Source organism: Corynebacterium sp. KPL2825, from assembly GCF_037908445.1.
Classification (GTDB): Bacteria; Actinomycetota; Actinomycetes; order Mycobacteriales; family Mycobacteriaceae; genus Corynebacterium; species Corynebacterium kefirresidentii.
On the sequence record NZ_JBBMGI010000003.1, the window covers coordinates 56,087 to 113,290 of the forward strand.

Below are 57,204 nucleotides of genomic sequence, written 5' to 3' on the forward strand. Positions count from 1 at the left end.
GGCAACGCCCCACTTGGTTACCTCCAGCAGGGAATCTTTCACGAAGGAACCATCAAGCTTGGACTCGCCGTATTCGCGCTCGGTGAAGGTAATAGGAACCTCGCGGACATCGAAGCCGGCCTTAACCGCGCGGAAAGCCAGATCCACCTGGAAGATATAGCCCGCCTTGGATAGCTCGTCGAAATCAATGGATTCGAGGAGCTCGCGGCGGAAGGCACGATAACCGGCGGTCATATCGGACAGACCAGCGCCCAGCGCCACGGAAATGTAGATATTGCCCAAACGGGAAAGGTACTCGCGAGAAGCCGGCCAGTTGACGGTCTCGCCGCCCGGAATATAGCGGGAGCCGATAACTAGGTCCGCACCCTTGTCTACCTCTTCGAGCAGCAAGTGCAGCTGCTCCGGCGCGTGGGAGCCATCTGCATCCATCTCGCACAGTACCTGGTAATCACGCTCCAAGCCCCACTCAAAGCCAGCGATATAGGCGCCTAGCAGGCCACCCTTGCCTTCGCGGTGGAGAACGTGGATATGGTCATCCTGCGCTGCGAACTCATCGGCCTTGTCGCCGGTGCCATCGGGCGAGTTATCGTCCACGATGAGGATATGCACCTCTGGGACCGCCGCGCGGACGCGTCCAGTAATGAGAGGTAGGTTTTCGATCTCGTTGTAGGTCGGGATGATGACCAAGGTCGAGGCTTCAAGCGTGCTCACAGTGTTTATGCTCCTACGTATGTATCTGTGCCGGAGCGGCGCGGGGTGCGTCGCAGGCGGTTTGTGCGCAAAGCTACCAGTGCGCAGACTGTTCCAATAATAACCATGAGCCATTGCAGGGGCGAACCAAACCTAACGGAAAAGGTCTCGCCGCTACGCAAAGGCAACTGCTCCACGAGAGCGGCCGGCGTAAAAATTTCCGTGGACTGGCTGACGCGGCCATCGGGGTGAACAATGGCAGATACTCCAGAGGTTGCCGCCACCACCACGGCACGGTCTGTCTCCATCGCACGCAGCCGGCTCATGGCCAATTGCTGGTAAGTCATATCCGAGTAGCCAAAGGTGGCGTTATTGGTTGGCGTAGTCAGCAATTGTGCGCCATTTTTGACCGATTCTCTAAAGGCGTTGTCGAAGGAGACTTCGTAACACGTTGCCACGCCTACCGGCACGCCCGCCATGGAAACCACACCTGGACCATCGCCGGGTTTGAAGTCCCCGGCAAGATCCACGTAGTCAGAAAATTTGGCAAAGAAATCCCGCATGGGCATGGTCTCACCGAAAGGCTGCAGGTACTTCTTATAGTGGTGGTCCCCTACCGCGTGGCCAGGGGCAAAGACCTGCATGGTATTGCGGGCGCCCACGTCATCGCGCGTAGCGGTGCCAACCAGAACGGGGGCATCAATCGCATCAACGGCACCACTGATTGCCGCGGCTGCCCTACCGTCATGGAAAGGATTGATATCGGATGAGTTTTCAGGCCAGATGACAAGGTCGATGTCCTTGTCGCGCGCGGCCAGCTTCTTCGTTTCAGCCACATGATTATTGAGAACCGCTTGGCGTTGCCCAGCAAAATCTAGGCCCATGCGAGGCACGTTTCCTTGGATTGCCGCAACCTTTGCTTCGCCAATAGTAGCGTCGTCTCGGTTGATGCCCAATCCTGCCACCGTCGCCGTTATTAGGGGCAGGATAGCTGCTGCAAGGGCGATACCCTTGACCGTCCAGCTGCGGTGAAACAACAGGGCGGCGATTCCGCAGCCACACAGTACTGTGGCGACGGTGATAAGCGAGGTGCCACCCCACGGCGCTAGCTTGGCTAGCGGCCCGTCGATTTGCCCCCAAGCCAGTTTGACCCAGGAAAAACCACCGAAAGGTAGAGAAGAACGCAGCACCTCCACCGCGAGGTAGACGAACGGGAAAACAATAAAACCGTACTTCCACCGTGCCACCGCGGCGCCGCCAAAGCCCAATAGGATGGCGTAAACCGCAAGCCATACTGCCAACGCAATATACGGCCCGCTTCCCACCAATTCACCGATCCAGGGCAAGGTGAGAAGATAGAGCACGAGTGAATGCGCTACCGCGAGTAGTGCGCCCAGACGGGCGGAGACGTGCCTAGTTCCCCAAGGCATCAAACTCACATAGAGCAAGCCCATGCCTGCGACTGCGGCCCACCACCAGCCGCGGGGCTCAAGGGCGGCATAAGTAAGCAGACCAGAAAGGCCCGCCACTAAAAGGCGGGCAAGGATAGGCAACACTAGCTCTTGCCGCCCTTAGTCTCGCCACCGGCAGGGCCAAAGTCATCCGGATCTAGGTTTTCAGTCCACCGGCGAATCTCTTCCTCATCCAAGACCTCATGTGGGCCAGCGTCCTGAGTACTCGGGTGCCCGCTGTGTGCGGCTTGTCCGCGGCCGAAGGAGCCAAAATCGCCATACGTGTCATGCTGCTGCGCCATCGGGGTTGCCTCGTAGATCTTGACACCCATATTCTCGATCTTGCGGTACAAAGACGCTGCCATAACTGTGCGGATGATTGCACGGGTGGGCGAGAAAATAAGTAGGGCGCCGAGAATCGTGGTTAGGAAGCCAGGCAAGGAGAGCAACATGCCGCCTACCAAGGTAAGACCTACGTTGCTGGCAGTCTTGCCCATATTGCCGCCGCGGACAACGTAAGTGCCGTCTCCTGTGCGCTCGACCTGCTTTCCCATCAAGCGCCGGACTTCAATGCCGGCGATGGACATTCCGAAAAACATGGTGACAAAGAGCGCGATTAGCGCCCAACCAACACCGATCCATGTGGATACGGCCCAGAAAGTCAGGGTTTCTGCGACCATGTAGAGAGCAAAATAGAAAAACGGCATGGCCTCAGTTTAACGAGGCAGACTGAAAATGCGCTGGCAACACTCGTGAACTATGCTGCAGCCGCGGCAGGTTAAACTGGTGCGCATGTTTACTCCTGCGCTTTTCGACGACCCTCAGTACGGCACGTGCACCCGCATCCACGTTGCCGGCGGCAGCACCCACGCCCCAGATTGGGCAACTTTGGCAGAATGCGCCAGTGCTTGCGCGGATGGATTTGTGTACATCGACCGGTTTTCTGCCATCGAGCTGCGCGGAATTACGGATGCGGAGGCGCTTAAGCGGCGGCTCCAGGGCCTGCATCTACATGCCGCCACGGTGCCGGTGCTGGCCTCACCCCTATCGGCAGCGGCCAAGCAGGCGGCCCAAGACATTGCGGCTGAACTGGGTGCGGTAGAAGGTGGGCCAGGTCTTGCAGTCATCGCGGAAGAGGATAACTTGCCCGCGGGTGCCGCTGGTGTGAGCTTAAACATCGACAAGGATGGTTCTTTGTACCTTGGGCGCTCCCCGCTTGTCGACACCCCTACTGCCCCACTTACCCCACACGCAGCCGCCCGTCATTATGAGGAAGCACTCCAGTGCGCGGAGGCCGAGGAACACACAAGCTCCGCCCTGGCAGAACCCGGCCCCATTGGCTGGCTGGATGAGCATCTGCCTGCGGGCATCGTTGATCTGGGCGCAGGCGTTCATAAAGGCGCAATTCCAGCCGAGTTTGCACAGCTCATTGGGCAGCTGGAAGTAGACATCACCGTCACCCCTTGGGGCGGATTAGTCTTTCACAATATCGCTGAGGGCGGTGCCGAGGTGGTTCTGCGCGTACTCGCCCCGCGTGGATTCATCTTCGACATCAACTCCCCACTGCTCCGCGCACACTAGCAGGATCGCAGACTCTAGCGTGGCATGTGCCGCCAGATTGGGCGCGGCACGAGGCGCATGATCCACGCTAGGCCCTGTAGAGCTCTGGGGATCCAGATGGTGCGCGAACGCGGTCTCCCGCGCCGTGCATCGTGGTCTATGCAGCTGACCACGGCCTCGGCCACATCCTCTGGACGCACCGAAAGCGGCGCCGGTTTCATTCCTTCTGTCATGCTGCCAATCACGAAGCCGGGGCGTGCGGTAATGAGTCCTAGCCGACTGCCGTGCAGCTTGTCGGCCAAACCTTGACAGAAGGCGTCAAGACCAGCCTTGGTAGAACCGTAGACGTAATTCGCTCGACGGGCCCTCCACCCTGCGATCGAAGAAAACGCGATGATGTGACCGCGCTGCATGCGCTCAGAAACCAAGGTGAGCAGGGAAATCTGCGCCGCGTAATCAATTTTGGCGATGTCGACCGCGTGGGAAGCATCGCGTTCCGCTCGCTCCTGGTCACCCAGGATGCCAAAGGCTACAACCGCAATCTCCAGAGGTCCTGCTAGCTCTATCGCGCGATCGACAACGCCAGCATGGGACGGAAAATCTGCGGCGTCGAAATCAAGCAAGTGCACGCTGCGCGCGCCCGCCGCCCGCAACTGCTGTTCTCTACCGTCCATTCCATGGGTGCCACGAGCAGCGAGCACGATGTCCTTACCGGGAGCCACCCGCCGAGCTATTTCGCCGCCGATATCACTGCGGCCACCGAGGATTAGTACGCCAGCCATTTAACGGACTTCACGCGGAGCTAGGTTAAGGGACTCGTAGCCATCGCTAGTAAGCACCATGATATCCTCCAAACGCATGCCCCACTTGCCTTCCACGTAGATGCCCGGCTCAATGGAAAAGGCCATGCCTTCTTCCAATGTGAGGTCATTGCCTTCCATAATGAACGGCTCTTCGTGAGTGGATAGGCCGATGCCATGGCCAGTGCGGTGGACAAAGTTGTCGCCCCAGCCGGCTGCAGCGATTGCCTTGCGGGTAATGGCATCGATCTCTGCGGCGATGCTACCGGGGTGGGCTGCAGCGCGGGCGGCTGCTTGGGCGTCGGCAAGCACGGCATAAGCATCCTGAAAGTCCTGCGGTGCCTTGGAAACGTCCCCGCCGACCACGTAGGTGCGGGTGCAATCGGAGTGGTAACCGGAAGGCAGAGTGCCGCCGATATCGACGACGACTGGCTCGCCCTCCGCTAACACACGGTCCGAGAAACTATGGTGCGGGTTGGCGCCGTTCGGGCCCGAGCCGACAATCACGAAATCGATAACGGTGTGCTCTTGCAAGATGAGCTCTTCCAATTCCTGAGCCACCTCCGCCTCGGTGCGGCCCGGCTGGAGGAGTTTTGGTACCTGTGCGTGGACCGCATCGATGGCCTGGCCAGCCTTGCGCAGCTCAGCAATCTCAGCTTCATCCTTGCGGGTAAAAAGCTCCGCCAGCGCGTAGGTAGCCAACTGATAATTGGCTTGTGGGATTAGATCCTGAAAACGCAGGACGTGGTCTGCAGTCAGCGACTGCCCCAGGGCCACATTGTTTAGAGCAGCGCCTGCACCATCTAGTGCTAGCTCATAGGGATTATCGCCGTCGTTCCAACTCCTTAGCTCTACATCCAGCTCTCCTACTGGAGCCGCCTTGATATCGGTGATATCGGTATTAGGCGCTGCGATCCACGCATTGCCTTGCTGCGGCACGACCAAAACGGTAAGGCGCTCGTGCGAGGAAACCCAGGAGCCAGTGAGATAGGCAAAGTCTGGACCCGTACCGATGAGGAGTAGATCGATGTCCTTGTCCTTAGCGGCCTGTTGGGCGGCCTGCAGGCGCTGGGCGTAGACATCAGCGGAAAAAGTCTGAGTAACAGTCATGTCCCAGAGTCTACTCGCCCAAGCCGCGGCCTCTAGGCGCCGATGGCTACCACACCGCGCTGAATGGCATCGATAGCCCGACGGGCATTGCGCTGAATCTCGCCGTCATAACCGGTCTTCGCCACCTGCTGCAGGAGGTCAATGACCTGCCGGCACCAGCGGACAAAATCACCGGGGGTAAGTTCGGCGCCGGCTTCATTAGCGGCAGCCATGCAATAGCCCAAGGGGGCACCGGCTGCCCATTGGTGGACGGCCAGGGCGAAACCAGCCTCCGGCTCACGGGTAGGCGGCAGACGGTGGCGCTGCTCATCGGCGGTGAGTTCGGTATAAACGCGCCACGTGCCATTCATGGCATCGGCCATGCGCTCGGTAGCTGCTTCTGGCTGCCCACTGGTAGCCTTGCGGTTTTCGAAACAGCACAAAGAAGCAACGCCGGCAAGCTCGGCAGGATCCAGCTCATCCCAAATCCCGCGCTTCAAGCACTGTGCCACGAGCAGATCGGATTCGCTGTGAATCTTGGCTAGACGCTCGCCTTCCTCAGTAATTACGGGCGTGCGTTCGGAACCTACCCCGGTGAACTCGACATAGTCCATTTCTGCCAGAAGGTCAACGATGCGCTCGAAGGTGCGGCCCAAAGTATCTGTAGCCTTATTTACCTTGGACTGGAGCTTGTCTCGGTCACGCTCGCGCCGTGCGAGCTTTTGTGCCAAGCCCGCCAGCTGCTCGCGATCAGTAGCCGGCCACTCGTGCGCGGGATGAGCGCGTAGCTGATCGCGCAACTGCCCTACCCGCTTATTGGGCCGAGTACGGGGCTGCGACTTCATCCGCTTGGGGCGATCGAAGTGCTCACGGCGCAAGACATCCTGCACGTAACGGGTATTGCGCCGTGGGTTCTTGCGTACCGGCTTCGGCACTTTAATGCGCCCCACCTGAATGGGAGGATTATTGATCCCGGCGGCGTCGATCCGACCAGACCACCCAGATTCCGTGGTAATCCACGGGCGGGGATCCGCGGTCTGGTTAGCGGGCGTGACAACCGCAGCGAGAATAGGGCGCTTCTTGCCGGGCATGGCGATAACATCACCTAGCTGCAGACGCCCCAGAACCGCAATAACCTCTTGGTTGCGTTGGTTAGCGCTATCGATTTTGGACTGCTTTTCTTCAGCGCTGAGTTCGCGGCGCAGGCGGACGTAGTCCATCAGTACCTCGGCGGGATCTTCCCCGTCTTTGGCAGGAGGTGCTAGCGACGCCACGGCATCATCCAGCTGGCTGCGCAGCTCGCGTACTCGATGTTCCGCGCGCTCAATTTCACGGGTTTCTTCCACCACCGAGCCATCCGCTTGGAACTGGGCAAAAGACTTCTCTAACAACCGAAGAGAGTCTTCGAACCCAAGCATGCCCAGCAAGTTGATTGCCATATTGTAGCCTGGAGCGAAGGTAGAAATGAGAGGGTAAGTGCGGGTGGAAGCAAGGCCGGCTACTTGACGCGGATCCATGGCGGGGGCCCATTGCACGACTGCATTGCCCAAGGTATCGATGCCGCGACGCCCCGCGCGGCCAGTTAGCTGCGTGTACTGGCCGGGGGTGAGATCAACGTGGGCCTCACCATTGAATTTGATGAGTTTTTCTAGCACCACGGTGCGCGCCGGCATATTGATGCCGAGAGCCAAGGTTTCGGTAGCGAAGACGGCGCGGACGAGGCCGCGTACGAAGAGGTCTTCCACGATGTGCCGGAAGGCCGGCAGCATACCTGCATGGTGTGCCGCGAAGCCCCGGGAAAGGGCTTCGCGCCAGCGCTTGAAGTCTAGGACCTGTAGATCTTCTTCGGGGATACCTTCTACACCAGCATCGACGATTTCTTTGATCTGCTGCGCTTCTTCTTGGGAGGTAAGCACCATGCGGCTGCGCAGACACTGATAGAGCGCGCCATCGCAGCCAGCGCGGGAGAAAATGAAGGTAATGGCCGGCAGCATGTCTTGGGACTGGAGTACTTTCAGTACCTCCGGACGGCCCAAGGGGCGATAGCGATCCTGCTGGCGAGAAGCACCGGAGCGTCCCCTTCCCCTTCCACGGAATTCACTACGACCACCGCCCTTGTGGCGGGCGCGGGCGCGAAAGCCCTTGCCGGACTTATAGTCTGCGCGACCGTCATCGGTATCGCCGGCCTCGAGGCGCTGGATTCTACGCTCTAGCTCGGCGTTGACTTGTCCGCCGGATTCGGGCTCGAAAAGCGGATAAATCTTACGTCCCAGCATCATCCACTGGTCGAGCGGAACTGGGCGGTGTTCGGAAACGATGACGTTGGTATCGCCACGCACAGTGGAAAGCCAATCGCCGAATTCTTCCGAATTGGACACTGTGGCAGATAGACCAATGATGGAGACATGGTCTGCCAGGTTGAGGATTACCTCTTCCCACACTGCGCCGCGCGAAGCATCAGCCAAAAAGTGGATTTCATCCATGACCACATGGGTAAGGCGATCTAGTGCTGCGGATTCTGCGTAGATCATATTGCGCAGCACCTCGGTGGTCATAACGACGATCTCTGCATCGGAGTTGATCGATACATCACCGGTGAGCAAGCCGACGGCTTCCTCACCGTGCTCTTCCACCAAGTCGTGATACTTCTGGTTGCTCAACGCCTTAATGGGAGTTGTATAAAAGCACTTGGTACCTCGGCTTAATGCCAGCGATACTGCGAACTCGCCCACAATGGTTTTGCCGGCGCCGGTCGGCGCGCACACCAGCACACCGTGCCCGTCTTCCACGGCTTGGCATCCCTTAACCTGGAACTCATCCAAGGGGTATGGCAGGGCTGCAGAAAAATAATCCAGATGAGTTTCAGTCATGACTCCCCAGGCTACCCGTGCCTAGAGGACATCGTCGAAAAAGCCGCCGCTGTTCGACGAAGTCCCGGTGCCGCCGGTGGTCCACGTCTGCGGCTGCTGTCGCTGTGCCTGCTGGACTGGTTGAGAAACCGGCTGAGAAGGAGCGGGCGAAGGGTGTACCTGGGTTGGCGCCGCGACGGGAGTAGGCCCTCCAACAGCGTCTGGACCGGCACCAAGCGGTGAAGCAGCCTCGTCGTCAAGGTCCATCCACTCGGGGCGCTGGCGTTGCATGCGCTTATCGTGGATGCGGCAGAACTGGAATGCAATCTCGATGAGAAGGATGAGCGATCCAGCCAAAACCACCATTGAGAAGGGATCCTGGCCCGGGGTAACAAAGGCGGCGAAAATCATCACGACGACAATAATGATCCGCCGCTTGTCCTTGACATGCTCATATTCCAGCACGCCAATAAGATTGAGCGACACAATGAGCAGGGGAATTTCAAAGCTGATGCCGAATATCAGCAGCAATGCCAAAAGGAAGTAGAAATAGCGTTCACCTGTCAGCGCTGCTGTTTGGTACTCTTCACCGATGCCCATGAGGAATTCCAGCCCAACGGACAGGATGAAATACGCGAGCACGGCGCCAGCAACGAATAGTCCCACTGCGGCAGAGACGAAACTCAAGGTGTAGCGACGCTCATTTCTATGGAGGCCAGGGACTACGAAGGCCCAAATCTGATATAGCCACACCGGCGAGGACAATACGGTGCCCGCCAGAGCGCCTACCTTCAAGCGCAGCAGGAGCATTTCAAAAGGGCTGGTGGCCAAAAGACGGCATTCGCCATCCGCACTGAAAGAGGCGCGCTTGTCTGCTGGCAGCGCACAATAGGGCTCGCGGAGGATCTCACCCAGCGGGGAGATACCGAACGGTGCGCGTTGGTACCAGATAAAGCCAATGATGGCGCCGACGACCACCGCTAAAACGGCGATGATGACGCGGCGGCGCAGCTCCTGCAGGTGCTCCACCAAGGTCATTTCCCCGGTAGGGTTCTTCGGCTTACGGGAAAACCGCAGCTTCCCCTTCACGTTCTTGCTTGCCTTCGGGGCAGAAACAGGCTGTGACTGTGGCGACATCAGTGTGGCTCTTTCAACGCAAAGAAGCGAACACTTCCCTGCTACGCGGATTGCGAGGGCATATCCGCGCGCTGTAGAGGTGTTCGCGCAACGACGGGCTGGGGGCGTTTACTGCTGAGGGTTGGTGTGGTTCTGCTGGCCCGGCTGCATGTCTGGTCGGTTCCAGAATTCCTCATCGGACTGCTGCTTCTGGTTCAGCTGTGCCTGCGCCTGGGAACGCTGGGTATCCTCGGACTGCATCTCATTAACCTCAGATTTGAAGATACGCATGGAACGGCCCATGGAACGTGCCAGATCCGGCAACTTCTTTGCACCGAATAGCAAGACGATAACGAGAACGATTAGGCCGATTTCCATAGGTCCTAGGCTCATGGAGAAACCTCTTTCAACTAGTGCGCCAGCATGCCGGGCAGCGGTACTTCCGGAAAATCTTCCAGCGGGCGGGCGCAGTTAACGGGCAAGTAACTGGCTATTGAGTATAGCCGCTCAAAGCGGTGTTTCCTCGTTCCGCAATGAGCTTAACCACGGATTGAGGAGCCACTACCCGCAACCTATCAGCTTGACCCAAGGCAAAGCGAATAAGCCAATCTACTGATCCCATAGGCATCGTTGCAGCTATTTCCCCATTTCCCAGGTCTTCGCCCAGCCGCATATCGTAGTATTCGGCCAGCCACGTGAATTCTTGGTGAATTGCTAATTTCACGGTGTCCGCGTTGCCCAAATTAAAGGGTGAAGCGGCATCAAAATCGAGGTCCTTCAGGTGCGGCTGCGCCTGCTCTTTTTCCATATGAGCGTTCCTAATGCGGTCGATCCGGAAGGTGCGATGGGCTTGCTTTGCTTCTTCCCATGCCGCCAGGTACGGCTCAGAATCAACGATGAATATGCGCGCCGGATCCACTAGCCTCTCGGATTCTGCATTAGACGAAGCACTCCAGTAGCGCAGCCGCACCCGCTTTCGTTCATTGACCGCTTGGGTCAAAAGCGCCTGAATATCCGTTTCTTCAGGGGCTGGAGTAGACAGCGAATCGTAGATAGCTGCAGTCTTTTCATCCATGATGCCGCGCAGTTTAGCAGCGGCGGATTCGACCGCGTGGGCATCGATAAGCCCCGGCATGGCCTGCAGGGACTCTAAGGTAAGGAGCAAGGCGCCGGCCTCGGTGGGGGTAAGGCGCAGAGCTTGGCTTAAGCCTTGATCATTGTGGATGGTTACCCCATCGCGGTAGCTGAAGCTGAGATCAATGAGATCTTCAGTATTGCGGCCCGTGCCGGAACAAAATAGACGATCGAGGGCCTCCTTCAGCTCACCGGGCTCCATTCCCAAATCCGTAGCCGCTTCCATGGGCGTTTTGTCGGGGTGATTTTTAAAGTAAGGAATCAGGTTCAAAGAGCGCACGAGCGCCTGGAGCTTTTGCGATGCATCGGCCATAGCTAGCGTCCTTCCTGCCGTTGCGCGGCGGCGCGCAGAAGAGAAATGACCTCCTGGCGCACCCCGCCAGGTTCGACCACCTGTACCTCTGGCGCGTACCCGGCCGCTGTGCGCACGAGCCAATCCTTATCCACGTTGCGCAGCATTACTGTGCCATCAGGCTGCTTCTCGCCCGCATCCATTAACTCCTGTGCCTTTCCCACCGGAATAATAAGCCGCGCGTCTACCTTTTCTCCGCGCTGCAATGCGCGCTCTACCAAGGCCTGCAAGGTCTCTGTTGGGACGGTGTGTTCTGCGGGATGATGTGAGCGTTTGATATCGGAGACACGAAGCGCACGAAAGACACGTGGGGCGCCGCGGTCCACATCGAAACCCACGATGTAAATGTGGCTATCACGGTTGACCACTCCCCAAGGATCCATCACGCGGCGTACTGGCTTAGCGGCCGGGTTTGCGCGGTAGGAAAAAGTAATGCGCAGTCGGTTGCGCACCGCAGCGAGGACAGAGGTAATAACTTCCGGGGCGAGGCGGGTGATGTCATTGACTGCTGTGTACACCGGCGCGCCGGAAAGGTTGCGCGAGGCGCCGCTGGCGGCAATCTTGGTCCACCCAGATAAAGAGAAATCGCTTAAGCCTCCCGTGGTACCCATTCCCCCTGCTATGCCTAAAACCATGGCCTCTTCCGGAGAAAATTCCACCGGCGGTAGCTGGTAACTACTCGCGTCAAGACGGTAGCGCGCGCCATCCTCACCACCGGAATGCACAATGGGCACCCCAGCGCGTTGGAGGGTCGCTATATCGCGCGCCAAGGACTTGGCAAAAGCCTCGCCCGACTTATCGCCGTACCCGGCAACGTGGCGACGAATCCATGCAGCGCTGCGATCAGGGCTACCGCCGGAGTTTGCCGCGCCTTGTAGCGCGAAGGAGAGGTTGGTGAGCCTTTCTACCGCCTCATCATGCCGTTTGGGCGTGGGGTTGTGTGCTGCCACGTGCTGTGTTGTCTCCCTGATATGACTCTATGGTGGATCTAGCTGTGGTGTGAACGCATATAGTCTAGCAATGCATCGACTCGTTCATCGTGGGCAATGAAGGGATCCAAAAGTTCCTCGGTTCGCGGTTCGGGCCGATTGACTTTCAGCCGCGTCCAATCAACGGTGACATTGGCGCCACAGTTACGCGCGGTAGCCAAGAACTGGCCGCGCAGCGCAGCGCGCGTGGTCGCCGGCGCTGTGTCCATCGCGCGTTCAATATCAGAATCCTCAATCCAGCGATCGATAAGACCTTTGCGCAGCAGTACATGGTAGAGCCCGCGTCCAGGACGGATATCGTGATAGGTCATATCAATCTGGGCCAGCTTAGGGTGGTCCCACTGCCCACCGAGCCGCGCACGGTAGCGCTCAAGCAGGGCGAGTTTAATGACCCAGTCGATTTCCCTGTCCACTTCGGAAAAATCTTGGGTCTCAATGGCGCGCAGGGTGCGTTGCCAGAGATCAACTACGCGCCGCATTTCGGAGGTAGGGGTACCAGCGTCTTCCCTTTCTTCCAGCCATTGGCTTGCGCGCATACAGAGCTGCTGTTGCACCTCCAGCGCGGTGACTGATCCACCTCCGCTAAGTGGTAGTTCGGTCGATCCCGTCATATCGCGCGCAATAGCGCGGATATGGTGAATCGGCTTTTCGATCTCATATTTCGGCAGCTCAAATCCGGCCTCCAACATTTCCAAAATGAGCAGCGTTGAACCTACTTTCAGCGCCATAGTTGGCTCGGCCATATTGGAATCTCCCACGATGACGTGCATGCGGCGGAAGCGTTTGGAATCGCCATGCGGCTCGTCGCGGGTATTGATGATGGGACGCGAACGGGTGGTAGCAGAAGAAACGCCTTCCCACACCTGGTCCGCACGCTGCGAGAGCAGGAATTGGGCGGGCTTATCGCCCTTAGCGGGTTGGACCATGCCGGCGCCGCAGATGAGCTGACGGGTGATGAGGAACGGCAGGAGCTCAAGGCCCAAGTCCTTGAGGACCATATGGCGGCTGATGAGATAGTTTTCGTGGCAGCCGAAGGAATTGCCAGCCGAGTCCACGTTGTTTTTAAAAAGGTACACCGCACGCGGGTGGCCCTCAGCGGCGAAAGTTTGCTCTGCTTGCTCGCCAAGCCGGTTGACAATGGCATCGCCGGCGCATTCATAGGCTAAAAGCTGGCTTAAACTATCGCACTCGGCGGTGGCTACCTCGGGGTGGGAACCGACATCGAGGTAGAGGCGGCTGGCATTGGTAGAAAAAATATTGGAGGAGGAATGCTCTTGGACAATGGGCCGGAAAAGCACGCGCGCTACCTCATCGGGGCTCAGAGTCCGTTCCTTCGAGCCCGCGCTGGTAGTTAGGCCATATTCTGTTTCAATGCCCATGATGCGTCGGGCAAAGACAGGGCGCTGGTCACTCACCCTTACTGCCCGCCCTTTTGGACATAGGAGCGCACGAATTCCTCGGCGTTATTTTCTAGTAGCCCGTCGATCTCATCGAGGAGTTCATCGGTGCCGGTTGTATTGATGCTGAGCTGCGTGGAGGTAAATTCCTCGTCGCCAGCGGAGTTATCGCCGCCATTACCGCCGGTGACCTGAGACTGGTGAGTGGACATAGGTGGGAAATCCTTTCTGTGGATCCTGCTTTAATTCGTGGTTGTTAATTACGGTACTCGGGGTGGATCTCGCTGTCAGTGAGTCTTTGGAGAAGATCCTCGACCGTGTCGGCGGCGTCAATCATCTCTCCACATTCAGCCTGAGTGAGACCAGTGGCGATATCCATGGGGACTGTGGCCCACGGTGCGTCGGTGCCCTCCCCTACTCGTACGGTGAGGCTTTGCCAGCTTGCGGCAATGATGTTCTCGCCGAATTTCTGCGTTACTCGGCCGCGGAAATAAGCGCGGGTGTCCTCCGGCGGACAGCTGGAAGCACGCTCAATTTCGGCGGCGCTAAAAAGCTGCCGCATCTGGCCTTTGCGCACTAGAGCGTGGTGAAGCGATTTGGCTGGGTCAATCTCCGCGTATTGCAGGTCTATGAGCCGCAGCTTGGGGTCGTCTGGATTGACGCCGCGGTCGAGATAGCCCTTAATCAGGCGATACTTTGCCACCCAGTCCAGCAGGTGTGCGGCCTGCATCGGGTCTTTCTCCAGTAGCGAAACTACCTCGTCCCAGGCCGCGAGGACCTTGTGATCGGTGGGTGTGCGTGGGGTGACGCGTGCGCGATATTCGGCAAGGAGCTCTAGGGCGGTGAGCTGGCGGGCGTCGGCAAGCGTGAGCCGATGCTGAAGCCTAAGATCGCGGCTCACGCGTGGGACTTCCGCCACAGCATCCTGCAGGCGGAGGTCGCTGAAGTCCACGCCCTCTTCGATGGCATCGAGCACCAGAGAGGTCATCCCCAGTTTGAGCAATGTAGACGTCTGCGACATATTCGCGTCCCCAATGATGACGTGGAGGCGGCCGAAGTCAGCATGGACCGCATGCGGCTCATCGCGGGTATTGATAATGCCGCGGTTGAGGGTGGTCTCCAGCGAGATTTCTTGCTCAATATAATCAGCGCGTTGGGAGATCTGGAAACCTGGCTCTTCACCAAACTCGCCGCGTCCCATGCGCCCGGCGCCGATGACTACCTGGCGAGCAACGAAGAAAGGGATGAGGGCCTGCGCCATGGTGTCGAAGTCCGTTTCACGGGAGTACTGATAGTTCTCATGAGAGCCATAAGAGGCGCCTTTTCCATCCACGTTATTTTTATAAAAACGCAGGGCTGGGCAGGGCTCGTGGTTGGCAAGAACGGACTTTCCTTGCGCGCTCAGCCCCGCCACGGCCGCAGCCGCTTGCAGGAGCGTGGCGTCCCCTGCGGCGTCATAAAGCGTAGCTTCCCAGGCATTAGTGCATTCCGGTGCGGAATACTCCGGGTGCGCGTGGTCAACATAAAAGCGCGCGCCATTAGCCGTGACCACATTGGCTACTCCGATGGCATTCGGGTCGACTACGGGCACCGTCTGGTAGCGCTTGAGATCAAAACCGCGGGAATCGCGCAGCGGGTGTTCCTCGGCAAAATCCCAGCGTGAGCGCGCCCCTGTGTGCATCGCGGCATAAGCTACTACCGCGTGAGTGGAAGAAATAATAGGTGAGTACTCCGGTAGCTCTGGGGTCGCAATTCCGTACTCGGTTTCGGTACCTACAATGCGGCTCATGCGCTCCTCCTTGTGGTCAATAACTCCACCCGTTCCACGCGGGCACCGGAATGGTCTTGGGAAATGATCTTGGTCCATTCCTCCGGGTTGGTGGAGGTAGGTACATATTCGGACTCGGCGCGCTCGGCTGCGATGGCATCGAGCAAGTGTTGCTTGGCGATGCCCTCGTGGTCCCCACCTGCCGCCTGCTCGCTGCCTGCACGCAACCGGAGAGCGTCCTTGATAGCCAGCTTTTTGGCCCGCGAGAGGATATTGGCAATCATTGCGCCGGAGACAAAGTCGCGGTAATGCAATATTTCCCGTTCCCCGCTGGAAAAGTGCAGCTGTACGAAGGGGCGATCGGCATAAAGCTCATCCACCGCGGCGATAATGAGTTCGTCCAACGCGCCCTGGTGCGGGACGGATTCGGTGAAGTGCCGGGCGAAAATTTCTCGGGCCCCCTGTTTATTCGGGCGGTTAACCCGGATCTTGATGTCAAGCCGGCCGGGGCGCATGATGGCGGGATCGATGAGTTCTTCGCGGTTGGTAGCGCCAATGACGATCACATTGGACAGGCTCTCAACTCCATCGAGCTCCGTGAGCAGCTGGGGAACAACCGTGGTTTCCATATCGGAGGACACACCCGAGCCACGAGTGCGGAAGATCGATTCCATCTCATCGAAGAAGATGACCACTGGCCGGTCAGCGCTGAGCTGGGCCAATTCGCGGGCCCGCTCAAAAATGAGGCGGATGCGGCGTTCCGTCTCCCCCACATACTTATTGAGCAGCTCTGGGCCCTTGATATTGAGGAAGTAGCTCGTGCCGTCGCTGCCTAATTGCTGGGCTAAAGAGTGGGCTACTGCCTTGGCAATAAGCGTCTTACCGCACCCTGGAGGGCCATACAGGAGCACGCCCTTAGGCGGCTGTAGCTCGTATTGGTGATAGAGGTCGGGATGGATAAACGGTAGCTCTACGGAATCGCGGATCTGGGAAATCTGCTCGTCCAGCCCGCCGATATCCTCATAGCGCACATCCGGGACCTCTTCCAAAGAAAGCTGGGTGACTTCAGTCTTTTCCACCTTTTCTAGTGCGATGGCAGCTTTGGGATCCACGAGTACTACCTCGCCTGCCGACACCCGGGTATCCTCGCGCAGTGCTTGGGCTAGCAGCACTACCTTTTCCTCACCAGAGGAATTTGCCACTATCAGGCGGTCTTGACTGAGGCGCTCCACCACCGTTGCTAGCTCGCCTGTACGCTCAGGCGGGCACCCTTCCACGACCACGAAGCCATCGCCCAAGCGAACCTGCTGGCCGGCCGAGAGACTGCCTGGTTCCACGTTAGGCGAGACCTTAAGCTGCATAATGCGGCCATTGGTATAGACGTCCGCGGTGGTTCCCACCTCGCTGTGGTTCGGCGAATAACCTAGAAAAACACCGTAGGTCGATGCCGGCTCAGCCAGCGCGTTGAGCTCGGCAAAAAGCTGCTCCAGCTTCACGCGCGATTCTTTTAATAAGCCCGCCAACTTCTGATTGCGGGCGGCAAGCTGGCTTACCTGCCGCTTATAGTCCGTGGCTTCATCCATGCCCACTACTCTAACGCGGCGCGGGCAGCGAAAGAGGGCACTTCCGCTTTAAATTCTGGGCGTTAAAGCGGCCCTACTTCCGGGCACGGCGCTGCGGGCGTGGTGGGGTGACACCATCGGCCAGGCGGCGAGTCCAGATGAGGAAGGCGGTGTGCGCATTCATGCGGTGCTCTGGGCGGGTAGCTAGGCCTTCGACCTTCCATTCACGCACCAGCGATTCCCATGCCTTGGGCTCAGTGAAGCACTTGAGTTCACGAATGCCTTCCATGACCTTCATTAGCTGTGGCACCGTTGCCACGTAGGTCATAAACACGCCACCTGGGATGAGGAGATCGCGCACGGTCTCCAAGTGTTCCCATGGTTCGAGCATGTCGAGGATAACGCGGTCTACCGGCCCACCCAGGTCTGCAGCGGTAACGTCTGCCAGATCACCAAGGCGCGGCGACCACCACTCCGGCTGCTCGCCAAAATATTCCTTCACGTTATCCACCGCATACTCAAGGTGATCATCGCGCACCTCATAGGAATACACATGGCCTTCTGGGCCGACGGCACGCAGCAAAGACATGGATAGCGCACCGGAACCGGCACCGGCCTCGAGCACGCGCGCGCCCATGAAAATATCGCCCTCTACCAAGATCTGTGCCGCATCCTTGGGGTAAATCACCGCGGCACCGCGCGGCATGGACAGCACATGGTCCACCATCAGGTGGCGGAACAGCAGGAAGGAGGAGCCAAGGGTGGACTCAATAACCGAACCCTCATCCATACCCACGATGTCATCGTGGTTAATTATGCCCTTGTGGGAGTGGAACTGGCCTCCCTCTTCAAGGATGACCGTGTAGTGGCGCCGCTTGGCGTCAGTAAGCTGCACGCGGTCGCCATAGGCAAAGGGGCCGGAATAAGCCATGTCTCAAGACTCCTCGAGGTTGCGATTACTATCCCACCAAGTATGCCTCAAGCGCTTGTGCAAGCCATACTTGGTCCCGCTCGCCCACCATTTCACGCGCCGAGTGCATCGACAGCATGGGCACGCCCACATCCACGGTGTCGATGCCCAAACGGGTTGCGGTGATGGGACCGATGGTCGATCCGCACGGCACGTCATTATTGCCCACAAAGCGCTGCACCGGCACGCCAGCCTTGTCGCACGCTGCTTCCCACAACGCCACTGTGGTGGCATCGGAGGCATAGCGCTGGTTGCCGTTGATCTTGGTCACTGGGCCCTTGCCGATTATCGGGTGGTGCGTGGGATCGTGCTTGTCCACGTAATTGGGATGCACCGAATGTGCCGCATCGGCCGACACACAACTCGAGCGGGAAAACATCTGGAAGCGTTCCTCCTCGTTAGCTCCCAGTGCCCGGGCCGTTCGAGTAATGACGTCCGCCAGAATAGGCCCGCCCGCACCGTAGCGGGAGCTGGAACCTACCTCTTCGTGGTCAAAGGCCATCATGACCAAAATATCCTTGCCCTGATAGTCCTTGGCAGCATTCTTCATCGCCGCCAAGGAGGCATGTACAGAAGAAAGATTATCCATGCGCCCGGCTGCAATGAACTGCTCTCCTGCCCCAAAGACCTCACCTCGGGCGGCATCGGCCGTAATCAGGTTGAAGGATGCAATATCCTGCTTGCCGACGCCCGCCTTCTCCCCCACTACCTGCAAGATCGATGCCTCTGGGTCACCGACGCTTAAGACAGGCTGCATATTGTGCTGTCGGTCTGGTTTGAACTCATCCTTGCGGTACAGGTGGATGGCCAAAGACGGCAGGCGCAGGACAGGGCCAGTATTTACCACATGCCGCGTGCCGTCCTTAGTCACAATCTGGCCAGCGACGGTCAACTCTCGGTCAAACCAGGTATGCAGTAGCGCCCCGCCGTAGACCTCTACTGCTACTTGCTGCCAGTCCGCCGCCGAAAAGTCCGGCGTGGGTTTGAGCACCAGGCCCGGCGAGTCCGTATGTGACCCCACGATGCGAAAACCAGAATTCTTATCCGCCTCCTGTGGTACATACCAAGCCGCTACCGCGCCACCGCGCACCATCACGTGGCCACCTGGTGCGGCCGACCATTCCTCACTCTCATCCTGTAGATCAAATCCCACCTCGCGCAATTGGCGGGATACCTCCTCCGCAGCGTGATAAGAGGAAGGAGAAGCGGCGATGAAATTAAGGAATTCTTCGGTATAACTCATACCTCCTAGCTTGCCACGAAACGCACGGCGATAGGCTAGATACACCATGGCTACTTCATCGACACCCCGCCCGCTTGCCCTGTCACCCTCGCGCGCTTCCGATTACAAGCAGTGCCCACTGCTCTATCGCTTCCGGGCCATTGACAAGCTGCCCGAACCCAAAACCATTGCACAGGTCAAAGGAACCCTAGTGCATGCCGTACTGGAAGAAATGCATAAGCTACCGCGCGCAGAGCGCACCTATCCTGCCGCAGTAAAGATGATTAAGCCCTCGTGGGCAGACATGACCGCAAAGGACGCGGAACTGCTCGAGCTCGTGCCAGAAGAAGACACCTATGACTTCTTCGTTTCCGCCAGAGAACTGCTCAAAGGCTATTTCCAGATGGAAAACCCACAGGGCTTTGATTGCCAAGAAACCGAGATGTACGTCAACACAGTTCTTCCCAATGGCGTTCCCGTTCGTGGCTTCATCGACCGAGTGGATCGCGCGCCGACGGGCGAGGTCCGCGTCGTTGACTATAAAACCGGCAAGAAACCACTGCCCCGCTATTCACAAGATGCCCAATTCCAAATGCGTTTCTACGCGCTAGTCTACTGGCGCATTCTAGGCACTATCCCCCACCAGTTGCGGCTTATGTACCTCAAGGTCTTGGACTCGATGTTTCTTAGCCCAAACCGAGAGGAGCTGGAGTACTTCGAGCGCGATCTCGGCGAGTTGTGGGCCAAAATTGAAGCCGATGGGCGCGCCGGGGATTTCCGCCCCAAGCCCTCCAAGCTATGTGGCTGGTGTGCCCACCAGGATCTCTGCCCCGAATTCGGCGGCACGCCGCCGCAGTATCCAGGGTGGCCTGGTTCCGCGGCGGATAACAAGGACTAGGTCCACGCGGCCTTAGAAAAGTCCGGAGATAGTGCCGTCCTTATCGACGTCTATGTTGTTGGCCGCTGGCTTCTTTGGCAACCCCGGCATCGTCATAACATTGCCGGTAAGCACAACGATAAAGCCTGAGCCGGTGCGCGGCAGCAATTCACGGACATGCAGCGTATGGCCTTCCGGCGCACCCAATTCAGATGCATCATCGCTGAAGGAATACTGAGTCTTGGAAATGACCACGGGTAGCTTGTCCCAGCCATTGTCCTGGATGTACTTCAGATCTTTAAGCGCCTTTGCTCCATACTCCACGCGGTCGGCGCGATAAATCTCGCGAGCAATGGTCTCGATGGAGGCTTCAATTCCTTGCTGCGGATCGTAGAGCTGCTTGGCACCGCCCTGCAGGTTCTCCAGCAAGGTCTCTGCCAGCTTAGTCGCACCTGCACCGCCCTCGGACCAGACGTTGGCTTCTTCCAAGGCCACTCCAAAGTCCTTGGCCCACTGCCGCATAAACTCGCGTTCCGCCTCCGTATCCGACCAAAAGAGGTTGAGCGCTACCACTGGCTTGATACCGAATTTGCGCAGATTTTCTACGTGGCGCTCAAGGTTGACAATGCCCGCCTTGAGCGCATCTAGGTTCTCTTCCGTGAGCTTATCTTTGGCTACTCCGCCGTTGTATTTTTGCGAACGAATGGTGGCAACAACAACCGCACCGGCAACATCCAGATCGCCAAAGCGTGCCTTGATATCGACGAACTTTTCCCCGCCCAAATCGGAGCCGAAGCCAGCTTCGCTCAGGACAATATCGCCGAATTGTAGAGCGGTTTGAGTTGCTAATAGGGAGTTGCAACCGTGGGCAATATTGGCGAATGGTCCACCGTGTACCAAGGCTGGTACCCCGCCGAGGGTCTGTACGAGGTTCGGATTAAGGGCATCACGCATCAGTGCCGTGAGCGCACCTTCTGCGTTCAGGTCACGCGCGGTAACAGGGCGTTGATCGTAGGTGAACCCGATGGTGATATCGCCAAGACGTTTCTTCAGGTCTTCAAGGTTTGTGGCCAAGCACAAAATGGCCATGATTTCAGAAGCGGCAGTAATGGTGAAACCGGTTTCAGCGGGTACGCCGTGGGCTGGGCCGCCCAGTCCAGTGACCACGTTGCGCAAGGCACGGTCGTTGACGTCCATGCACCGCTGCCACGTTACTCGTCGTGGGTCGATACCCAACGCGTTTCCTTGATGTATGTGGTTATCAATGATGGCGGCCAAGGTGTTGGTTGCGGAGGTAATCGCGTGAAAATCCCCGGTGAAGTGCAGATTGATGTCCTCCATGGGCACAATCTGTGCATAGCCGCCGCCAGCCGCACCGCCCTTAATGCCCATCACTGGCCCTTGGGAGGGCTCTCGCAGGGCAACTATCGCTTTCTTGCCCAATTGGTCTAGGGCATCGGTCAAGCCGATGAGAACGGTGGATTTTCCCTCGCCGGCAGGGGTAGGTGATACGCCGGTGACAAGCACCAGCTGGCCCCGGTTTTCCTTGGAATAGTCAACCTTGGTGATATCTACCTTGGCTTTGGTGGTGCCGTAGGGAATCACGGCGTCGGAAGGAATGCCCGCCTTGGCGGCAATCTCCGTGATCGGCTGCAGTTGGTGGGCTTGGGCAATTTCAACATCGGATAGCTGAGTAGTCATGGCCTAAGCCTACCGAGCGATTGAGTTAAATAAGGCTCATTTAGACAAGAAAGTGAAATGAATTAAGTTGCCCGCTGATGCTGCAACCAAAAAGGCGCCCTGAAGGGCGCCTTGGAGATGGTTTTAACTTCCTCTAGTTATAGGAGGACGAAACCGAATGCATAGCCCAAGAGAACCGAGAGCACGATGCTGACCGTACCTGGGATCAGGAATGGGTGGTTGAATACGGCCTTGCCGATACGAGTCGAGCCGGTATCGTCCATCTCCACTGCTGCCAACAAGGTTGGGTAAGTCGGCAGGATAAACAGAGCGGACACCGCCGGGAACGCAGCGACTGCGGTAATGGGGCTTACTCCCAGGGCAAGGGCTGCCGGCATAAGGGCCTTGGTCGTAGCGGCTTGCGAGTACAGCAACGCTGCAGCGAAGAATAGCACCACTGCGAGCAGCCACGGCGAAGATTCAATAACGCTGCCAGCCATAGACTGAATATCGTCCATGTAGTGGTTGATAAGGCTGGTGCCCAGCCAAGCCACGCCCAGCACACAAATACATGCGGACATACCGGACTTGAAGACCGGCGTATTCAAAACATCTCCAGCCGGGACCTTGGTCATCATAACGATGATGGTGGCAGCGGTGAGCATGACCGTCATAATGGCTTCATTACGTGGAAGGGTCGGGTCGGCGATAAGCCCCACCTGCTCCGAGGTCAGGGTGGCCCACGCCATCACGATGATGATGGCTACCAAGAACACGAGAACAGAAGCCTTGGCACCCTTCTGCGGAGAGTAGTTCCCTGCGCCGAGTGGTTCCTTGACCAGGCCTTGTGCCTTGCGCTCCAAGTAAACCGGATCATCTTCAAGCTCTTTGCCAAACTTATTAGCTACCCAGGCAGCTGGGAAGATAGACAGGAATGTCGCCGGAATAACGACCGCCAGTACCTGCAAATAGCCCACCCCAGTCGGCTCTAGCAGGCTAGCGAGCAACACCACGGCTGCCGAAATGGGCGAAGCACAGATTGCCATCTGAGAGGCAACTACCGCGATGGATAGCGGGCGTGAAGGACGAACCTTACCCTCTTTAGCTACCTCGACGATAACCGGCAAAGTAGAAAACGCAGTGTGCCCGGTGCCAGCGAGAACCGTCATTAGCCACGTCACAATTGGCGCGTAGAACGTGATCCGCTTTGGGTTTTTGCGCAGGAACTTCTCTGCAATGTGCACCAAATAGTCCATACCGCCAGCTCGCTGCATTGCTGCGATAGCAGCAATGACGGTCATGATGATGCCGATAACATCGAAGGGGATATCTTCCCTAGTAATGGGAACACCGGTGAGACCAAGCGCCAACACGCCGAGGCCGCCGGCCATACCGATACCAATTGATCCAATTCTCGCACCCAAAACGATGGCCGCGAGAACGATGACTATATGAACAATAACCATGGACGTACTCCATACGCTCTCTATGCAAACTATGGGCACGCATCTCCATAGAGAGTGCATGCCGTCCTCAACATCTTCTATTTTGCACCCGCTGTGGTGATTTATTCATTCAAATTGCCTGTTTGTGTTGATTCCCACATAAAATAAGGATTCCGCTATAAAATGACCGGTATTCTAAGGCGCATTGTCCCTGTACAGAGGGATAAAAGATGAATGTGAATAGTGCTCCTTCACCATGCACAAACCCCCGCAGCCTCCGCCTTCTTTTACTTCCATGTGAAGTAAAAGTGGCGGCAACTGCGGGGGCCTACTGCGCGGGCACTTTGCCCTGCTGCTCCAAAAGCGCTGTGGGCTTAGTCTTCGTCGATGAAGAGCTGGCCTCGGAACTCTGGGTGCATGAGGTTTTCTACGGACAGAACCTTGTTCAAGGTTGCTTCATCCAGCAGGCCCTTCTCCAGGACGAGTTCCTTGACGCCCTTGCCGGTCTCCAAGGACTCCTTAGCGATCAAATCACCATTGTGGTGGCCGATGAACGGATTCAGGTAGGTGACGATACCAATGGAGTTTTCTACGTAGGCGCGGCACACATCCGCGTTGGCGGTGATGCCCGTGACGCACTTTTCGTGCAGTGCATCGACGGCGTTGCCCATGATACGAATGGACTGGAACAGTGCTTCGCCGATGACCGGCTCCATGACGTTTAGCTGCAGCTGGCCTGCCTCAGCGGCCATGGTGACGACGTGATCATTGCCGAAGATCTTGAAGCAGGTCTGGTTGACAACCTCCGGGATAACCGGGTTTACCTTACCCGGCATGATGGAGGAGCCAGCCTGGCGGGCTGGCAGATTAATCTCAGCCAGGCCAGCGCGAGGGCCGGAGGACAGCAGGCGCAGGTCATTACAAATCTTGGCGAGCTTCATCGCTGCGCGCTTGATGGTTGCGTGCAGCAGCACGTAAGCACCACAGTCAGAGGTTGCTTCAATGAGATCGCGTGCGGTCTTCATTTCCAAGCCCGTAACCTCAGACAAGGCTGCGGTGACCTGGTGGCGGTAGCCGGCAGGAGTATTAACGCCGGTGCCAATCGCGGTTGCGCCCAGGTTGATCTCCAGCAGTCGGCGCTGAGCATCACGCAGCAATGCTTGTTCCTCGTTCAGGTTATTGGCAAAGCCCTTGAACTCATCGCCCAAGGTCATCGGAACAGCGTCCTGAAGCTGGGTACGGCCCATCTTTAGGATGTCCTGGAATTCATTGCCCTTGTCCTGGAACGCGGCGCGCAGGCCATCCATGCGCTCAATGAGGTGGTCAACCGCTGCATGCAGACCCAGGCGGAAACCGGTCGGGTAAGCATCGTTGGTGGACTGGGACATGTTCACATCATCATTGGGGTTGATGATGTCATAAGAGCCCTTCTCCTCACCAAGGTATTCCAGAGCGAGGTTGGCAACGACCTCGTTGGTATTCATGTTCAGCGAGGTACCAGCACCACCCTGGAAAACGTCCAGTGGGAACTGGTCCATGCAGCGGCCCTCTTCCAGGATCTGGTCACAAGCCCAGATGATGGCTTCGGCCTTCTTCTTAGGCAACACGTGAAGGCGACGGTTTGCCATGGCAGCCGCCTTTTTGACCTGGACCATGCCGCGAATGAAGTGCGGGATGGTGTTGATGGTCACGTAAGAAATCTGGAAGTTTTCCATAGCGCGAACGGTGTGCACACCGTAGTAAGCGTCCGCTGGAACTTCCAAAGAGCCAAGAAGGTCGGTCTCGGTGCGAGTCTTCTTGCTGGAATTCTTAGGTGCCTTCTGTTCGGCCACCTTCTGCTGTGCAGCGTGAGTGGAAGTATCAGCTTCCTTCTTCTTCACGTCCTTTGCTGCAGACTTGGTGTCCTTTTCTTCTTTCTTAGAGGACTTTGCCATGATGGCTCGGCTCCTTTGCCTGTCGAGACTTATATTCGGATGAGTAACCTCAAGCGCTAATGTTAGCCACGACTGAATCTATTTGGGCCGACCCAGAAAATTCGCTCCCCCTAAAAGCGGGCGATGCGTAAATCAGAAGCCAAGATTGCCTCCGCACCGAGTTGGGAAAGTCGGTCCATGACTTGGTTGGCGTTTTTCTTGGGAACCATCGCGCGCACCGCCACCCAGCCCTCACGCGCTAAGGGCGAGACCGTAGGACCCGTCAACCCGGGAGTAGTACCAGTGGCCTCATCGAGATTAGATTGAGCGATGTTGTAATCGATCATCAAATAGGTGCGAGCGTGCAAAATTCCCTGCATGCGGTCGAGCACCACCTGCTCTTCTTCGCTAACGTCCACCCCTGTGCGCTTGATTACTACCGCCTCGGACTCAATGATCGGCTCGCCGAACGGCGCCAACCCTTGTTGGCGCAAGGTAGTACCAGTTGACACGACATCAGCAATGACATCGGCAACGCCTAACCGGATGGAGATCTCTACCGCTCCGTCTAGCCGAATAACATCGGCCTCAATTCCATGCTCGGCAAGGTTCGCACGGACAAGATTGGGGTAAGAGGTCGCGATCCGGCGACCATCCAGTTGAGAGATATCCCACTCCTCCCCCTGCGGGGCTGCATAGCGAAAAGTGGATCCTCCAAACCCTAATGGCAGAACCTCATCAAAGCTCGCCTTTGAGTCGAGAGCTAAATCGCGACCGGTAATACCCAGATCCAAAACACCGCGGGCGACATAGATGGCGATATCTTTGGGCCTTAAGAAGAAAAACTCAACCCCGTTATCCGCATCAACCACGTTGAGTGTTTTGGAATGTCCACGCCCCTTGTAGCCGGCCTCTGTAAGAATCTCCACGGCGGATTCTGACAATGAGCCTTTGTTCGGTACAGCAATCTTTATCATGTGGATCCTTCCGTCCCGTGGGGCGCTGTTTAAAGGTAGTTGTAGATGTCTTCTGGGGTAAGCCCCCGCTTGAGCATCATGACCTGAATCCAATAGAGCAGCTGAGACATTTCTTCTGCTAGCTCAGCATCAGACTGATACTCTGCGGCGATCCACACTTCCCCGGCTTCTTCGATGATCTTTTTGCCTATGTGATGCTCGCCTTTATCCAATGCGGCAACGGTGCCAGAACCAGCGGGGCGCTGGGCAGCTTTTTCGGATAATTCAGCAAAAAGGTTCTCAAAGTTCTTCACGGCTACCTATTGTTCCACAGGTAGTTAGGGAATGTAGTAAAACCCTGAAGTCCTACCGCTATTCCGAAATCTTGCTAAACCACTCATAGACCTCGGAGGCCCGGGCACCGGCGAGGTGCCGCGAGTTGCGGAGCTGGGAGACCTCGGTGACCTCCGGCGGAACCTCCACCTCGTCATCTTCGGGCAAGCCGATGACTACACAGCCAGCATCAACTGCGGCGCGCATTCCGTTGGCGGAATCTTCAAATACCAAGCAATCTGCGGGCTTAGCTCCGATGCGGCGGGCCGCTTCGCGGTACATATCCGGTGCAGGTTTCCCGGCAGGCACTTCATCCCCGCAAATAGTATCGACAAAGTACTGCCACCCCAACGCGCTAATGGCGGCATCGGCGACGTTGCGCTCGGTATTAGTCGTCACCATCATTGGCACGCGATCCGCCTTCAGCTCATGCAGCAACGCAGGAATGCCAGGGAAAATCTCCAGCTTGCGAGCGAAAAGACCTTTGACATAGTCAAACATCCGAGCGCGGTATCGATCGCTGTCACCGGGCCGCAGTGTCACCCCCGCATTATCTGCGCAAATCCCCAAGGTCGTCTCAAAAGTCGCCCCCACAGTGGCAAGGCGCTGGGTGGGAGTTAAACGCTTCCCCAGGAGCTCCGAGAGATAGAACGTTGCCTCCGCCCAAAGCGGCTCCGAATTGGTGAGCGTGCCATCCATGTCCCAGAAAATGGCGGCGGGCTTTGTCAGACCAGAAACGGCATCGGGGTGCTGCACGAGAATAAAACTAACTTTCTCTTTAAAAAGGCTGTGGGGTGAAACCGACCATGCGCTAAGGGCACAGAAGTAAGCGCCTGGCTGCGAATATGCCGCGGGCCGGCGCTCAAAAAGCGGGAGGACAAGAACTAAAAGTCTAGTTCTGGAATGTGCGATAGAGCTTCGTCATCTGCTCCAGTTGCCGCGCAGGCATTGTAGATAAGCTCAGATAGCTCTTCCTTCTCTTCCGGCTCGAGGACAGCGTCGTGCTGGGCACGATTAAAATCGGCCAACGCACGAACGGTCTTGGACAACACGGTTACCAGCTGCGGGCCATCTGGATCATCCGGAAGGGCATCCAGCCCATCGAGCATATTCTCAAGGTGACCGCGCAGCTCCGGAAGCACGCTGGCATCAAACGGAGCCTCCCAGAACTCCTTTTCCTCCTCTTTGAGGTAATCGCCGGTGGCAAAGGACTTCAGATCACTTATGAACTCATCTACGGTGGGCTGGAAATCGGCGCGAATGCTCATGCTGTAGATACTGCCCTATCTTGGCTAAACCTGCACGCCGAGGAGTGAATTTAGTGCAGTGCGAACCAAATCGCCCGCTCCTTCTTCGTCTGTGCCTCGCTCAGCCTGCGACCACTTATCCACAGCAGCCAGCGCCGCCGGGGTATCGAGGTCATTGGCGATCGCCGCGCGCAGCTTGGCGACGACCCCTTGTGCCCCCGCCATGCTTCCTGGCGTAGCCACTGCTTCCCGCCACGCGGACAGACGGTGCTTTGCCTCTTCGAGCACTTCATCCGACCAATCCCGCTCGTCGCGGTAATGCCCAGCGAAGACGCCGAGACGGATAGCGGACGGCTCCTCGCCTGCTCCTACTAACTTGTGGACGAAGACGAGGTTGCCCAAGGACTTAGACATCTTGACCCCGTCGAGGCCGATCATGCCTGTGTGTACATAAAACTTTGCCATGCGGTCCACACCCAGGGCCGCCTCGGCGTGGGCGGCGGAAAATTCGTGGTGAGGGAACTTCAGGTCGCTGCCGCCACCTTGAATATCAAAGGTCGAACCTAAACGATTGGTGGCAATAGCGGAGCATTCAATATGCCAGCCCGGACGGCCAGGACCAAAGGGCGACTCCCAAGCGGGCTCTCCCTCGCGGTGAGCGCGCCAGATGAGTGCATCAAGTGGGTTCTTCTTTCCTGGGCGGTCTGGATCGCCGCCACGCTCGGCAAAAAAGGTCTGCATCTCTGCCGCAGAATAATTGGACTCGTATCCAAATTGCGCAGTGGCCTCGATGGAGGCGTAGATGTCTGGGTGTTCGGGATCATCTACGACGTAGGCCGCACCAGCGTCAAGAAGCTTCTGGACCATCTCCACGATTTCATCAACGGCCTCCATGGCGCCGACATAATCTTGCGGCGGAAAGACGGAGAGCAACTCCATATCGGAGCGGAAAAGGTCAGTCTGAGACGTACCAAGCTCGCGCCAATCCACGCCATCGCGTTCGGCGCGCTCAAACAGTGGATCATCGACATCGGTGATGTTTTGTACGTAGTGGACCTTCTTTCCGGCGTCCAAAAAGGCGCGGTAGATAAGGTCAAACGTCAAGTATGTCGCGGCATGGCCCAGGTGGGTGGAGTCATAGGGCGTAATGCCACACACGTACATGGTGGCGGTATCCCCTGCGACCTCTACGGGAGCGATGGTTTGATTCGCGGAATCGTACAAGCGCAGCTGCGCCGCATCACCGGGCACAGGGCGGAAAGAAGGTATTGGCCAAGATTGCATAGCCACCATAGTAACGCGGTGCTTGTTAAAGCGGCTGTAGGACTCCCAATGCCAAGAGAAGCATTACCAGTACACCAACGGGTATGCGGTATGCGGCAAACCACGAGAAGGAGTGGTTACCTACAAACTTCAGCAACCATGCAATGGAGGCGTAACCCAAGGCAAAAGCGATGCCAGTGCCAACCAAAAGCTGCAGACCGGTAGCGGATTGGCCGGCTGCGGGGGAAAAGGCGTCGGGAAGCGAGAAAAGCCCCGAAGCTAGGACTGCTGGAATGGCAAGCAAAAAGCTAAAGCGCGTGGCCACCTCGCGGTCCAGCCCTAAGAACAGACCACCAGAGATGGTGCCGCCGGAGCGAGAAACACCTGGCATGAGCGCCAGGCACTGACACAGGCCCATCACGATGGCGTCTTTCATAGTCAACTGCTCAAAGCCACGCTCTTTTTTCCCCAACTTTTCTGCGGCGATAAATACAAAAGAGAAAACAATCAGCATGGCGGCGGTGATCCACAGGTTGCGCAGGGCTCCGCGGATTGCATCTTCGAAGGCGTAGCCGATGATTCCAATAGGAATAGAGCCAACGATAACCATCCAACCCATGCGCCAGTCCTGGCCACGAGAGGATTTATCGGTCCAGCCGCGGAACCAACCGGTAAGTATCTGCCAAATCATGGGAGCAAAATAAACCAGCACCGCTAGCTCGGTGCCAAGCTGAATGACTGCGGTAAAAGATGCGCCAGCATCCTTGCCCCAAAAAAGTTCGGAAACAATGCGCAGGTGACCAGAGGAACTAACCGGAAGGAACTCGGTCAGACCTTGCACGATGGACAAAACAATGACCTGTGCCCAAGAGACGGCGTCTGTTGCGGTATTTGAAATCACCCGCTTCACACTACAGCGGAACAAGGCTTCGGGTTTTTATAACGCGCGCTGTTAGGATTAGGAGTCGTGAAATCTCAATCCGGCTCCGCACTGATCTTTTCTAGTTTGCTGGCGCTTAGCGCCACCGCACTGGCCGCCTGCCAGCCCGATGTGGGCGTGGGCGCCGATCCGGAAACCGCGGTCAAGGGCAATGCCACCCCGGCGGCCTCCCCTGTCAAGGCGGACCCGGAGGGCACCGTCGTAGACCTTAAGGAAGACATCACAGACCTTGCTGCTGTCGATAACTCGCTTGCGGTGCGCACTAAGGACCAGCTCCTTATCGGCAGCCAGAAAGAGTTTGCGGGCCATAAGGCAACTGCTTTAGACATTTCTGCGGAGTGCGGTGATCTAAGTTCATCGTCGTCGGGCTTTGTACTGGCCTGCCCGGAAAAGGTCCTGCTCATCGATCCCTCCTCCCCGGATTCTCCCGCGGAGGTCCGTATGGAGGAGGAGACTCCTGTTACTGTTGCCACCCAGCTTTCCAGCGGCGAGATCTTTGCTACCTCAGCCGATTCCAGCACCGTTGGCATTTATAAAGACGGCAAACGCGAAGGTGACATCGAGGTCGAAGCCGGCTCGGACCAGCTACTAGCCGTGCCCAATTCCACGGGTGACGATGGAGTGGTACGCATTCACCGCGAGGATTCCACCATTCAAAACGTGGATTGGACTAATGATCGCGCGGGCGGTCGACTGCGCGTTGGCCAGGGTGTAGGAAGCATCGCGGTGGGCGACAATGGCGTTGTTCTTGCCTCCGATACTGAGGGCGGACGCTTGGCTATCTACACTTCCGATGATGTCGTTCGCCTGCACCAATACGGCAACGTCAATGGCACCCCATGGGGCGTAGCTTGGGACAAGGAGCACAACCTGGCGTGGGTCAGCGCCACGGATACGAACAAGGCTCATGCCTATGAGTTAAATAAAGGTGTTCCGGAACTGCGCGGAGATATCTCTACCGTGCCAGATGCACAAAACATTGCCGTACTTAACAATGGCACCTTCGTCGCCGCCTCTGCCACCGGCCACGGCCTCCAGTTCGTGGACACCCCGCACCTGAAGAAGGAGTCTTAACACCATGACCAGCACTATCGATCGACTGCGCGCGCAGGCCTACCAAGTGGCATTGCGTGGCATGTTTCAGCTTAGCCCGGAGCGCATCCACGGAATTATCAACACCGCACTGCGTGGACTCCAGGCGGTTGGTCCGGCCAACCGGGCCTTGGCAAAGGTGCTGCCGGTCAACGATCCGGTGCTCCGCCAAGAGGTCTTTGGCGTAGAGTTTCCCCGCCCACTGGGACTAGCCGCTGGGTTTGATAAGAATGCCGCCGCTGCTGATACCTGGTCCCCGATTGGCTTCGGCTTCGCGGAGTTGGGCACCGTCACCGCCCAAGCACAGCCGGGAAATCCTGCACCGCGACTTTTTCGCCTAAAGGCCGATAAGGCCATCTTGAACCGCATGGGGTTTAACAATGAAGGCGCAGCGGCCGCTGCAGAAAACCTCCGCAAGCGCCGCTACAGCGATGTTATTGGCATCAATATTGGCAAGACTAAAGTCACCCCTGCCGAGCACGCTGTGGAAGATTACCGCCGCTCTGCTTCCGTATTGGGCGACTTGGCTGACTTCCTTGTAGTCAACGTTTCCTCGCCGAATACCCCGGGCCTGCGCGACCTACAAGCAGTGGAGTCGCTGCGACCCATTCTTTCTGCCGTGCAAGAGTGCACCGCCGTTCCAGTGTTGGTCAAAATCGCTCCCGATCTTTCGGATTCCGACGTAGATGCAGTGGCAGACCTAGCCCTTGAACTCGGTCTCGACGGTATCGTAGCGACCAATACCACCATTTCCCGCGAGGGGCTCAAGACCCCTCCTGCCGAGGTAGCGGAAATGGGGGCCGGTGGCGTATCTGGTCCCCCGGTAGCCGAGCGCTCTCTGGAGGTGCTGCGCCGTCTCAATGAGCGTGTCGGCGGCCAGCTCACCCTCATCTCCGTCGGGGGCATCTCCACGCCGGAGCAGGCGTGGGAACGCATCACTTCCGGCGCTTCCTTGTTGCAGGGCTACACCGGCCTCATCTATGGCGGTCCAGATTGGATCCGCGATATCCACCGTGGCATTGCCGCCCAAATCCGCGCCCACGGCTTGCGCAATATTTCCCAAGCGGTTGGCTCTGGCCTGCCATGGAAACCCGTGGATTAATCCCTATAGAGACTCTTGGTTGAACAAGAAAGTCCGCCCCCACCTGCTCTACCCTAAGCAGCTGGGGGCGGACTTTCATTGATTAAACACGGTACTGGCTAGGCTTGCGCCATAGCGCTGCGCCTGAGAATAAGTGCGCACAGGACTGCGAAGCCGGCGTAGAACACCACCCAAAACTGCGCTTGGGTGAATAAAATCCCGCCGGGTAAGAAGCGGCTCGCCGCAATGACTACGATCGCAACCACTAATGCCACAACCTGGGCGCGGCTTCCCGCCTGGCTTCTACTCATGGTACTAAAGGCCCCGACGAGGAACGCGGCGGCAACAATAGCCACCTTCGAATACGTCCATGCGAAGTCGGCTCCCCAGCCATCCGAAAAGACAGAGATTAGCGCGAAGAGAGCCAGCACGAATGCGACCACCATGAAGGTGCCGCCGACCCGCAGGGTCGCCGAAGGGCTAGCCTGCGATGCACTAGAGCTACTTGCCGTTACTTTGCCTCGTACCAGCCCCACAAAATGGAACGGCCGAGCGCGTGGAAATGCAGGTTGAAACCGAGCACAGTCGGGGTTGCATCTGGGTCGATATCGAGCTTCTCCACGTCTACTGCATGGACTGCGTACAGATAGCGGTGAGGTGCGTGACCTGCAGGCGGGTTAGCGCCATAGTAGGTGCGCTCGCCCGAATCGTTGCGCAAGCTAATAACACCGTCAATGCCCAGGTCTTCTGCAGCACCAGCATTGGTAGGCAACTCGCTTACCTCAACGGGGATATTGAAGGCCGCCCAGTGCCAGAAACCAGAAGCGGTGGGAGCATCCGGGTCGAAACAGGTCACAGCCAGGGACTTAGTGCCTTCAGGCAAACCGGACCACGCAAGTTGAGGGGAAACGCTTTCCGGAGCGCGAAGCTTTTCTTGCAGCTCATCGCCTTCGACCACGTCGGTGGAAGAAAGAACAAAGGAAGGAACATCACGCAGCGGTGCGTAGGGATCTGGTCCAGGGAAGCGGGAGTCATCTGCATAAGAAGTCATAGACCCATTTGTACCCCACCTCACAAGGTGATGTCGATGTGGTGTAACCGCACGCCATGGTCGCACTACAGTCGTACCCCAGTACGACGCTTAGGCAGGATTACACCCATGTATTTCACCGCCCTTCACGCATGGACTTTTCGGCGCCCTACGCTGGCGATTTGTAAAGCACACCCCACGCAAGATACAGTATCGGAGTGCCCAGCCGAGAGGCTGACAAACACCCTGCCCGGGTGGCGGAATGGCAGACGCGCTAGCTTGAGGTGCTAGTGTCCTATTAACGGACGTGGGGGTTCAAGTCCCCCCTCGGGCACAGACTTCCGGCGGCTACCACGAGGTAGCCGCCGGATTTTTCTATCCTGCACTCCCTCAAGGACTACGATTTCCCCATGACCACATTTCTGAGTTGGGTGCGCAATTTCGGCCACTTCCTGCTTTCGCTCGCTCGGTCCGCTTGGCGCTCAATCCAGCGGTGGACCGTGCAGCGGTGGATAGCCGTTCTCGCTGCAGTAATCGCCCTCCTCGCCGTGCTTTATTTCTACGATCTGCCGGATGTGGCTCACCTGCGTGATGCCTCCACCCGATTTGGCGCATGGTCCCCTTTCATCTTCACCCTAGGTTATGTCATATTTACCCAGTTTCCCTTTCCTCGAACGTTCTGGACGGTAGCCGCAGGACTCTTATTTGGCCCGTGGAAGGGACTCGCGCTTTCCCTGTGCGCCTTGACGGTATCAGCGGCTTTGTCCTTTCTTATCGTCCGCAAGCTCCTCGGAGCCTGGATCCGCCCGCACCTGACCCATCCCGCAGTGTTCACAATCAACGCGCATCTCGAGCGGCGCGGGTGGCTGGCCATCGCTTCCCTCCGGATGGTAGCCGGCGTCCCGTTTAGCCTCCTGAACTACGTTGCTGCCCTTACTCCGGTAAAGCTCAGCCACTTCACCTTGGCCACCCTTGTCGGTTCTATTCCTACTACGGCTTTGGGCGTGTTCTTCGGCGATACCCTCACCGGACATACCTCTCCCGGCATCGTCCTCGCTATGGTGGTTTTCGCTGCGATTGGAGCGAGCGGGCTTTATATGGATTCGCGGCTTCCCACTCGCCCTTAAGTCAAGTTCGAGCGGTAGACTATTTCGCATTAGGTTCTTAGAGGGAGGTTTTCCATGCTTGCTGTCCACGCCCGCTACCGTGGCCGTTCCGTGCGTCGTGCAGAGTTGGTCCAGCGTTCTGCGTCGGCCCTATCAACTCTTTCTGGCGTTGGAGAGTTCCATGTGCTTGGCGTGGAAGATATTTGCGCCGTAGTTGATTCAGCAACGGCCGTCTGCGACGTCGTCATGGCCTTGCTTGCCGACGGCGACTGGGCCATCGGCATCGGTATAAGCCCCGGCAACCAAGAAGATGAGGAGGGGGCACGCCAAATAGCTACCGCCGCGTTGCGGAAGTCCGCCCGTATGGGCCAGGTCTACGCCAAGATCAACAAGCGTGGCCGCGCTTCCGAGGCAAGCGATATCGCGGCCACCTTTGCCCTGCTGGGATATGTTTTGCACAAGCGCACTATCGAGGGGCGCGAGGCTACCTCACTCGTGCGTGCTGGGCTGAACCAAAATGAGGCCGCCGAAGAGCTAGGGATTTCTAAACAAGCCATGTCGCAGCGCCTCCAGGCGGCCGGCTGGAGCGCGGAGTTGGCTGGATGGCAGTTGGCCGTCAACCTGATTGAACGCGCGAATCTTACCCAGCCTTAGAGCAAATCAGACTTGCTCAGTTCGGGCGTCGTAACGAAGTCCACGAGCCGCTCCACCGCGCCAATCAGACTGGAATCTAAGTCACGGAAAGAATGCACGGCGTTATACACATGACGCCAACCGTCCTTAGGGTCGCTCCACCCCACGCGCCTGCACATTCCGGTCTTCCAGTCCTCGCCATAAGGTACTTCTGGCCATGCACGCAATCCCACGCGCTGCGGCTTCACCGCTGCCCAAATATCGATGAATGGATGACCAGTGACTAGGACATGCTCTCCCACGGTTTCCGTTAACCGGGTTTCCTTGGAACCTTGAACGAGGTGGTCAGCCAACACACCTACCCTGCGGCCGGGTCCGGGCTGAAATTCCGCCAAGCGGTCTTCCAAATTGTCCAGGCCTTCAAGGTATTCCACCACTACGCCTTCCACGCGTAGGTCGTGGCCCCACACCTTTTCCACAATAGCGGCGTCGTGGACACCTTCCACCCAAATGCGCGAGGGCGCGGCGACCTTAGCCTCCACGTTTTCTACGCGGCGGGAACCGGAGTTGGACTTGCGGGGTGCCTGCTTTTCGACGTACCGGGTAAGCGTAACCGGCTTACCCTCCACTAGGAACCCGCCTTTGACCAAATTAAAAACGCGTTCCACACCGTGGCGATCCTCAAGGCGAACTACCTCACCGAAAACGGTCTTATCCACCCCCATGACAGCACCCACAAATTCGTCACCACGTACTTCCACTACCATTCCGGGCTCAGCTGGCACCTCAGGATATTGACGCGGCTTCGACCGCGAGTGGCCAGCAAATATGTCTCCGCCATAAGGATCAAAACTCATGGCCCGTTAGTCTATCTATTAGACTGGCTCGTCATGGATATGCGCGCCGAAGTATGGTCACCTTTACAAAACACCGCTGTCTGGCTGGGCTCGTGGCTGTGGGGACACGAAACCACCGATGATTTGCTAGATGCTCTTAAAGAACTGGGCGGGCGTCCGGAGAGTGTGGATGAAGCACCGTTCGTCGATGTGCTAGCGATGCTGCGCGCAGAGACCGCTGAACTTACCGCGAAGCGCGGTGAGCGCGCGGAACCCGTTGTACGCCTCGCGCTTTCCGGGCCGGGAGAGCCCCCTGCCCTACCCGCAGGATCGGAGTCCTATCACGCAGCTATCCAAAGTTCCGCCGGAGCAATCATAGTTCGCACCAATAATCCCACGCGCAACTTAGTCCTCATACCTCATATCCACCACAGCCACACCGCGTGGCAGGTGATCGTCGAAAAGCAACAGCTCCCCGCCCCCGCCTGGCTGAGCCCTGGGGAAGCCGACGCACTGCTTGCTCAAGCAACCAATGAATCCGCTGACCTTATCGCCGCAACTGGGTATAGCACTGAAGCGCTGCCCAACCCCCGCCTCACCGTGGGAACTTTAAGCGACTTTTATGACACCCCCGGCCTTCCCCAATCAACGCCGGCCCGAGCAGCCAAACTCTTCACCCGCGCCGACCGAGTGGCCGCGATCATCGAAACGGTTACCGACCGCATCAACGATCACAGCCTTGACCCGCAGTTACTCCGCTTGTGGCGCCACATCCGGCAGGCCCGCATGACGGGCGTTGCCTATGCACTCGGGGAGTTCGCGCGTTAAAGAGACCAAATATCGCAACATCCCGCGGCACACGGCGCACCATTGAGCGTGCACCCTTGCACGGTCACCTGCCCGCTGGTTTCCTTCTCGCGGCCATGCTCCAGCTCTTCTATAAGGTCAACCACCATTTCTGCAAACCGAGGGGTCGGGCCTGCAGTACGGGTACGCACGACCCTGACCCCCATATCCTCGGCCGCCTTCTGCAGCTCGGAATCGAGATCCCAAATAACCTCCATATGGTCGGAGATGAAACCAATTGGGCAAACCACAACCGTGTCGACGCCTTCGTTGTGGTGAATCTCAGTGGTGTGATCAACAATGTCGGGCTCTAGCCACGGAGTGCGTGGATTGCCTGAGCGTGACTGCCATACAAGGTCATAATCGGAAATACCGGCCTGCAACGCCACCAACCGCGCCGCCTCGGCCACCTGGCGGGAGTAGAGGTTTTTATCGCCTTCCGCGCCGCCAACGTTATCGTGCGCAACCGGGACAGAATGCGCGGTGAACAAAAGCCGGGTAGTCCGCTTCTTATCAGCTGAAACTTGTTCCCAGACCTCCGTTACGGCAGTGGCCATTTCGGCCACAAATTTCGGATGATCAAAGAATTGACGAATCTTCGTAAATTCAATCTCCGGCAGGCCTTGCTGCGCGAGATGTTCGCGCATGCGCTGAATATCTTCGTCATATTGCCGGCACGCGGAGTACCCACCCCATGCGGAGGTGGCAAACACAGCTACTTTACGGATACCGTCCCGAGACATCTGTTCTGCGGTCTCGTTGGCAAAGGGATGCCAATTCCGGTTGCCGAAATAAACCGGTAGATTATGTCCGCGTTTTTTCAGCTCACCTTGGACATGTTCGATAATTTCACGGTTGAGCGCATTGAGCGGACTTACGCCTCCGAAGTGATAATAGTGCTCACCCACTACTTCAAGCCGTTCGCGAGGAATGCCTCGACCACGGGTAACGTTCTCCAAAAACGGAACGACCTCCTCGTTTCCTTCCGGGCCACCGAAAGAAAGGACGAGGAGGGCGTCGAAGTTTTGGGCATTCTGTTGTGCGTCAGTCATGCCCTAAACAATACCAACCAAAAGTTGGAGATTAGAGAAGGCGCACGACGTCGGGAGTAGCGCCACCCCAGCGAACTGGAACTACTGAAACAGTCTGACCAGACTGTGGCGCCTCAATCATTTGGCCGTCACCTAGGTAGATAGCTACGTGCTGGTTGCCACCAGGACCGTAGAAGATAAGGTCACCGCGCTTCGCGTTGTCGCGAGGAACCTTCTTGCCCTGCTGGTACTGTGCGCCAGTGTAGTGAGGCAGGTCCAGGCCAGCTGCCGCGTAGGCGTACTTTACGAGGCCAGAGCAATCGAAGCCCGACTGGTTGAAATCACCGAAAGAGTCAGCCACTCCGCCATCTCGGAGCCCACCGGTAGGACCATTGTTATCGCCGCCGCCCCAAACATAAGGCACACCAACCTGAGATTCAGCACGGGAAATGACGGCCTCAATCTGAGCATCACGCCCAGCATCTGCGCCCGCAATAGCATCGTCAGACTCCGTCACCTCGTCCACCTCAGGCGCATCAGCGCTAGCAGCGGGTGCAGTGTTCGGGCTTCCCAATCCAAGCAAGTCAGATGAGCCCTGCATGAGGGTGCGCACATCGTCCTCATCAACTGCAGCAGCGATATCATTCGCAAGTCCGAGCGCATCATCTACAGAGGACCCAGTTGCGAAGTCGACGTTCTGAAACCTCGGGGTAGCACCCTGATTGAGGGCGTTTCCAAATTCAGCTTCCGGAGCGGTACCACCCTGGTTGATAGCGCCTCGCTCTTCCGAATTATTGGACGCGTTCGGGCCAGCAGAAACCTGCGGGACCCCCTCCCCAACAACCTCATCGGTAAAGTTTTCTGACTTGATTTCTTCGGTCAAGTTTTCAGGGTTGACCGTCGCGGCGTCGGAAGCCTTTTGATTGTCAAGCTCATTAACTGGATTTAGGCCGGTATCAAGCGTGTCCTGCTGAGAGAGCTGAAGACCGCTTTCGTTTGCCTCCTGGGATTCCGCTCCCTGCTGGCGAGCAAAAGTTGCCTCCGCAAACCGTTGGGTAGCGTTCAGTCGAGCCTCATCTTGTGCTAACTCTCGACGCTCTTGCACCACACGATTCTCGGCGTCTCGCTTGTCTTTGTCTGCCTGATCCAACTCGCCCTGCAGGCTAGCAAGGTACTCTTCATTCGCCCCTGGATCGTCGCTAACTTGTTCCATTTGGCTCTGGATCCGAGCGATACGATCCTCGGCTGCAGCGACATCAGCTTCCGCTCGACTTAGCTCTGCACGCGAAGCCTCAACAGCCCCCTGCAAAGAGTCTGCGTTGTTAACCGCGCGGTCAATTGCCGCACGCTCTGAGTCGTGTGCTTGGATTACACCAGCATTGTCCGCCGGTGAATCATCGGCGCCTGCTGGCGCTACGGTAGAAAGAGTTGATACGGCTGCGGTACCTACTACCGCAGCAAGGAAAGCGCGAACATGTCGAATGCGCGGAAGGCGAATGGTGGCCACTGAAATACTCCTAGATTGGACCCACACAGTTCCTTTAAGAAGTGCCCATCACCGCTTCCGGGCATAGGAATGCCCGGGCTCCCCGCCTGCCTATTTCGCACAAACGCAGGCGTTATCGCATGTCTAACCGGGGTAACTAGAAAATCGCCTCGAGACGATAAAGATAGGTACGCGAAGCTATTCTCAAGCGCCCGTAGACACTAGAGGGGTAAATGGTTATGGACTGCCTCAATTGGCTGAGACTTCACTCCGGGCGTGTTGTTTCTATGGACCACCCAACAGTCCAGGGACTTTTCGTGCTGTAACTGGAAAACCTGACCATTATCGCTTTCCAGCCGACTGCCTTAAATCGCTACTGTTTCCCCACAACAGCGAAAATCAGACACCTTTGGATCCGGCTGAATTGATTAAAAGCCTACTCGCCCAAAATCAACAGGCTGGCGCAAAAGGTCTACACATATCCTTTGTTCACATGTTCACAGCAGAAATTCCCATGACTGCGAAGTCCACATTCTCGTTCGCGATATTTGCGACATACGTTCCAGGATGCGTTTTACAACCCAAGATTCCGCATGCCCCGATCACGTTCTATTGCACTGAGCGCCGTGAGAACTGCTCTACGGGTTCTGGCATGACTCGCCGCGGCGCCGGCTGACTTTGTTAAAAGGTCTAGCCCCTTAACAATCCTGAGCCGTCGAGGGCAAGCAGCCACAAACCATGAACAGGCCACACGAAGCTGGCCCTGGCGGAGTGAACAGGAGTTCCTAGACCCAAAACCCTATGGACCTATCCGTGCACCCCTTTCGTGGCTCTGAGCTTCGCGCTCTGCCCTATCGAAAGATTCGCACCAAAAGTTCCACACGGTGGAGTTCTAATGAACCCGTCTCACCTCATAAACGGAAGGTGGGTTGATGTTTAATTTTTTCGAACATTGCAATCGCTCAAGTTTTTAACTTGCATCCCCAACCTCTTTCGATGGAGCCCGGTTCATTGACTTCCAAGAACGGCCACTCGATGTTCCATCATTCGCTCGAGGCGTGCTTCCCCACATACCCGTGCGAGTTCTCTCGTGACAGTCAAGGCTAAGCCCATGAACCCAGGAAGCAAGAAATGTCCCCTGAGTCGACATCCGAACCTTACGTCACGACACGCCCGCTTCGCACAATTTTCCCGCAATTCACGTGAGTCAAGTTAATTCACATGACTCAACATGAGCACCTAACCTGCAATGATTTTGTTACCATCCCGTTATTGTGATTTTAATCACACGGCACCTGGATGGACACACGCTTCAAACCGGCCCCTGTGGACAGCATGGAAGCAAACCGACCACTCCCCTACCCCGAGTCAACCCCTAAGGGTTTACTTTGCCCCTCCCCTGCCCTTCCCGTACCTTTCACCGACACCCCTAATCGTTTTGTCATCGGATACGGGCCCTGCTTCGGCACCCAATTTTAGACGCCTTCAGCACTCCTACGGATAAACGAGACAGCAACTTGTTCATCGCCGCCCGGCACCTCTACCCCACCCCCTGGTGGTCTTTACGTAAATTACTTTCCTCCTAAAACGGTTCGCAAAAGTTTCAGCTACTTATCTAAAACTTTTTCGAACAAACCTATTTTCCTACAGTCTCCACCTTGTTCAAGAGGCGTTACTTGGAATCTCGGATCCAGCGCTCAATGTCGAGGCGCCCTGCCTTTCATACCCCTGGGGTCCGCTTACAGCCCTTCAGACTTGCGTCGGCTTGCCACCATAAAAGAGCTAACCAAGACAAGCACAGCAATCACAGCAACCGCTCCCACGACTGTTGCCACCGGGAAGCTGATTTGGTCTAGTCCTCCGTAGTACTTAGTCAGAAGGTCCACCTGGTCAAGCCCGGGCGGCAGTTGCGCCTGTACTGACTCAATATCGGCTCGACTATAAGTATCACTAACCGAAGAGACATGTTGTGGGGTCTGGACAATGACCGTGTTCAACCCCGTGGCATCTTGAAGCTCTTGGGCAATGTCGCGGACGTCGGGGGTCCGAACATCGATTACATCAACTACGGCCACGCCGTCGCCGTCCCGCAACCCCTTGCTCAGATCCGCATTGAGTGTGGCATTGTGACTAAGCGCCGCGGCCGTATAGGCCACCCCATCCTCTTTGAGCTGATTCGCCAAGTCAGATATATCTACCCCTGCGGGAACCATGCGAATCCCTTCCTTATATATAGGGCCCCTAAACTACTTCTCCCCCAAGATACGGGCAGCTAGAAGCGACCCAACTCCTCAACTCGCCGGTTTTCCCGAAAAGGTGAAACAGAACGCTTGTACTGTTACAATGGCAGCGACCGAAGGTTTTAGCCTCTACAATATCTAGGTGAACCATCGCGTTCTTTGTCGCCTTCAGCACTGCGGGCCCCATGGTCGCGTCCTGTCACATTAGTGACCGAAGACGCAGAGCACCGCCCCGCGGTAACGACAGACGACGAGTACCAAACAGAACACACTGTTTATCAACAAGGAATGGAGCTCCCTGTGACTGAAAGCTTGAACTCCTTCGAGGCCAAGAAGACCCTTGACGTCAACGGCAAGTCTTATGACTACTTTGACATCAACACCGTCTCCGGCTTGGAGAAGTTGCCTTACTCCCTCAAGGTGCTAGCAGAGAACCTGCTGCGCAATGAGGACGGCAAGAACGTAACCAAGGACCACATCAACGCCCTGGCAAACTGGGACCCGGAAGCGGAGCCAGACACCGAAATCCAGTTCACCCCAGCACGCGTGCTCATGCAGGACTTCACCGGCGTTCCTTGCGTTGTTGACCTTGCCACCATGCGTGAGGCGGTCTCTGCCTTGGGTGGTACCCCGGATCAGGTCAACCCGCTCAACCCAGCCGAGATGGTTATTGACCACTCCGTCATCGTTGAGGCCTTTGGCTCCACCGATGCACTGGAAAAGAACGTCGAAATTGAGTACCAGCGCAACGAAGAGCGCTACCAGTTCCTTCGCTGGGGTGCTGAGAACTTCTCCAACTTCCGCGTTGTACCTCCAGGAACCGGCATCGTCCACCAGGTAAATATCGAGTACCTGTCCCGCGTTGTATTCGACAACGAGGGCCTTGCTTACCCTGATACCTGTATCGGTACCGACTCCCACACCACCATGGAAAACGGCCTAGGTATTCTTGGCTGGGGCGTCGGCGGCATCGAGGCAGAGGCTGCGATGCTCGGCCAGCCGGTATCCATGCTCATCCCGAAGGTCGTTGGCTTCAAGCTGACCGGCGAGATTCCAACCGGTGTTACCGCAACCGACGTTGTACTTACCATCACTGAGATGCTGCGCGAGCACGGCGTTGTCCAGAAGTTCGTAGAGTTCTACGGCAACGGCGTCAAGTCCGTTCCGCTGGCTAACCGCGCCACCATCGGCAACATGTCCCCTGAGTTCGGTTCCACCGCGGCGATCTTCCCAATTGATGAGGAGACCACCAAGTACCTCGAGCTCACCGGCCGCCCACAGGAGCAGATCGACCGCGTTGAAGCATACGCCAAGGCGCAGGGAATGTGGCTGGAAGAGGATGCCCCGGAGGCAAAGTACTCCGAGTACCTCGAGCTGGACCTGTCCACCGTTGTTCCTTCCATTGCTGGTCCAAAGCGCCCGCAGGACCGTATCCTGCTGACCGAGGCCAAGGAGCAGTTCCGCAAGGATTTGGCTAACTACACCACCGACGAGGTTTGCGTCGATGAAACCTCTGTTGAGGCAAAGCGCATGTCCGCAGAAGGCGGCGCTCCGGAATTGGAGGACGTCACCGGCGGTTTGAATAAGGCCCGCGAGGGCCACGGCGAGTCCTCCGCTATTGGTGCAAAGGGCCGTCACTCCAACCCGATTACCGTTGAGTCCCAGAATGGTGGCGAGTTCACCTTGGACCACGGCATGGTCGCTATCGCCTCCATCACCTCCTGCACGAACACCTCCAACCCATCCGTGATGGTGGGCGCAGGTCTTATTGCCCGCAAGGCAGCAGAAAAGGGCCTCCAGTCCAAGCCGTGGGTTAAGACCATCTGTGCCCCTGGTTCCCAGGTTGTTGATGGTTACTTCCAGCGTGCAGACCTCTGGAAGGACCTCGAGGCAATGGGCTTCTACCTCTCCGGCTTCGGTTGCACCACCTGTATCGGTAACTCCGGCCCATTGCCGGATGAGGTATCTGCAGCCATCAATGAGAATGACCTAGCTGCCACCGCGGTTCTTTCCGGTAACCGCAACTTCGAGGGTCGTATCTCCCCAGACGTCAAGATGAACTACTTGGCCTCCCCAATCATGGTCATCGCCTACGCCATTGCCGGCACCATGGACTTTGACTTTGATGCACAGCCACTGGGTCAGGATATGGAAGGCAACGATGTCTACCTGAAGGACATCTGGCCATCCCCGCAGGAGATTGAGGACACCATTCAGTCCGCTATCTCCCGCGAGATGTACGAGGCTGACTACGCCGACGTCTTTAAGGGCGACGAGGCTTGGCGCAACTTGGACGTGCCGGAAGGTGAGACCTTCAAGTGGGATGAGGATTCCACCTACATCCGCAAGGCTCCTTACTTCGATGGCATGCCTACCGAGCCAAACCCGGTTGAGGACATCAAGGGCGCTCGCGTTCTTGCGAAGCTGGGTGACTCCGTCACCACCGACCACATCTCCCCTGCTTCCGCTATTAAGCCGGGCACCCCGGCTGCGCAGTACCTTGATGAAAACGGCGTTGCACGCAAGGACTACAACTCCCTGGGCTCTCGCCGTGGTAACCACGAGGTCATGATGCGCGGTACCTTTGCGAATATTCGCCTGGCTAACCAGCTGGTCGATGTCACTGGTGGCTACACCCGTGACTTTACCCAGGAAGGCGGCCCACAGGCCTTCATCTTCGATGCTTGCCAGAACTACAAGGAAGCCGGCATTCCACTGGTAGTCATCGCTGGTAAGGAGTACGGCACTGGTTCCTCCCGTGACTGGGCTGCAAAGGGCACCAACCTGCTTGGCGTAAAGGCTGTAATCACTGAGTCCTTCGAGCGCATCCACCGTTCCAACCTGATCGGCATGGGCGTTATCCCACTGCAGTTCCCACAGGGCGAGTCCCACGAGTCCTTGGGGCTGGATGGCACTGAAACCTTCGATATTGAGGGCATCACCGCCTTCAATGAAGGCTCCATCCCGAAGACCGTCCACGTCACCGCCACCAAGGAGTCCGGCGACACCGTCGAGTTTGACGCTGACGTCCGCATTGACACCCCGGGTGAGGCTGACTACTTCCGCCACGGCGGCATCCTGCAGTACGTCCTGCGCCAGATGGTCAAGAGCTAGGCGCTTTTCGCACAATCCTTAAGCCCCTGAAGGGGCTAAGGGCCTAGGTTCGGTCGATAACGCGGGGTTGCACCGCCCTCCCCAGTAGAGGGCGCTGCGGCCCCGCGTTTCGTCGCATAGATTTTATTCTTATTCAAAATTACTGATTTATTATTCTTTAGACGTTCCCCATTAAGGAGAGTTGCCTACTATGCCAATCGTCAGCGAATCTGAACTCAGCCGCCGTCGGCACGACATTCTCGTAGGCGCTCGCCGGTGTTTTGCAGAGCACGGGTACGAGGGAGCTACAGTTCGTCTACTAGAACAGGCAACGGGCAAGTCCCGCGGCGCAATCTTTCACCACTTCGGTGACAAAGAGTCTCTCTTTCTTGCATTGGCGCAAGAAGATGCCGCCCGTCAGGCCGAGGTCGTAGCCCACAATGGCTTGGTTGAGGTTATGCGTGAGATGCTCCAGCATCCTGAGCGTCACGATTGGCTAGCCACTCGCTTGGAAATCACTTCCCTCCTCCGCACTGATCCTTCCTTCGCCGCTAGGTGGAAGGAAAACCAGTCGGTTCGTGGCGAGGCCGTGCGCGCACGCTTGGCGTCCAATGCGGACAAGGGCCGCCTGCGCGATGATGTTAATATCGACACCTTGGCTATCTATCTAGAGGTGTTTATGGATGGGTTCATCAACCGGCTCGCCTTGGGCGAAACCGCAGAGCTGGAAAAAGTCCTTGACTTAGTAGAGCAATCTATCCGTGGCGGTCAGGCGGATCTGTCTTAATCCCGTCTGAACAGTCCTGCTCCCGGCTGCTTGTTACTTGAAACGCGCAATAGCCGGGAGCTTTTCGCATGTGCTCAGCGGTGCGGTGACGGTAATTTCTTTTCCGTGACTTGGGCGTAGGTCGATATTTCCGCCACAAACTGCGGATCATGGCAAGTAACCACTAAGGCACTGCCGGACTGTAATCCGTAGTGGATTAGTTGGTGCATAAGCCATCGGTCCGCGGCGGAAAGCAAGGTATCTGGCTCGTCGAGCAGCACCTTCTGGCGGTGCTGCCCAATAACGTGGGCCACTTGCGCAAGCCGCAGGCGTGATGATGACAAATCTAAGGGATGATCAGCAGGATTTAATCCCAGCAGGTTGCGCAAAGCTTCATTGGGTACAAATTCCTCCACTGTGGAAAATGCCGCCTGGTCAAACGGCGACTGCATAGCAAGGGCGGGAAGATTTCGTACAACTCCCCCGCCATCAAGCCCGGCGGCGGCGCGCAAGAGCGACGTTTTACCGCTACCATTATTGCCGCGCAACCATGTCACCCCGGCTTCCACGGTGGGGATTTCTACGGGGCCGACGCTAAAAGTTGTTCCGGTGGGCTGGGAAAATTGCCACCACCTTTTCTTCTTTGGTCCTCGCTGGGCAATTAGCGGGCCTATGCTCCCCTGCCGCCCGCGCGCATATACCCGCGGCAGGTTGAGGGGTGCTACGAGTGGTTCTGTTCCTATGATTTCTCCGCCTAGCTCTGGCCAGGTAGTACTCGAGACGGCAATAACGCAGGTATGCGGCATTGCCTGCAGAAGGTTAATCACTTGTGCGCGCGACTCTGAATCGAGGCCAGCTGCGGGTTCACAAATGATCATGATCGCAGGCTCGCGGATGGCCACACAGGCTGCGGCTAATCTGCGAGTTTGGCCGCCAGACAGCTGCGCGGGGTCATGTTCACAGTAGGCCGAAAGGCCCACTGCGCTAAGCATATGGTCCCCGCGGACTTGCATCTCCTCCGCAGGCACACCCGCGTTTTCCAGGCCTAGTACTACTTCTTCAATGCAGGACTCGCGCAGGAAACTAATTTGTGCGGAAGCATCCGTGCCGATGATTGCTGCGGTGGACAGAGATTCCGCTAGCTGCGCCGCAACATCTTCCACTGCTTTATCAGGATCGACGAGAACCTGAACGATGGTCCCAGGGGTGGGGCGAAGGTGGGCTAGATCCATCTAGCAATCACCACCGCAAGGCACACTAGCGGGATAAGGAAGCGTAAGACTCGGGACAACCTGGAATCGGCAACGGGCCGCAATAAGCTGCGTTTCCCTTCCTGGTCGAACCCGATGGCGGCCAGGGCTTGGCCGCGTTGAGTTCCTTGGATGAGGAGGCGAGCGATGACAGGAATAATGACGCGAGAGATGGTATTGCGCCAGGTTATGGTGATTCCGGTTAATTGGTTGGCTTCACGGACGCATCGCCAGGCATGCGCACCTTGGGGCAAGGTCTGTAGGGAGGAACCAACCACATACGCCACCTTGTGTCCGACGCGGGAGACTTGCAGCCATTTGGCGATATCCGCGATGCGCAGCGCCGCCATTGCCGCGATGAAGCAGGCCATGAGCGCACAGAAGCGGAGGCTGAGGCTACCGGCGAGTATTAGGCCGTCGGCAGTAAGCAGAGGCGCAACTGGGGTGTCACCGTAGGGAGCATGAATGACCAGCATGGAAAGGGCCGCGGGCACGCTCAGTGCAATCGTAGTCAAAATCACGGAGGCGTTGCGGGTAGATACAGTACCGCAGGCAAGGGCAACGAGCATGACGCTTGCCGACGCCACTGGGGTGTTTAGCGCCAAGGTAAGAAGCCAGCCGCAGGCCGCAATGGTGACGACGGTGGCAGGATGGAGGCGGCTCATCAGCGTGGTTGCAGCGATTCACGGGTGCGTTGCGGCAAAGCTTTTACCGCTGCCCAGACGATGAGGAAAACCAGCGTTTTATCCAGGGGATCTGAGATGAAGGACTGCAGGGTAACCGAGGCGATAAGGGAATTGCCCAGCTCGCGAAAGAGCGAGACAACCGCGCCCGTACCAAGACCCGCAGTACCGCCATAAACAAAGGCAGCGACAGGGGCGGCGAGCATGCCGGAGACAATGCCAATGACGGCGCCACTGAGAATGACCCACCATACCTTGGTAAATGCGCCCTTCTTGATGACGAATCCGGATAGGAATCCCGTGGCGGCGGACACTGCAGCGAAAGGCAAAGCAGCGGGGTTGAGCAAGCCCCAGACGACAGAAGACAGCGTGCCGGTAGCCAAGCCAGCAATGGGACCGGCAAGCGCGGCTACCAGGATAGTTCCCACGGAATCGATATAGAGAGGTATGCCGATTGAACCAATGATTTCACCAACGACAATATTAAGGACCAGCGCCACCGGGATGATGGCGATGGTTCGCGCTGGTAAAGCCGGCACGGTGCCAGCAAGCAGGAGCGCGGCGCCGATAAGATAGCCGCTCAGGGTAACGAGCGCTTCAGTCGAACCAGCAACAGAATGCCAGTCCGTGGGGCGCAAAAGCACCAGGTAAATCCAAGTCGCGGCAACGATTAATGCACCCGCGATGACCATGGCCTTGCGGGCGGGGGTGAGAGAAAGCTGTGACACAATAAAAGTCCAAATCCATAAATAGAAAAAGGGCATAGAAAAACGCCGACCGCGGATGGTGCTGCTTTCCTATGTCACCTCGGAAAGCGATCCCGCACGGCACGTGCGCCGCGGATAATAGTAGAGGTTCTGCTCTTTAAAAGCCACTAGCGTGAAGCCAATAGTGTAAACCCCCGCAGACATTCTTGATGCGCGGCTTCCATATCTGCGCTCGTAACCAGTCGTGCGTTGTGGGCTCGGCCCCAGTGGTTTCGCAAGTCCGCAACGCTCGTCCCCCGCAGTAGCGGCGATTCCGCTTCGACATCAACGGTAGTTTCTACAACCTCGAAGTCGATCTGCTCTAAGGCGATCATGCACGTCAAAAGGTCGTGGATTTGGGCCTGATAGCCTTCCCCCTGCGCTTGGTGGAATTCAAAATAGTAGCGCAACACATCCGGCAGGATTTGTGCCATAGGGTGTCCGTGCAATAATTCCATGACCGCTTCTAGGCGCTGTGGGGTAATGAGAAACTGCTCTGTTAGCTCAAGCGAACATAGTGTGGTGGGAACGCGCGGGGCAGATGAATGAAAGTGCTGGGCGGCGGCGTGCGGATCAACCCAAAAGTTCCATTCCGCGGTCGGGGTGGTATTTCCCCGGTAGTTAACCGCGCCGCCCATGATGGTAATGGCGCCAAACTGCGCGACGGCTTCACTATGGGCTTTTTCAAATGCTGCAAGATTGGTGACCGGCCCGGTAACAATCAACTGCAGATCGTGATGAGCGGCTAGTGCTTCTTTCCATAGACGCTGCCAATCGCTGTGGTGCAGCGTGGTAGTAGGTGCTGTGGCATAGCCCAATCCCGTCGGACCATGGGTCTCAGGGGTTGTCGTGAGACCCACCTTTAAGGGGTGCGGCAAGCCGGGGGCTACGGGGACATCGGCAAGCGAGCACAAATCCAGAATCCAGCGGGCATTGGCCGCAGTCTGATAGGCCTCGACGTTGCCGGCTGTGGTGGTAACTCCCACCAGCTCAATATCCCCGGCATGATGAAGGCCCGCCAAATACATCAGGGCGAGGCAATCATCTATGCCGGGGTCACAATCAATTAAAATAGCTGGAGGCGTGGCAATCATAGTGCCAGCCAGTCTAACGCCTTACTTGATGGAGCTCACTGGATTATCGCCATCTACAAAGGCGAGCGGGGATTCCGGCAGGGTTTCGCGGCCGAGGGCCTCGACGAGGACATCGGCGACCAGCTCGCGCGAAGAAGTCATGGACTCCTGTAGCGCCTTATCCTCGATCTGCTCCAGCCCCTGTGCTGGTTCCTCGGTCAGCATTGCTGGCTTGAGGATAAGGTGCGGAAACTCTGCCTGAGCAAGGCGATTGTCCACTTCCTTCTTGGACTCAACGTAGGCATACCACTTCTCGTCGGCGGGATCCGTGGTGGCTTCTTGAGAACCCACATAGGAAATCATGAGGTAGGCAGGCAGGTTCTTTCCCTCCTGCTGCAGCGTCTCCATAGCGTCGAGGGTGGCAAGGGCACCATCGCGGTCAACGGCCCACGTAAGGTCTGCCCCACCGCGGCCGCCGTTGCCAGCGCCCCACACTACGGCATCATAAGCGGCGAAAAGCTCCGCCCACTGCGCAACGGTCTGCTCGGTAATATCGGCCAATACTGGGATCGCGCCAAGCTTTTCAATCTCAGACTTCTGCTCAGGGTTGCGGATAAGGGAGTGGACCTCGTGTCCGGCCTCCACCAGCTTTGGGGCGGCCAACAGGCCGACCTTGCCATGTCCACCGATGTACAGAATCTTCTTTTTATCAGTCATACCTCCCCACCGTAACAACGACGCCTCTTGCCCGCAGCGACCCCGGCCAGTACCGGTGGCAAAATGGCGGCGGTGGCTGCAGCGAGCAGATAGAATTGCTTGCATGTATGCCATTATGACCGTCACCGGAGCCGATAGCACCGGCATTATAGCCGCGGTGACCACTACCCTTGCCCAACTCGATATCAACGTCATTGACGTGTCCCAAACACTCATGGGCGGTTACTTCACCATGATCCTCCGCGTCGAATTTGATGCGGATAAGGTCTCCATCCAGACCATCAAGGAGCATATGCGCCCCGTGGCGGAAGAAAAGCACCAGTCCATCCGCATTCAGTCCGAAGACCTCTTCACCGCCATGAATGAGATTTAAATGAGCACGCGTTTTAATACCACTAATATCTTGGACACCATCGAGATGATTGAGAACTATCGTCTCGATATCCGCACCGTAACCATGGGCATCTCCCTCCTTGGATGCACCCGATCCACCATGGACGCTACCTGCCAGGCCATCTATGACCGCGTCACGCAGCAGGCCGGGCGCCTAGTGGAGGTATGCGAAGGCATCGAAGGCGAGCTGGGTATCCCCATCGTAAATAAGCGTATCTCCGTGACCCCAATATCCTTGGTGGTAGCCGGTGTAGAAGGAAACCCCGTCGACGCCGCAAAGGCACTGGACAAGGCAGCCAAAGAGGTAGGAGTCAACTTCGTGGGCGGCTATTCCGCTCTGGTCGAAAAGGGCGCTACCACCGCGGAACAAAAGCTCATAAGTTCCATTCCAGAAGCGCTGGCTACGACTGACGTCGTGTGTTCCTCCGTCAATATCGCCAGTTCCCGCGCCGGTATCAACATGGATGCGGCAAGGAAGATGGGCGAGGTTATCAAGGAAGCTGCCGAGCTGACCAAGGACAATTCCGCCATTGCCTGCGCCAAGCTGGTGGTCTTTGCTAATTCTGTGGGCGACAACCCATTTATGGCCGGCGCGTTCCACGGCATCGAAGAACCCGATTGCGTAGTCTCCGTCGGCGTTTCTGGCCCAGGTGTTGTCGACCGCGCCTTGGGATCGCTCGAAGGGGCGAGCCTCGACCAGGTAGCGGAAGAAGTCAAGAAGGCCGCTTTCAAGATCACCCGCGCCGGGCAACTGGTGGGCACCATGGCTTCCGAGCGCCTTGGCGTACCCTTCGGCATCATCGACCTTTCGCTTGCCCCTACTGCCGAATTGGGAGATTCGGTGGCCCACATCCTTGAGCACATGGGCCTAGACCAGGTGGGCACGCACGGTACAACTGCTGCTTTGGCTCTGCTTAACGACGCCGTAAAGAAGGGCGGCATGATGGCCTGCTCCCGCGTCGGCGGTTTGTCTGGTTCCTTTATCCCCGTCTCCGAGGATAAAGGCATGATCGATGCGGTTAAGTCCGGCTCTATCTCCATGGACAAGCTGGAGGCCATGACCGCCATTTGCTCGGTGGGCTTTGACATGATTGCGCTGCCGGGCGATACCTCGGCCGCGACGATTTCGGGCATGATTGCTGACGAGGCCGCCATCGGCGTGATGAATCATAAGACCACGGCGGTACGCGTGATCCCGGTTCCTGGCGCCCAGGTGGGCGACGAGGTGAGCTTCGGCGGCCTGCTGGGCTACGCACCGGTGATCCCGATCAATCACGTGGGTAATGCGCAGTTCATTAACCGCGGCGGCTTCATCCCCGCTCCAGTGCATGGATTCCGCAACTAAGGAGAGCGGCCACCGCGCCGCGGCCTAGTCCGCGGCGTGCTCTTCGCCGGGTTTCTCTGACTCCGCCCTTTCGGCGAGGTTGTCCTGGAAATGCTGGTAGGAACATTCCAGCTGTTTTAATTCCACCTCGCCGCCAACTTGGCGGCGGGCATCAGAGTAGATGGCCCGGGCGGCGTCGGCAAGCACGCTCCGGCGCTCAGCAGTGTACAAAAGGGCCACTACCTTGGCCAGGTTATCCAGCAAGCTGAGGTAAATCTCCGCGTTATCGGCGGCGTCCCGCCGAATCTGCGTGAACATCGCCTCCACAATTTCCTCATAGCTGAACGTTTGGTAATCGAGGCGAAACTCGCCGTTAACGTGCACAATGCCCTGCGGAAGCCGCTTATCCCCGATGACGGTGAGGATCTGGGTAAAGCGGTCAATGATATCGATGACCGTGTACGGATCATTGACACCAGTACTCAAAGCGCGGGCAGCAATCTCCGCCAGGTGCCGGGCGGTAAAACGAGGGTCGTGAGCTGAGGCATGCTCCCTGTACTGGGTGAGCACGATATGGCGCTCAACATTTTCCGGAAGGCGCGGCACACCGTGTGCGATAACCTCGCCTTCCAGTACCAAGTCACCCGGCGCCACGCCGAGGTGCACCGCGCAATTCTCCCGTGCCGCTGCCTGCGCAATGGCGTCATAGTCGACGAACTTGAGGTAGCCAGTTCCACTGCTGCGCCGCTTTTCCGCATCCACGTAAAATTCTGGCCCAGGAGCCTTGGCCGCTTTTTCCTCTTCGCCCCGCCGGATGAGCCGGCGCATGTGGTCCTCTACGTCTTCGGCCACCACGTGAACTACGTGAGACATACTGATCGATTGGGCAATATGGACGATGAAATAAATGAGGAAGATTACGCAGGCGATGGCCAACAGCACCGTTACTGCTACGTTCAAGGAAGGAACATATTCTTCTTTCCCATTACCGCCCGTTTGCACCGCACGTAAAGAAAGAAGGGCAAAAATGAAGGTTGCAAGATAGATCGCCAGGGTCGATTGTATAGAGCGATCTTTTAGAAACTCATGCAGCAGGCGCGGCCCCATTACTGTGACAACACCAGAAAGTGCGGTCAGCGTGATGAAGAAAAGGGTGCCAGCAAGGGACAGCGACGAGGTAGCTACCGCGCTTAGAATCCCTTGGGCACTATCGGCGCTGCCATCATAAAAGGGGGTGGCTGCCACGCGAAAACGGCTACCGACCGCGATGAGCAACTCTGCGCTGACGGCGGCAACGGCCACCGCCACTGCAGGGATTAGCCAAAACTTTTCCCGCCAGGCAGGCATCCTCTCCAGTAGCGTCTTCATGTTTTCCTAAGCTAGCTCCACGATTTCCATGTAGTCATCGGACCACAAATCTTCGTCACCATCGGGCATGATGATTACGCGTTCCGGGTCCAAAGCCTTGACCGCGCCCGGATCGTGCGTAACCAGCACCACGGCCCCCGTATAGGTTTTTAGCGCATCGAGTACCTGCTCGCGCGAGATTGGATCCAGGTTATTCGTCGGCTCATCCAGCAGCAGCACATTCGCGCGGCTAGAGACCAGCGCGGCCAAGGCTAGGCGCGTCTTCTCACCGCCGGATAGAGTGCCCGCGGGTTGTTCCAACTTCTCGCCGGAGAACATGAAGGCACCAAGCAGACTACGCAGTTCCTGCTGATCCGCGTCTGGGCAGGCGTCAATGGTGTTTTGCCATACAGACTTATCCGGATCGATGGTGTCGTGTTCCTGCGCAAAATAGCCGATCCGCAAGCCGTGGCCGCTGACGATGCCACCTTCACCGTCGGTGCGCTCCACTCCGGCCAGCAATTTCAACAGCGTGGTCTTACCCGCGCCGTTATAGCCCAGCACCACTACTCTTGACCCTTTATCGATGGCCAAATCCACCCCGGCGAAGACCTCTAGGGAGCCGTACATCTTGGTCAGCCCCTTGGCATTCATGGGTGTCTTACCGCACGGTGCCGGCTCGGGGAACTTAATATTGGCCACCTTATCGGCCACCCGCACCTCATCGAGCTGGCTCATCATGCGCTCAGCGCGGTGGAGCATTTGCTTGGCCGCAGCGGCCTTTGTTGCCTTAGCACCCAACTTAGCAGCCTGCTTTTGCAGGGCGGATGCCTTCTTTTCCGCATTGGCCCGCTCTCGGCGACGGCGCGCTTCATCGGTAGCACGAGCATCGAGGTATTTCTTATACCCCATGTTGTATACATCGGCCTCGCCGCGAACCGCATCGAGGAACCACACCTTATTACACACGGCCTCAAGCAGCTCGACGTCGTGAGAAATCATAATGAGCCCGCCCTCATGTTTGGACAGGAATTGGCGGAGCCACGTAATAGAATCCGCGTCCAAGTGGTTCGTCGGCTCATCGAGGAGCAGGGTGGTCTGGGATTTTCCGGACCCCTCGGTAGCGGCAAAGAGAATTTGCGCTAGCTCCACGCGGCGGCGCTGACCACCCGAGAGAGTTTTGAGTTGCTGGTCTAGGACGCGCTGCGGCAGACCCAAATTATCGCATATTTGCGCGCACTCGGAGTCGGCTTCATAGCCGCCAAGCGACTCGAATTGCTCCTCCAAGCGGGAGTATTTCCGGATGGCCTTATCCCGGAACTTATCGTCAGTGGCCGATTCCATAAGCTCTTGTTGCTTGGCCATGCGGCGCTTGAGATCATCCAAACCGCGGGCGGAGAGAACGCGCTCTCGCGCGGTCTGTTCAATATTTCCTTCGCGGGAATCCTGGGGCAAATAACCAATGGGGCCCGAACGAGTAACTGAGCCGCCATAGGGCTCGGTCTCCCCTGCCAAAATGCGCATAGTCGTCGTCTTGCCCGCGCCGTTGCGGCCGATAAGCCCGATGCGGTCACCGGGTTGCACACGCAAGTGCTGCCCTGGGGCTTCGAGAAGCGTGCGCGCTCCTACCCTGACTTCGAAATCATTGGTTACAATCACGAAGAAACAGTCTAGCAATTGCCGACGCTAAGACGCGCTAACGCCCCCAACAACTGTCTCCCTAGACCGGGAAATGCGCTGCTGGAGGCGTGTGCGTAGGACGCGATTTAAACCGCGAAGCCGAGGGCCTGAAGTTGCTCGCGGCCCTCTTCCGTAATCATCTGCGGACCCCATGGTGGCATCCATACCCAGTTGATACGGACGGCATCGGCCAATTTATTGGCCTTGACGATGTCTTCCACCTGCTCAGCAATGACATCGGTCAATGGGCAGGCCGGCGAGGTCAACGTCATATTAATCATGACGATCTCCTTGCCATTGTCCTCTTCGAACCACAGATCATAGACAAGGCCCAAGTCAACAACGTTGATCCCGAGCTCAGGGTCAATGACGTCTCGCATAAATTCGGTGACGTCAAAGGCTTTGGAAATCTGCTCTTCGGTTTGCTCCGGTCGCTCGCCGCTGCCGGAGAAAGAGGAATTCTCGTTCTGATAAGGATCTACGGGATCAGTCATCTAGCTCTCCACTTCTGTTAGTGCATCGGCGGAAGCAGCCTGGAAGGCCTTCCATCCGAGGAGCGCACACTTTACGCGCGCTGGGTACTGGGACACTCCGGCGAAGGCTACGCCATCACCGATGAGGTCTTCATCGCCCTCGTCCTGGCCGCGAGAGGTGATCATCTTTTCAAACTCGGCCAGCTTCTCATTGGCTTGCGCGAGCGGTAGCCCAACGATTTCTTCAGCCATAACCGAGGTAGAAGCTTGCGAGATGGAACAGCCTTCCGCGTCATAGGAGACGTCCTCAACGGTCTTGCCGTCATCGGAAAGACGCACGCGCAGGGTCAGCTCATCTCCGCAGGACGGGTTCACATGGTGAACCTCAGCCTGATAAGGCTCCCTCAGTCCGGCGTGCTGCGGGTTCTTGTAGTGGTCCAGGATGACGTCCTGGTACATGGAATCTAGGTTCATGAGGCAACTCCAAAGAATTCGCGGGCGGCCTTGATTGCTTCCACCAGCTTATCTACTTCTTCCTCGGTGTTATAGAGGTAGAAGCTGGCTCGGGCGGTGGACTGTGCCCCGCAGGCGCGGTGCAATGGCCACGCGCAGTGGTGGCCAACGCGAATGGACACGCCGTGGTCATCGAGGACCTGGCCCAAGTCATGCGGGTGAACGCCGTCCACGGTGAAAGAAATGGCACCGCCGCGGTTTTCAGTGGTTTCCGGGCCGATGATGCGCAGGCCCGGGATTTCCTTCAGCTGGCGCAGTGCGCGCTCCGTAAGTTTCTTTTCGTGCGCGTGGATATTATCCATGCCCACTTCTTCCAAAAACTTCACCGCGGCGCCGAGGCCTACTACCTGGCTGGTCATCTGCGTGCCTGCCTCAAAGCGTGTCGGCGGCTCGGCAAAGGTTGTCTGTTCCATCTTGACAATCTCAATCATGGAGCCACCGGTCAAGAAAGGCGGCAGCTTTTTGAGCAGCTCCTCCTTGCCGTAGAGGACACCAACGCCGCTGGGGCCACACATCTTGTGACCGGAAAACGCCGCGAAGTCCACATCCAAGGCGTGGAAATCTACCGCCATGTGCGGCACCGACTGGCAGGCGTCGAGTACAACCATGGCGTCAACCGCGCGGGCGCGGCGTACCAGCTCATCGACATCCGCCACAGCACCGGTCACATTGGACTGATGGGTAAACGCAACGACCTTGACGGATTCATCGAGTTCGAGCGAATCGAGATCGATGCGACCGTCTTCGGTCATGGAGTACCACTTCAACGTAGCGCCGGTACGAGCGCAAAGCTCCTGCCACGGCACCAAGTTAGCGTGATGCTCCAGTTCGGTGATCACAACGGTATCGCCCTCGCCTACGTAGAGGTCCCCCGCGCGTTCGTCGCTAAGCACATAAGCAACCTCGTTCAGGGCCTCGGTGGCGTTTTTGCTAAAGGCGATTTCATCGCGGTCCGCGCCTACGAACGCGGCGATAGCCTGCCGTGCGGACTCATAGGCATCATCGGCTTCTTCCGCCAACTGGTAGGAACCGCGGTGAACAGGGGCGTTCGTATGCAACACAAACTCCTCTTCCGCCTTCCACACCGACAGCGGGCGCTGGGAGGTAGCGCCTGAATCCAGATACACCAGAGGCTTATCGCCTCGGACGGTGCGCTGGAGAATCGGGAACTGCTCCCTGATTGCGTTTACATCAAATCCAGACATGAATCTTCTTAGGATAGTCTCGGTTGACCGGCCGGTGGCCGGTCCTTACTTGAGGAACTGGTCGTAGCCGTCAGACTCGAGCTGATCGGCCAATTCGGCGCCACCGGTCTTGATGACGTGGCCATCAGCGAAGACGTGGACAAAGTCCGGCTTCACGTAGTTCAGGATGCGCTTATAGTGGGTAATCATCAAAATGCCACCATTGGTTTCCTTCTGGTAGCTGTTGATGCCCTCAGAAACGATGCGCAAGGCGTCAACGTCCAAGCCGGAGTCCGTCTCATCCATCACTGCGAACTTTGGCTTGAGGATATCCAGCTGCATAACCTCATGGCGCTTCTTCTCGCCACCGGAAAATCCCTCGTTAACGGAGCGAGAGATGAAGGACTTATCGATCTTCAGGTTCTCGCGGGCCTGGGTAAGCTCCTTATTCCATTCACGCAGCTTCGGTGCCTCACCGCGGATGGAGGTGACGGCGGAACGCATGAACTGGGAGACCTTTACGCCCGGGACCTCAGTGGGGTACTGCATTGCCAGGAAAAGGCCGGCACGAGCGCGCTCATCGACGGGCATGTCCAGTAGGCTTTCGCCGTCGAGCAGCACCTCGCCCTCGGTAACCTCATACTTTGGGTGGCCGGCGATGGTGTAGGACAAGGTGGACTTGCCGGAGCCGTTCGGGCCCATGATGGCGTGGATCTCGCCAGAGTTGATCGTCAGGTTGACGCCCTTGAGAATTTCCTTCGGCTCGCCGCCTTCTTCCGTCGGCAGCACTTGAGCGTGGAGGTTCTTAATTTCCAGAGTAGACATAATGTGTGTGGTTTCCTTCTATGAAAGCTTTAGGCGGAGATCTTTTCCAGTTCTTCGGAAATGCGGTCTTCCAATTCCTCAGACAGGGACTGCACCGGGATGCGGTGGATGACCTCATTGAAGAAGCCACGGATGATGAGGCGGCGGGCTTCA

54 protein-coding genes and 1 tRNA gene (2 of these 55 only partly in view) are annotated in these 57,204 nt (G+C 57.4%); 12 read left to right on the top strand and 43 right to left on the bottom strand.

What is annotated here, in order from left to right:
- The 3 genes in view from WMQ00_RS03205 to WMQ00_RS03215 are tightly spaced (at most 5 nt apart) and all read right to left on the bottom strand, a layout consistent with a single transcriptional unit that may run on beyond the window.
- Positions 1–711 carry the 5' portion of a polyprenol monophosphomannose synthase gene (locus tag WMQ00_RS03205; RefSeq protein WP_023021566.1) on the bottom strand. It extends 183 nt beyond the left edge of the window, so the window shows 711 of its 894 coding nt (coding positions 1–711); it begins with the start codon at positions 709–711; its stop codon lies beyond the left edge, outside the window.
- Between the two features lie 5 nt (positions 712–716).
- A complete protein-coding gene (lnt, locus tag WMQ00_RS03210; RefSeq protein ID WP_023021565.1) occupies positions 717–2,246 on the bottom strand; it encodes an apolipoprotein N-acyltransferase in 1,530 nt (509 codons plus the stop codon).
- The gene (locus WMQ00_RS03215) at positions 2,246–2,848 is read right to left on the bottom strand and encodes an FxsA family protein (protein WP_023021564.1); all 603 of its coding nucleotides are present in this window, start codon (positions 2,846–2,848) and stop codon (positions 2,246–2,248) included. The genes lnt and WMQ00_RS03215 overlap by 1 nt, the downstream gene beginning before the upstream one ends.
- Positions 2,849–2,933: 85 nt before the next feature.
- Here WMQ00_RS03215 and WMQ00_RS03220 point away from each other — a divergent pair, with 85 nt between their 5' ends.
- Positions 2,934–3,722 carry a precorrin-3B synthase gene (locus WMQ00_RS03220; protein ID WP_340440662.1) on the top strand — a complete coding sequence of 263 codons (789 nt, stop codon included), beginning with the start codon at positions 2,934–2,936 and terminating at the stop codon, positions 3,720–3,722.
- 14 nt (positions 3,723–3,736) lie between these two features.
- Here WMQ00_RS03220 and WMQ00_RS03225 read toward each other — a convergent pair whose 3' ends face one another.
- The 13 genes from WMQ00_RS03225 to WMQ00_RS03285 form a co-directional block, all read right to left on the bottom strand.
- Positions 3,737–4,483 (bottom strand): SDR family oxidoreductase, encoded by a 747-nt coding sequence (locus WMQ00_RS03225; RefSeq protein ID WP_023021562.1) that lies wholly within the window; start codon positions 4,481–4,483, stop codon positions 3,737–3,739.
- Entirely contained in the window at positions 4,484–5,611 is a 1,128-nt protein-coding gene (locus tag WMQ00_RS03230) for a M24 family metallopeptidase (RefSeq protein ID WP_340440663.1), read from the bottom strand. It lies immediately after the preceding gene.
- Between the two features lie 32 nt (positions 5,612–5,643).
- Complete coding sequence (locus WMQ00_RS03235) at positions 5,644–8,460, bottom strand: DEAD/DEAH box helicase (protein ID WP_259824520.1); 2,817 nt, start codon at positions 8,458–8,460, stop codon at positions 5,644–5,646.
- Between the two features lie 21 nt (positions 8,461–8,481).
- Positions 8,482–9,576: a twin-arginine translocase subunit TatC gene (gene tatC, locus WMQ00_RS03240; protein ID WP_340440664.1), complete on the bottom strand. Its 1,095-nt coding sequence runs from the start codon at positions 9,574–9,576 to the stop codon at positions 8,482–8,484.
- Between the two features lie 108 nt (positions 9,577–9,684).
- On the bottom strand, positions 9,685–9,948 hold the full coding sequence (gene tatA / locus WMQ00_RS03245; RefSeq protein ID WP_023021558.1) for a Sec-independent protein translocase subunit TatA: 264 nt from the start codon (positions 9,946–9,948) through the stop codon (positions 9,685–9,687).
- 97 nt (positions 9,949–10,045) lie between these two features.
- Positions 10,046–11,002, bottom strand: a complete 957-nt coding sequence (locus WMQ00_RS03250; RefSeq protein ID WP_049378140.1) for a helix-turn-helix transcriptional regulator — start codon at positions 11,000–11,002, stop codon at positions 10,046–10,048.
- 2 nt (positions 11,003–11,004) lie between these two features.
- The gene (locus WMQ00_RS03255; RefSeq protein ID WP_023021556.1) at positions 11,005–11,991 is read right to left on the bottom strand and encodes a helix-turn-helix transcriptional regulator; all 987 of its coding nucleotides are present in this window, start codon (positions 11,989–11,991) and stop codon (positions 11,005–11,007) included.
- 38 nt (positions 11,992–12,029) lie between these two features.
- On the bottom strand, positions 12,030–13,409 hold the full coding sequence (gene pafA, locus WMQ00_RS03260; protein WP_193393080.1) for a Pup--protein ligase: 1,380 nt from the start codon (positions 13,407–13,409) through the stop codon (positions 12,030–12,032).
- Between the two features lie 38 nt (positions 13,410–13,447).
- The gene (locus WMQ00_RS03265) at positions 13,448–13,639 is read right to left on the bottom strand and encodes a ubiquitin-like protein Pup (protein WP_023021554.1); all 192 of its coding nucleotides are present in this window, start codon (positions 13,637–13,639) and stop codon (positions 13,448–13,450) included.
- 44 nt (positions 13,640–13,683) lie between these two features.
- Positions 13,684–15,216, bottom strand: coding sequence for a depupylase/deamidase Dop (gene dop / locus WMQ00_RS03270; protein WP_049378141.1), 1,533 nt, complete (start codon positions 15,214–15,216; stop codon positions 13,684–13,686).
- Complete coding sequence (arc, locus tag WMQ00_RS03275; RefSeq protein ID WP_049378142.1) at positions 15,213–16,778, bottom strand: proteasome ATPase; 1,566 nt, start codon at positions 16,776–16,778, stop codon at positions 15,213–15,215. The genes dop and arc overlap by 4 nt, the downstream gene beginning before the upstream one ends.
- 73 nt (positions 16,779–16,851) lie before the next feature.
- The gene (locus WMQ00_RS03280; RefSeq protein WP_023021551.1) at positions 16,852–17,688 is read right to left on the bottom strand and encodes a tRNA (adenine-N1)-methyltransferase; all 837 of its coding nucleotides are present in this window, start codon (positions 17,686–17,688) and stop codon (positions 16,852–16,854) included.
- Positions 17,689–17,716: 28 nt separating this feature from the next.
- On the bottom strand, positions 17,717–18,970 hold the full coding sequence (locus WMQ00_RS03285) for a M18 family aminopeptidase (RefSeq protein ID WP_049378143.1): 1,254 nt from the start codon (positions 18,968–18,970) through the stop codon (positions 17,717–17,719).
- A gap of 46 nt (positions 18,971–19,016) precedes the next feature.
- Here WMQ00_RS03285 and WMQ00_RS03290 point away from each other — a divergent pair, with 46 nt between their 5' ends.
- Complete coding sequence (locus tag WMQ00_RS03290) at positions 19,017–19,847, top strand: RecB family exonuclease (RefSeq protein ID WP_049378144.1); 831 nt, start codon at positions 19,017–19,019, stop codon at positions 19,845–19,847.
- Between the two features lie 12 nt (positions 19,848–19,859).
- Here the strand turns inward: WMQ00_RS03290 and WMQ00_RS03295 are convergent, their stop codons facing one another.
- The 9 genes from WMQ00_RS03295 to WMQ00_RS03335 all read right to left on the bottom strand — a co-directional run bounded on the left by WMQ00_RS03295 (position 19,860) and on the right by WMQ00_RS03335 (position 29,564).
- On the bottom strand, positions 19,860–21,527 hold the full coding sequence (locus WMQ00_RS03295) for a formate--tetrahydrofolate ligase (RefSeq protein ID WP_023021548.1): 1,668 nt from the start codon (positions 21,525–21,527) through the stop codon (positions 19,860–19,862).
- 137 nt (positions 21,528–21,664) lie between these two features.
- Positions 21,665–22,972: an anaerobic C4-dicarboxylate transporter gene (locus WMQ00_RS03300; RefSeq protein ID WP_023021547.1), complete on the bottom strand. Its 1,308-nt coding sequence runs from the start codon at positions 22,970–22,972 to the stop codon at positions 21,665–21,667.
- A 353-nt stretch (positions 22,973–23,325) separates the two neighbouring features.
- Positions 23,326–24,885 (bottom strand): aspartate ammonia-lyase, encoded by a 1,560-nt coding sequence (gene aspA, locus WMQ00_RS03305; RefSeq protein WP_023027852.1) that lies wholly within the window; start codon positions 24,883–24,885, stop codon positions 23,326–23,328.
- Positions 24,886–24,995: 110 nt separating this feature from the next.
- Complete coding sequence (gene hisG, locus WMQ00_RS03310) at positions 24,996–25,841, bottom strand: ATP phosphoribosyltransferase (protein WP_049378147.1); 846 nt, start codon at positions 25,839–25,841, stop codon at positions 24,996–24,998.
- A 29-nt stretch (positions 25,842–25,870) separates the two neighbouring features.
- On the bottom strand, positions 25,871–26,134 hold the full coding sequence (locus WMQ00_RS03315) for a phosphoribosyl-ATP diphosphatase (RefSeq protein ID WP_023021544.1): 264 nt from the start codon (positions 26,132–26,134) through the stop codon (positions 25,871–25,873).
- A gap of 58 nt (positions 26,135–26,192) precedes the next feature.
- On the bottom strand, positions 26,193–26,909 hold the full coding sequence (locus tag WMQ00_RS03320; protein ID WP_023021543.1) for an HAD family hydrolase: 717 nt from the start codon (positions 26,907–26,909) through the stop codon (positions 26,193–26,195).
- Between the two features lie 128 nt (positions 26,910–27,037).
- A complete protein-coding gene (locus tag WMQ00_RS03325) occupies positions 27,038–27,421 on the bottom strand; it encodes a hypothetical protein (protein WP_023021542.1) in 384 nt (127 codons plus the stop codon).
- Positions 27,422–27,445: 24 nt separating this feature from the next.
- A complete protein-coding gene (gene mshC / locus WMQ00_RS03330) occupies positions 27,446–28,684 on the bottom strand; it encodes a cysteine--1-D-myo-inosityl 2-amino-2-deoxy-alpha-D-glucopyranoside ligase (RefSeq protein ID WP_034655822.1) in 1,239 nt (412 codons plus the stop codon).
- A 25-nt stretch (positions 28,685–28,709) separates the two neighbouring features.
- On the bottom strand, positions 28,710–29,564 hold the full coding sequence (locus tag WMQ00_RS03335) for an undecaprenyl-diphosphate phosphatase (RefSeq protein WP_049378148.1): 855 nt from the start codon (positions 29,562–29,564) through the stop codon (positions 28,710–28,712).
- A 66-nt stretch (positions 29,565–29,630) separates the two neighbouring features.
- On the opposite strand from WMQ00_RS03335, the gene WMQ00_RS03340 reads away from it, so the two are divergent.
- Both WMQ00_RS03340 and WMQ00_RS03345 read left to right on the top strand, forming a co-directional pair.
- The gene (locus WMQ00_RS03340; protein WP_049378149.1) at positions 29,631–30,677 is read left to right on the top strand and encodes a hypothetical protein; all 1,047 of its coding nucleotides are present in this window, start codon (positions 29,631–29,633) and stop codon (positions 30,675–30,677) included.
- A gap of 4 nt (positions 30,678–30,681) precedes the next feature.
- The gene (locus WMQ00_RS03345; protein WP_049378150.1) at positions 30,682–31,797 is read left to right on the top strand and encodes a quinone-dependent dihydroorotate dehydrogenase; all 1,116 of its coding nucleotides are present in this window, start codon (positions 30,682–30,684) and stop codon (positions 31,795–31,797) included.
- Between the two features lie 98 nt (positions 31,798–31,895).
- Here WMQ00_RS03345 and WMQ00_RS03350 read toward each other — a convergent pair whose 3' ends face one another.
- Together WMQ00_RS03350 and WMQ00_RS03355 are read right to left on the bottom strand one after the other, a co-directional pair.
- Entirely contained in the window at positions 31,896–32,222 is a 327-nt protein-coding gene (locus WMQ00_RS03350) for a hypothetical protein (protein WP_023021537.1), read from the bottom strand.
- A gap of 65 nt (positions 32,223–32,287) precedes the next feature.
- A complete protein-coding gene (locus WMQ00_RS03355; protein WP_049378151.1) occupies positions 32,288–32,827 on the bottom strand; it encodes a YbhB/YbcL family Raf kinase inhibitor-like protein in 540 nt (179 codons plus the stop codon).
- 227 nt (positions 32,828–33,054) lie between these two features.
- On the opposite strand from WMQ00_RS03355, the gene WMQ00_RS03360 reads away from it, so the two are divergent.
- From WMQ00_RS03360 to WMQ00_RS03370, 3 genes are all read left to right on the top strand, one after another.
- A tRNA-Leu gene (locus tag WMQ00_RS03360) sits at positions 33,055–33,140 on the top strand.
- Between the two features lie 76 nt (positions 33,141–33,216).
- Complete coding sequence (locus WMQ00_RS03365) at positions 33,217–33,933, top strand: TVP38/TMEM64 family protein (protein WP_023027855.1); 717 nt, start codon at positions 33,217–33,219, stop codon at positions 33,931–33,933.
- A gap of 54 nt (positions 33,934–33,987) precedes the next feature.
- Positions 33,988–34,566 (top strand): hypothetical protein, encoded by a 579-nt coding sequence (locus tag WMQ00_RS03370; RefSeq protein ID WP_023021534.1) that lies wholly within the window; start codon positions 33,988–33,990, stop codon positions 34,564–34,566.
- Here the strand turns inward: WMQ00_RS03370 and WMQ00_RS03375 are convergent.
- Positions 34,563–35,402, bottom strand: a complete 840-nt coding sequence (locus tag WMQ00_RS03375) for a DUF3097 domain-containing protein (RefSeq protein WP_034655356.1) — start codon at positions 35,400–35,402, stop codon at positions 34,563–34,565. The two genes, WMQ00_RS03370 and WMQ00_RS03375, sit on opposite strands and share 4 nt — an antisense overlap.
- 33 nt (positions 35,403–35,435) lie before the next feature.
- Between WMQ00_RS03375 and WMQ00_RS03380 the strand changes: the two genes are divergently transcribed.
- A complete protein-coding gene (locus WMQ00_RS03380; RefSeq protein WP_049378154.1) occupies positions 35,436–36,209 on the top strand; it encodes a hypothetical protein in 774 nt (257 codons plus the stop codon).
- Here the strand turns inward: WMQ00_RS03380 and WMQ00_RS03385 are convergent.
- The 3 genes from WMQ00_RS03385 to WMQ00_RS03395 form a co-directional block, all read right to left on the bottom strand.
- The gene (locus tag WMQ00_RS03385; protein WP_023021531.1) at positions 36,206–37,279 is read right to left on the bottom strand and encodes a ferrochelatase; all 1,074 of its coding nucleotides are present in this window, start codon (positions 37,277–37,279) and stop codon (positions 36,206–36,208) included. The genes WMQ00_RS03380 and WMQ00_RS03385 overlap by 4 nt on opposite strands.
- A 31-nt stretch (positions 37,280–37,310) precedes the next feature.
- A complete protein-coding gene (locus WMQ00_RS03390; protein WP_023021530.1) occupies positions 37,311–38,765 on the bottom strand; it encodes an NlpC/P60 family protein in 1,455 nt (484 codons plus the stop codon).
- Positions 38,766–40,483: 1,718 nt separating this feature from the next.
- Positions 40,484–40,957 carry an Rv1476 family membrane protein gene (locus WMQ00_RS03395; protein ID WP_340440665.1) on the bottom strand — a complete coding sequence of 158 codons (474 nt, stop codon included), beginning with the start codon at positions 40,955–40,957 and terminating at the stop codon, positions 40,484–40,486.
- Between the two features lie 327 nt (positions 40,958–41,284).
- On the opposite strand from WMQ00_RS03395, the gene can reads away from it, so the two are divergent.
- Positions 41,285–44,098, top strand: a complete 2,814-nt coding sequence (gene can, locus WMQ00_RS03400; RefSeq protein WP_023021527.1) for an aconitate hydratase — start codon at positions 41,285–41,287, stop codon at positions 44,096–44,098.
- A gap of 190 nt (positions 44,099–44,288) precedes the next feature.
- Positions 44,289–44,864: a TetR/AcrR family transcriptional regulator gene (locus WMQ00_RS03405; protein WP_023021526.1), complete on the top strand. Its 576-nt coding sequence runs from the start codon at positions 44,289–44,291 to the stop codon at positions 44,862–44,864.
- Positions 44,865–44,938: 74 nt separating this feature from the next.
- Here the strand turns inward: WMQ00_RS03405 and WMQ00_RS03410 are convergent, their stop codons facing one another.
- The 5 genes from WMQ00_RS03410 to WMQ00_RS03430 form a co-directional block, all read right to left on the bottom strand.
- A complete protein-coding gene (locus tag WMQ00_RS03410) occupies positions 44,939–46,075 on the bottom strand; it encodes a hypothetical protein (RefSeq protein ID WP_023021525.1) in 1,137 nt (378 codons plus the stop codon).
- Positions 46,066–46,758 (bottom strand): energy-coupling factor transporter transmembrane component T family protein, encoded by a 693-nt coding sequence (locus WMQ00_RS03415; protein ID WP_340440666.1) that lies wholly within the window; start codon positions 46,756–46,758, stop codon positions 46,066–46,068. Before WMQ00_RS03415 ends, WMQ00_RS03410 begins: the two co-directional genes overlap by 10 nt.
- Complete coding sequence (locus WMQ00_RS03420) at positions 46,758–47,504, bottom strand: ECF transporter S component (RefSeq protein WP_396335104.1); 747 nt, start codon at positions 47,502–47,504, stop codon at positions 46,758–46,760. Before WMQ00_RS03420 ends, WMQ00_RS03415 begins: the two co-directional genes overlap by 1 nt.
- Positions 47,505–47,650: 146 nt before the next feature.
- Positions 47,651–48,616, bottom strand: a complete 966-nt coding sequence (locus WMQ00_RS03425) for a nucleoside hydrolase (RefSeq protein WP_316330859.1) — start codon at positions 48,614–48,616, stop codon at positions 47,651–47,653.
- Positions 48,617–48,637: 21 nt separating this feature from the next.
- On the bottom strand, positions 48,638–49,312 hold the full coding sequence (locus tag WMQ00_RS03430) for an NAD(P)H-binding protein (RefSeq protein WP_316330858.1): 675 nt from the start codon (positions 49,310–49,312) through the stop codon (positions 48,638–48,640).
- Between the two features lie 103 nt (positions 49,313–49,415).
- Between WMQ00_RS03430 and WMQ00_RS03435 the strand changes: the two genes are divergently transcribed.
- Together WMQ00_RS03435 and WMQ00_RS03440 are read left to right on the top strand one after the other, a co-directional pair.
- Entirely contained in the window at positions 49,416–49,685 is a 270-nt protein-coding gene (locus tag WMQ00_RS03435) for an ACT domain-containing protein (RefSeq protein WP_023021520.1), read from the top strand.
- Positions 49,686–51,050 (top strand): PFL family protein, encoded by a 1,365-nt coding sequence (locus WMQ00_RS03440; RefSeq protein ID WP_049378167.1) that lies wholly within the window; start codon positions 49,686–49,688, stop codon positions 51,048–51,050.
- Between the two features lie 24 nt (positions 51,051–51,074).
- Here WMQ00_RS03440 and WMQ00_RS03445 read toward each other — a convergent pair whose 3' ends face one another.
- The 7 genes from WMQ00_RS03445 to sufD form a co-directional block, all read right to left on the bottom strand.
- Positions 51,075–52,397, bottom strand: coding sequence for a DUF2254 domain-containing protein (locus WMQ00_RS03445; protein ID WP_049378169.1), 1,323 nt, complete (start codon positions 52,395–52,397; stop codon positions 51,075–51,077).
- Between the two features lie 6 nt (positions 52,398–52,403).
- Positions 52,404–54,035, bottom strand: coding sequence for an ABC-F family ATP-binding cassette domain-containing protein (locus WMQ00_RS03450; RefSeq protein WP_023021517.1), 1,632 nt, complete (start codon positions 54,033–54,035; stop codon positions 52,404–52,406).
- 107 nt (positions 54,036–54,142) lie between these two features.
- Positions 54,143–54,550: a metal-sulfur cluster assembly factor gene (locus tag WMQ00_RS03455; RefSeq protein WP_023021516.1), complete on the bottom strand. Its 408-nt coding sequence runs from the start codon at positions 54,548–54,550 to the stop codon at positions 54,143–54,145.
- Positions 54,551–55,003 (bottom strand): Fe-S cluster assembly sulfur transfer protein SufU, encoded by a 453-nt coding sequence (gene sufU / locus WMQ00_RS03460; protein ID WP_023021515.1) that lies wholly within the window; start codon positions 55,001–55,003, stop codon positions 54,551–54,553. It lies immediately after the preceding gene.
- A complete protein-coding gene (locus WMQ00_RS03465) occupies positions 55,000–56,247 on the bottom strand; it encodes a cysteine desulfurase (protein ID WP_049378170.1) in 1,248 nt (415 codons plus the stop codon). Before WMQ00_RS03465 ends, sufU begins: the two co-directional genes overlap by 4 nt.
- A 45-nt stretch (positions 56,248–56,292) precedes the next feature.
- Entirely contained in the window at positions 56,293–57,051 is a 759-nt protein-coding gene (gene sufC, locus WMQ00_RS03470) for a Fe-S cluster assembly ATPase SufC (RefSeq protein WP_340440667.1), read from the bottom strand.
- A 29-nt stretch (positions 57,052–57,080) separates the two neighbouring features.
- On the bottom strand, positions 57,081–57,204 hold the final stretch of the coding sequence (gene sufD / locus WMQ00_RS03475; protein WP_049360807.1) for a Fe-S cluster assembly protein SufD. It continues 1,031 nt past the right edge of the window; 124 of the gene's 1,155 nt are visible here — the last part of the coding sequence; its start codon lies off the right edge, out of view — the gene reads right to left on this strand; its stop codon occupies positions 57,081–57,083.

Excerpts from the sequence above, each read along its gene's own strand:
- WMQ00_RS03425 (WP_316330859.1), bottom strand. The coding sequence starts at position 48,616 with ATGATTGCCACGCCTCCAGCTATTTTAATTGATTGTGACCCCGGCATA.
- WMQ00_RS03235 (WP_259824520.1), bottom strand. The coding sequence starts at position 8,460 with ATGACTGAAACTCATCTGGATTATTTTTCTGCAGCCCTGCCATACCCC.
- WMQ00_RS03440 (WP_049378167.1), top strand. The coding sequence starts at position 49,686 with ATGAGCACGCGTTTTAATACCACTAATATCTTGGACACCATCGAGATG.
- WMQ00_RS03280 (WP_023021551.1), bottom strand. The coding sequence starts at position 17,688 with ATGGCTTATTCCGGCCCCTTTGCCTATGGCGACCGCGTGCAGCTTACT.
- hisG (WP_049378147.1), bottom strand. The coding sequence starts at position 25,841 with ATGATAAAGATTGCTGTACCGAACAAAGGCTCATTGTCAGAATCCGCC.
- WMQ00_RS03225 (WP_023021562.1), bottom strand. The coding sequence starts at position 4,483 with ATGGCTGGCGTACTAATCCTCGGTGGCCGCAGTGATATCGGCGGCGAA.
- WMQ00_RS03455 (WP_023021516.1), bottom strand. The coding sequence starts at position 54,550 with ATGACTGATCCCGTAGATCCTTATCAGAACGAGAATTCCTCTTTCTCC.
- WMQ00_RS03345 (WP_049378150.1), top strand. The coding sequence starts at position 30,682 with ATGACCAGCACTATCGATCGACTGCGCGCGCAGGCCTACCAAGTGGCA.
- WMQ00_RS03215 (WP_023021564.1), bottom strand. The coding sequence starts at position 2,848 with ATGCCGTTTTTCTATTTTGCTCTCTACATGGTCGCAGAAACCCTGACT.
- WMQ00_RS03410 (WP_023021525.1), bottom strand. The coding sequence starts at position 46,075 with ATGGATCTAGCCCACCTTCGCCCCACCCCTGGGACCATCGTTCAGGTT.
- WMQ00_RS03355 (WP_049378151.1), bottom strand. The coding sequence starts at position 32,827 with ATGACTTCTTATGCAGATGACTCCCGCTTCCCTGGACCAGATCCCTAC.
- WMQ00_RS03445 (WP_049378169.1), bottom strand. The coding sequence starts at position 52,397 with ATGAAGACGCTACTGGAGAGGATGCCTGCCTGGCGGGAAAAGTTTTGG.
- arc (WP_049378142.1), bottom strand. The coding sequence starts at position 16,778 with ATGGATGAAGCCACGGACTATAAGCGGCAGGTAAGCCAGCTTGCCGCC.
- WMQ00_RS03465 (WP_049378170.1), bottom strand. The coding sequence starts at position 56,247 with ATGTCTGGATTTGATGTAAACGCAATCAGGGAGCAGTTCCCGATTCTC.
- dop (WP_049378141.1), bottom strand. The coding sequence starts at position 15,216 with ATGAGCCGCATTGTAGGTACCGAAACCGAGTACGGAATTGCGACCCCA.
- WMQ00_RS03290 (WP_049378144.1), top strand. The coding sequence starts at position 19,017 with ATGGCTACTTCATCGACACCCCGCCCGCTTGCCCTGTCACCCTCGCGC.
- WMQ00_RS03325 (WP_023021542.1), bottom strand. The coding sequence starts at position 27,421 with ATGAGCATTCGCGCCGATTTCCAGCCCACCGTAGATGAGTTCATAAGT.
- WMQ00_RS03380 (WP_049378154.1), top strand. The coding sequence starts at position 35,436 with ATGGATATGCGCGCCGAAGTATGGTCACCTTTACAAAACACCGCTGTC.
- aspA (WP_023027852.1), bottom strand. The coding sequence starts at position 24,885 with ATGGCAAAGTCCTCTAAGAAAGAAGAAAAGGACACCAAGTCTGCAGCA.
- WMQ00_RS03430 (WP_316330858.1), bottom strand. The coding sequence starts at position 49,312 with ATGACTGATAAAAAGAAGATTCTGTACATCGGTGGACATGGCAAGGTC.
- mshC (WP_034655822.1), bottom strand. The coding sequence starts at position 28,684 with ATGCAATCTTGGCCAATACCTTCTTTCCGCCCTGTGCCCGGTGATGCG.
- WMQ00_RS03250 (WP_049378140.1), bottom strand. The coding sequence starts at position 11,002 with ATGGCCGATGCATCGCAAAAGCTCCAGGCGCTCGTGCGCTCTTTGAAC.
- WMQ00_RS03385 (WP_023021531.1), bottom strand. The coding sequence starts at position 37,279 with ATGACTGACGCACAACAGAATGCCCAAAACTTCGACGCCCTCCTCGTC.
- WMQ00_RS03350 (WP_023021537.1), bottom strand. The coding sequence starts at position 32,222 with ATGGTGGTCGCATTCGTGCTGGCTCTCTTCGCGCTAATCTCTGTCTTT.
- pafA (WP_193393080.1), bottom strand. The coding sequence starts at position 13,409 with ATGGGCATTGAAACAGAATATGGCCTAACTACCAGCGCGGGCTCGAAG.
- WMQ00_RS03370 (WP_023021534.1), top strand. The coding sequence starts at position 33,988 with ATGCTTGCTGTCCACGCCCGCTACCGTGGCCGTTCCGTGCGTCGTGCA.
- sufU (WP_023021515.1), bottom strand. The coding sequence starts at position 55,003 with ATGAACCTAGATTCCATGTACCAGGACGTCATCCTGGACCACTACAAG.
- WMQ00_RS03295 (WP_023021548.1), bottom strand. The coding sequence starts at position 21,527 with ATGACTACTCAGCTATCCGATGTTGAAATTGCCCAAGCCCACCAACTG.
- WMQ00_RS03435 (WP_023021520.1), top strand. The coding sequence starts at position 49,416 with ATGTATGCCATTATGACCGTCACCGGAGCCGATAGCACCGGCATTATA.
- WMQ00_RS03415 (WP_340440666.1), bottom strand. The coding sequence starts at position 46,758 with ATGAGCCGCCTCCATCCTGCCACCGTCGTCACCATTGCGGCCTGCGGC.
- WMQ00_RS03300 (WP_023021547.1), bottom strand. The coding sequence starts at position 22,972 with ATGGTTATTGTTCATATAGTCATCGTTCTCGCGGCCATCGTTTTGGGT.
- tatC (WP_340440664.1), bottom strand. The coding sequence starts at position 9,576 with ATGTCGCCACAGTCACAGCCTGTTTCTGCCCCGAAGGCAAGCAAGAAC.
- WMQ00_RS03405 (WP_023021526.1), top strand. The coding sequence starts at position 44,289 with ATGCCAATCGTCAGCGAATCTGAACTCAGCCGCCGTCGGCACGACATT.
- WMQ00_RS03220 (WP_340440662.1), top strand. The coding sequence starts at position 2,934 with ATGTTTACTCCTGCGCTTTTCGACGACCCTCAGTACGGCACGTGCACC.
- WMQ00_RS03230 (WP_340440663.1), bottom strand. The coding sequence starts at position 5,611 with ATGACTGTTACTCAGACTTTTTCCGCTGATGTCTACGCCCAGCGCCTG.
- WMQ00_RS03375 (WP_034655356.1), bottom strand. The coding sequence starts at position 35,402 with ATGAGTTTTGATCCTTATGGCGGAGACATATTTGCTGGCCACTCGCGG.
- WMQ00_RS03365 (WP_023027855.1), top strand. The coding sequence starts at position 33,217 with ATGACCACATTTCTGAGTTGGGTGCGCAATTTCGGCCACTTCCTGCTT.
- sufC (WP_340440667.1), bottom strand. The coding sequence starts at position 57,051 with ATGTCTACTCTGGAAATTAAGAACCTCCACGCTCAAGTGCTGCCGACG.
- tatA (WP_023021558.1), bottom strand. The coding sequence starts at position 9,948 with ATGAGCCTAGGACCTATGGAAATCGGCCTAATCGTTCTCGTTATCGTC.
- WMQ00_RS03265 (WP_023021554.1), bottom strand. The coding sequence starts at position 13,639 with ATGTCCACTCACCAGTCTCAGGTCACCGGCGGTAATGGCGGCGATAAC.
- WMQ00_RS03395 (WP_340440665.1), bottom strand. The coding sequence starts at position 40,957 with ATGGTTCCCGCAGGGGTAGATATATCTGACTTGGCGAATCAGCTCAAA.
- WMQ00_RS03285 (WP_049378143.1), bottom strand. The coding sequence starts at position 18,970 with ATGAGTTATACCGAAGAATTCCTTAATTTCATCGCCGCTTCTCCTTCC.